We start from the raw sequence: 57,671 nt of genomic DNA, 5'->3' as shown, positions 1-57,671 counted from the left end.
ACTACGCAGTATTTCCGTCTTGTTCGATCTTTCTCGAGCTCATCCAGTCATCGAGTGAATCACTGCCCGGACACCGGATCGTATATCTCGTAGGGGGCCAGCGTGAGTGCGAATACAGCTGATGCAGAGCGAACAAAATTCCCAGTGGTGGAGAACGATCTAGACAGTCTCGAGTATTCGCTTGTCGAAAGTCCCGACGATGTATTCGACGACAGTTTCGAGCCGGCAATCTGCGACATGGCGGACCTCGACGGCGATGCGGCGGCGCAGTCCCGCTTCATCGATCGCCTCGGCGCGGCCATGGAGGACGTCGGACTCGCCATCTTGATCAACCATGGAGCGGAAACGGTTCTGCCTACGGCCGCTGACGCAGCACTGCAGATGTTGACAACGATACCTCTCGAACAGAAGATGAGGCACATCGCGACGGACTGCACGTTCGGCGAGCCGCTGCTAATGGGGTACATCCCGCTCCAGGAAAGTACCCCTTCGCTGCCGAATTCGGTAGAAGCGTGGGAACTCGACAAAGCGGCTTTCCGTATCCCGGGAGAAGACGCGGAAAAGGCTCTCACCTTCTGGCCGGATGAGCGATTCGAAGTAGCGCTGCGACCCTATTGGCAGGCGTGTGAACGGATGGTGCTCCCTCTCGTGCACGCGATGTTCCAATATCTGGGCGTCGAGCCTTCGTTGTACGACGACGAACTGTCCCCGCCGAACAGCGTGCTCAGGTTCAACCACTACCCGCCGATCGATGACACCGTGGCGGAGTCCGGGAAGACGGGCCGTGTCATCGCCCACGAGGACTACGGTTTGATCACTCTGCTGCCGGCCACCCCGGTGGAGGGGCTGCAGCTCTACCACCCGCGACACAAGACATGGAGCTGGGTCGACGCACCGGCCGGGTCTTTCGTCTTGAACAGCGGCGACTGGCTGAAAATGATCAGCAACGACCACTTCCATTCCTGTACCCATCGAGTCAGCGTGCCTCGGGACCGCGCCCAGCGGGCCGTGCCCCGCCTCACCATTCCGTATGTCGTACATCCACATGAAACGTCGATCGTGGAAGTGTTACCGGGCTTCGATGCGAAATATCAGCCGATCAGTGGCCGGGATTTCATGACGCGGCTGGCCGCGAGGTATATGGGTCGCTGAGGTCTACCTGTGCGTCGGATCGGTGCACAGATGAACCGGCGGTTCGTTCTCGTCGAAATTCTCGCAGGGGTTGTTTCGACTGTCTTGTCCACTCGATATTGCGCGCAAGAGTAGTCGTCCGTCGACGGCTTGGATTCATTCAGAGGTGAAAACGTGGGTACCAGCAACTCCAATATGGCGCTCGGCAAGTTCGGAGTGGTGGACAAGGACCCCGATTACTCGCTCGAGGAAAGCCACGACGACGTGTTCGACGACAGTTTCGCGCCGCCGGTCTGCGATATGTCCGACCTGAGGCGCGACTCGGCGGCACAGGAACGCTTCGTCGATATGCTCGGTCGCGCCATGGAGGACACCGGGCTCGCGATTTTGATCAACCACGGCATCGATATCGACTTGCTGCAGGCCACCGATACCTCCGCGCTGGAACTGTTCACTTCGGTTCCCGAGGAACAGAAGCTGAAATTCGCCGCCACCGACTACGTGTACGGCGGAGCGTTCCGCCGCGGGTACTTCGCGGTCCAGCAGTGGACACCGACACGGCCGAATGCCGTGGAAGCGTGGGAGTTCTTTCGCGATTCCTTCCGTCTGCCCGGCGAGGATCACGACAAGGCGCTGACCTTCTGGCCCGATGAGAAATTCGAAACCGCGCTGCGGCCGTATTGGCAGGCGTGCGAGGAATTGACGCTGCCGCTCGTGCGAGCCCTCCTCCGGTATCTGAACGTCGATCCGTCGATCTACGACGAGGAACTTTCACCGCCGAACGGTGTGCTGAGGATCAACCACTACCCGGCCCTCGAGGGCTCAGCAAGTGTTCCTGCGAACACGGGGCGCTTCATGACCCACGAGGACTACGGCCTGATCACCTTGCTGCCGGCCAATCCGATCGAAGGGCTGCAGGTTTTTCACCCGGAGCGCAAGACCTGGAGCAGGGTCACCGCGCCCCGTGGGTCCATGATCTTGAACAGCGGTGACTGGCTTCAGATGGTCAGCAACGATCGCTTCCGTTCGTGTTCGCATCGCGTGTGTGCGCCTCGGGACCCCGGACATCGGGCGGTATCCCGGATCTCCGCTCCTTACCTCGTTCTTCCCCGGGAAACCTCGGTTCTCGAGGTATGGCCCGGAGGCACCCCGAAGTACAGCCCGATCGGCGCCAAGGACTTCATGGCGAAGCTGGCCGGCAAATATGTGGACTACGACCACTAAGTGCATCGCGAGCGAGCTTCTTCCTGATATTCGGTTCGAACTTGTGCCTGAGCGTGATGAATGAAGGGTGCCATGATTGACCACAGAGACTCCGGGCCGGGTGGATCGATTGCGATCGTAGGCATGGACTGTCGTTTCCCAGGCGCCGATGATCCGGATGGCTATTGGAAGGTTCTTTCCGAAGGGCGACATGTCTCCTCCGGCCTCCCGACGGAACGTGGATGGGATCTCCGTCGCGTGTACAACGAGGACCCGGCCGTCGAAGGGTCGACGTACATCCAGCGGGGTGGCTTCCTACGGAACATCGGCGACTTCGATGCGAGCCTGTTCGGGATAGGGCCGCGTGAGGCCACCACGATGGATCCGCAACAACGGATGCTGCTGGAAAGCTCTTGGCTCGCGCTGGAACGTGCCCGCCTGAGCCCGCGGTCGCTGAGCAATGTCCGCACCGGCGTCTATGTCGGGGCGACCGACAGCTATTACGGCTTGGCGGGTTCCAGAATCCCGGGCCTGGAAAGGCATCTGCTGATGGGCACGATGCTGAGTGCGACCTCCGGAAGGATCGCCTATTCCCTCGGCCTCAACGGCCCTGCCATCACAGTGGATACCGCCTGCTCATCAGCTCTTGTGGCCGTGCACTTGGCGATTCGAGCACTCCGCTCCGGTGAGTGTGATGTCACGATCGTCGGCAGCGCTACCGCGATCTCCGATCCGTCGATGCTGGCCCGGTATTCGCGGCACCGGGTCCTGTCCGTGGATGGCTACTCCCGCGGATTCTCCGCGGACGGCAACGGTTTCGTTCCAGCAGAGGGCGTCGCATCGTTGATCTTGATGCCGTTGGAGCGGGCCCAACGTCTGGGGAAGCCGGTGCTGGCGGTGATCCGCGGCAGTGCGGTCAACGAGGACGGAGCCAGCGCCACCCTGCAAGCGCCGAACGGGCGTGCCCAGCAGGCCGTGATCGCCGCCGCGCTCGACGACGCCGGCTTGCTGCCCCAGCACATCGGAGCGATCGAAGCGCACGGCCCCGGAACGCCGCTCGGTGACGCGACCGAGGCCGCGACTCTGCGGACCAGTTATGCGCGACACCACTGCGCGGACGATCCCTTGTGGGTGGGTTCGGCCAAATCGAACATCGGCCACACGCTGGCCGCGGCCGGTCTCGCGGGCCTTATCAAAATGGTGCTGGCGCTGCGACACGAGCGATTGCCCGCCACGCTGCATGTGGAGAACCCCATCGCGGGTGTGGACTGGTCGGCAGGGGGGATGCGGCTGCTGCGTCGGTCTCGTCCCTGGCCGCGCACGACCGAACCGCGTCGCGCGGGCGTCCTGTCGTACGGGATCACCGGTACCAACGCCCACGTGATCCTCGAAGAAGCTCCCGAACCCTGCGCTGACCGGCACCAGACCCCGCGTCGACGCGAAACGTTCCCGTTGCGGCAGCAACTACCGATGTTGCCGCTGTACGCCGCGTCGCCGTCCGCGCTCGTCGCGCAGGCCACCGCGCTGGCCGCGCACATGCGGAACCACGGGGACCTCTCCGAGGTGGATCTCAGCTGGTCGCTGGGCACCACACGCAGCGCTCTGACGCACCGAGCCGTTGTCACTGGAGGAGGCAAAGAGGAACTGGTGGCGCGGCTGGACGCCTTCGCCGCGGGGGCGGTACCGGCCCCGCTCGGCGTCGCCGTGGGGAAGACGAGGCACGGACCGGGTCCCGTTTTCGTCTTTCCCGGTCAAGGGTCGCAATGGGACGGGATGGGAGCCCGGCTGCTCACCGACTCACCCGTTTTCGCTCGATCGATGGCACGCTGCGCCGAGGCTCTGCGACCCTACGCGAACTTCGACGTCATGGCGGTGTTGCGCGGCGACCGGCCCGCACCGGTCCAGCGGGCCGAGGTGATCCAGCCGCTGCTGTTCGCGATGTATGTGTCGCTGGCCGAATTGTGGCAGAGCCTCGGAATCACTCCCGCCGCCGTCATCGGGCACAGCCAAGGCGAGATCGCCGCGGCTCATATAGCCGGAGCCCTCACACTCGACGAGGCCGCCCGTGTGGTGGCGTTGCGCAGCGCGGCGCTACGGGCGCTCGACAGACGAGGAGCCATGGCGTCTCTGGCGATGCCCGCCGAGCGCGCACAGGAATTGCTGGTTGGGTGGAACGACCGGCTCGAGGTGGCGGTGGTCAACGGTCCGTCGGCCACGGTGGTCGCCGGTGATGCCGAAGCGATGACCGACTTTCTGCGGCAGTGCGAACAAGCCGGTGTCGAAAGTCGACTGCTGCCTGTAGATTACGCCTCCCATAGCGAGCATATGGAGACGCTGCGCGATCGTATCCACGCCGACCTCGCGGGCATCACCTCCCGCGCGGCCCCGCTGCCCATCATCTCCTCGACCACCGGTGAGATCCTCGATCCGACCGGCTTGGACGCTTCGTACTGGTTCGAGAACCTGCGCAGGACCGTTCATTTCGACGAGGCGATACGTCGTGCGCTGACCGCGGGATATCGGCAATTCGTCGAGGTATCGCCGCATCCGGTACTGACCGGCGCCATCATCGAGATCGCCGCCGCGGTCGACATCGACGCCGGGGTCACCGGCACACTGCAGCGCGAGCGAGGCGGAGGTGCGGACTTTCTCGCCGCCGTCGCCGATGCGCACGCGCAGGGCGCCGATGTGGATTGGGAGGCGCTGTATCCCGGCGCCCACGAGGTCGACCTGCCCACGTATGCGCTCCAACGTCGGTTCTACTGGCTACCCACGACCAGTGCCGCACGGAATATGCGCGAGGGATCGTTCGACATCGCCGACCACCCGTTGATCACCGCCACCACCGACCTTCCCGACGGCAGCGTGCTGTGTGTCGGCCACCTCGATGTGAAAGAACACCCGTGGCTGGCCGACCACAAGGTGTTCGACCGGGTCATCGTGCCGGCCACCGTGACGGTCGAAATTCTCGCCTGGTGCGCTTCGCGGGCGGGGGGAAGCGGAGTGCGGGATCTGGTCCTGAGCTCTCCTTTGCTGCTGTCCGATACAGCAGTCGACATCCAGGTGATGTGCGGCCCGGTGGAAAAGGACGGTGGCCGACGGGTAACCCTGCACTCCCGCGATCGCGGGGACAAAGGGCCATGGCGCTGCCATGGCGAGGCGACGACAACCATCGACACGGACACCGCGGAACCCGGCGCCGATGCCGAAGACGCTGCGCCGGAACAGGTGTGGCCTCCGCAGGGCAGTCGCCGCATATCCGTGGACGGATGCTATGGCTCGCTCCGAGACAGGGGTTACGACTACGGCGTCGCCTTCCAGAACCTCACGGCCGCCTGGCGCAAAGACGCCACGCTGTACGTCGAAGTCCATCCGATGCGGCAACAGCGCGTACCCACCGAGGATTTCGCTGTTCATCCCGCTCTGGTCGACTCGATCCTGCACGCGCTGCTGGTGAGCGGTTCCGAGCAGGGCACCGTATTGCCGTACTCCATCGGCTCCGCGCGGATACTGCCGCGGCGGGCCAACGGTCTGCGCGCCACGATCAGCCCAGCCGGACAGTACTGCTACCACCTTCGGGTCACCGATCTCGGGGGAAACTCTGTCGCGGACTTCCGCGATCTGCTCCTGCGTCCGGTGACGAAACGCGGTCTGCGCGGCATGCTCGCCACCGGAGCTTCCCACGCGCACCGGTTTCACTGGCGTCCAGTGGATTTGGGCACCGACAGCGACGGAGATACCGCACGTTGGGCGGTTGTCGGTGCACACCGTGACCTGCCAGGAGCGGATGTTCACCCTGATGCCCGCTCGTTGTCGCTCGCGCTGCAGAACGGGCGATGCGTACCGGAGGTCGTCCTGCTCGATCTCCGTTCCTCGACTCGGGTGAACGAGCTGCCAGGGGAGACCGCACTGCGTGAACACCTTTCACGGGTAGTGGTCGATGCGCAGACGCTGCTGTCCGAAGATCTGCTCCACAAGACGCTGATTGTCTGCATCACTCGCCGCGCCTACAGCGCGAGTTTCGCGGAATGCGTGTCGGACGCGATCGGAGCAGCGTGCGCGGGAATGATGCGCTCGGTCCTGAGCGAGAATCCGGGCCGTCTGCAGTTGCTCGATCTCGACACCGGCCCGATCGATCACCAGTTGCTGATCGGTGCGATCGCCACCGACCATCCGCAGCTCGCTCTGCGCGGCGGGAAGGCATTCGTCCCGCGGCTCGCTCCCGCGGTCGACGGCCTGCTCCGGCCCCATGCCATCGAGCAACCCTGGCGGCTCGTGCCGGGTCGGGACAAGACCTTGGACAGTGTCACGACCGCACCGGCGCCCGACCTCATGGTGCCGCTCGAGCCGGGCCAAGTGCGGATCCGCGTGCTGGCCACCGGCGTGAACTTCCGTGATCCTCTCGTCGCGCTCGGCATGCTCGCGGAAACCGCGCTCGGTTTCGAAGTGGCCGGTGTGGTCGTGGAGGTGGGCGAGCAGGTCGGCGACCTGGAACTCGGCACCCGCGTCGCCGCGGTCGTATTGCATGCGGGCTCGCGGCCCGGGGCCTACGGCCCCGTCGCCGTCGTCGACCGACGTGCTCTCCTCACCGTGCCGGGGCACTGGAGCGATGCCCAGGCCGCCGGGGCGCCCATCGCCTTCCTCACGGCCTACCACGCGCTCGTCGAGCTCGCCGAGGTCAAGCCGGGCATGCGAGTTCTGATCCACTCGGCGGCGGGGGGAGTCGGCATGGCCGCGGTCCAGATCGCCGCCATGCTCGGGGCGGAGATCTACGTGACCGCAAGCCATTCCAAGCAGGGGATCGTCGAGGCGATGGGCATCTCGCGAGAACGCATCGCCGACTCGCGCACCCTCGGGTTCGAGCGTCAGTTCAACGAGATCACCGGCGCCACCGGTGTCGATGTCGTCCTCGGCAGCCTGGCCGGCGAGGCGGTGGATGCTTCGCTACGGCTGCTGCGACCCGGCGGGATCTACCTGGAGATGGGGAGGACCGACCTCAGAGATCCTGCCACCGCCACCATGGGGTATCCCGAAATCACCTACGACTCCATCAATATAGCGGATCTTCCGATGGATCGTGTGGAGGTCGTCCTCGGTCATCTCCACTCGCTGTTCGCCGACGGCGTGCTGCGCCCGCTGCCCGTCCAAAGCTGGAACATCGGTCACGCGCGGGAAGTGCTGCGACACCTCAGTCAGGGGCACGGCACGGGCAAGCTCGTCCTGACTCAGCCCGCCGCGCTCGAACCCGAAGAGACCGTGCTGATCACGGGCGGTACGGGAAGTCTGGGTCGATTGCTCGCCCGCCATCTCGTCACCGCGCACGGTTGTCGCCATCTCGTCCTGCTCAGCCGCCAGGGCGACCAGGCGGCCGAGGCCAGGAAGCTGGCAGCTGAACTTCGTGACATGGGGGCGGAGATCATCCTGGTGGCCTGCGATGTTTCGGATCGCGCCGCCCTGTCGTCAGTGCTCGGAAGTATCCCGCCCCGCCATCCTCTCGGCGCGGTTGTTCATGCCGCGGGGATCTTGGACGATTGTGTGTTCACCGATCTGACTCTCGATCGGCTCCAGGGAGTTCTGTCATCCAAGGCGATCGCCGCTCTATACCTCCATGAGCTCACCGCGGACATGCACCTGCGCGCTTTCGTGATGTACTCCTCTATCGCCAATGTGGTCGGCACGGCCGGACAAGCGAACTACGCGGCGGCGAACGCCTTCCTCGATGCGCTGTCGTACCACCGGCACAGCATCGGTCTGCCTGTTACCTCCATCGCGTGGGGACTGTGGCAGCAATCCAGCGCACTCACCTCCCACCTCGACGACATCGACCGCGCACGTCTGGCCCGGCAGGGTCTCGCCCCGCTCGACACCGCCAGCGCCCTGGCCATTTTCGACATGGCCTTGGAACAGAACGAGCCGCTGCTCGTCGCGACGGCGTTGTCGCGCGTCGACCCGAGCGCGCCGTTGGCGGCGGTCCTGTCCGAACTGCCTCGGCCACGCACGCCCGCACCTGCCGGTGACGGGTCCGGCTCCGCCGCGCAAGATGTCGCACGACCGGAGATCATCGGGCTGCCGCGCGGCGAACGAGTCAAAGCGCTGACAGCTTTGATTCGTACCCACGCCGCTCTCGTGCTCGGCCACCATGATCCCGACGCCCTCGCGGCGGACCGGACCTTCCGAGACGCCGGGTTCGACTCGCTGTCCAATGTGGAGCTACGCACTCGCCTCAGCGCCGCTACCGGCGTCCGGCTCACGGTCGCGGGCATCCTGGACCACCCGACCCCGACCCGACTCGCCGTCTACCTCGACGAGGTTCTCGACCACGACGGCGGCTCGCGGCCCCTCGACCACCCGTAGGCGGAGAAACGCTTCCGAAAGAAGACAAATGTCAACCAGTGAACATATTCCGCGCGTGTCCGCTCGAACCGTTGGCGGAAACGATATCGAGGTTCGAAACCTCCGGCTGTCCGACCTGGACCAAGTGGTGGAGATGGAGCGTGCCAAGTGGGATCGTGAACAGGCCGCGACGGCGGAGGAATTGTTCGAAAGAATCGATCGCCTACCCGAACATGCCGCGGGAGCGTTCGCGCCGGACGGGGAGAGACTTCTCGCGTCCATGTTCGCTCGACCCGTCACGAGGGAGACGATTCGCGATGCGGAGAACTGGCGGGCATGTGCCTACGCCCCACTGCCCCCACTCGGGAGTACCGATTGCGTCTTCGGCGTGAGTCTGACCAGTATCAGCGCCGGCGCGGCCGAAGCGCTGTTTCGCTCCTTCTTGCCGCAGTTGGCGGTAATGGGTTATCACCACCTGTACGGCGGGTCGACCGTCCCTGGTTTACACGAATGGATCAAGGCCAATCCGGAGGGTTCACCCATCTCGTATGTGCGTACCAGGAACGACGACGGCACGCCGCTGGACCGGCAGCTGCGCTACTACTACTTGAACGGCTTCACGACGATCGTCTCGGTCAAACCCAACTACTTTCCCCACCCGCAGTCGCTGGACTACGGGGTCGTCATCCACAGGAGTCTCTGAAGAGTCTGTGGGTGACCGCACGAGTGGCCAGCCGAGGTGGGGAGGGAAGTATGCCGCAGCTCCGACCTGCAACCGCACCGTTGAGCGAATACATCGCCAAAAGAGAACCAGCCTTCTTTCCGGGGCTGGCCGCCAGCTGGCCTGCTGTGTATCGGTGGGATTTCGACTTTCTCGGAAGACTGCGGCCCGAGATGTCCATCGAATTGGTTCGGGGGGATCGGGAGAGCGGCGCGACCCATTTCGTCGAGTCGACTCTGGGAACCTACATGGAGTTCCTCGCACACGGCGATCCCGGCGAGGAAGCCCTGTATCTCAAAGAATTCAACCTCCTGCGGAGGTTTCCGCAGCTCGAGGCCGACATATCCTCTCGAAAGAAACTCTTCCCGCGGCGGGCGTTCTCCCCACCTCCAGGGGTCTGGGTGGGTCCCGCGGGGGCGCGCACCGGCGCTCACTACGACCTTCTGGGAAACATCGCCATAATGATCCGTGGAAACAAGCGGTTCCGCATAGCGCCGCCCGGTTTCGTCGAAGGGGCCGATGCGTTGTCCGCGAAATACGACCCTTGGGCGCGCCTGTCGGCCCTGCCCTTGGCGGAGATCGCCGCGTCGACGCATGCCGAGAAAAGTCTCTATGAAGTCGAACTCGCGGCCGGTGACGCGCTTTACGTGCCTGATCGCTGGTGGCACGAAGTTTACAATCGCTCGGCCAGTATCCTGCTTAGCGGCTTCTTCGGAACCTACAAGCACGTCGCGTTTCGTGCGAGCCAGGTGGCAGCGCGCCACATTCTGCACCTCGCCCACCTCGACCGTGGCACTCCGTGCACCTGCCATGAAACTACCGGCTGATCTCGTTCGCCATTCCGATCTGATTCAGGGTCGCTGCTTTTCCGACAAGGAGCACTGATGAGAGAGTTCGCCCTCGATGACTTGAGTCGACTGTACCGGGCGTGTGAAGGAGCCGACCTGGAGCTCACCGAGAAAACACTCGACGAGCCCTTCACCGAACTCGGGCTGGACTCGCTGGGCACGATCGAATTGGCGGAACGGATCCAACGGGAATGGCATGTCCCGATCCCGATGCTGTTGCCGAACGAGACCGTTGAGATTCTCCGGACTCCCCGCCTCGCGCTCGAGTACGTCAACAAGCTCTTGGCGGAAGGAGGTCGCGGGTGATGCGATCGGTCGACGACTTGATCAGGACTTTCTACCGCGGTTTGAGCGGCGAAGTCGGTTTACTGGATGACGTCATGTCCGCCGACTGGGAAGACAACTCACCCGGACCGGCGTCGGGACGTGACGGGATCGAGCGTCTCGTCGCGGCGATCACTCAAGCCTTCGCTCACTTCACGATCGTCGTGCAGACGATCGTCGACGGACGGGGGGAGGAGGGCAACGGGATGGTCGCGGTCCGCGGGGAGATGCGCGGCGTACACAAAGGAGAGTGGCTCGGTGTGCCCGCCAGCGGCAGAGCCGTCCGGGTCGGGATCCATGAATTCCACGAGGTCGTCGACGGATTTGTCGTTCGGTCCTGGGGCCTCGAGGATTGGTTCGGTTGGCTTCGCCAGGTCGGGGCCGTGGGCGCCGGGATCTCTGCAGAGGAACGAAGCGCATCATGACAGCACTCTCCCGCGAGATACCGACCGCGCCGGGCGCCCGGCCTCTGGTCGGCCACCTTTTGCCGTTCGTGAAGCAGCCCTTCGCATTTCTGGCGCAGCTGCCCGAACACGGTGATGTCGTGAAGATCCGCCTCGGTCCAAAAGGCACTGTGGTGATCTGTGATCCAAGTTTGACCCGCAAAGTTCTGGTCGATGATCGGACCTTCGACAAAGGTGGCCTGTTCCTGGAACGAGAGCGGGAGTGGCTTGGCGACAGCGTCGCCACGTGTACGCACAGCAAGCATCGGCACAAGCGCCGCCTGGCCCAGCCTGCGTTTCATCCGAAACGTCTCGCGGGCTATGGCCGCACGATGACAACCCAGATAGCCTCCGTCGTGGACGGCTGGCATTCCGGTCAAGTCCTCGACGTCTGCCCCGAGATATTCACGATCACCTCCAGAGTCTTCGGCGCGACCATGTTCTCCAGCACCCTCCCAGCCGCGGTGCTGCACGAGGTGATCAGCGATCTCACCACCACTTTCGACGGCACTTTTCGGCGCACGTTGCTGCCCGACACGATCAGCCGTTTACCGATTCCCGGCACTCGGCGGTACAACAACGCCAATCGCCGGTTGCGGAAGACGATGAACGGCATCATCGCCGATCGCCGCGCGAGCGGCGTCGACAACGGGGATCTGCTCTCGGCGCTGCTGGCGGTCCACGACCGTGAGAGTGAGGCGCGTGGCACGATCGACGGCGATGTGAGCGATGCCGTCGTGACGTTCTTCGTCGCTGGAACGGAGACCACTTCCTCCGCGCTGTCGTGGGTGCTGTATTTGCTTGCGCAGCATCCGGATATCGAGGCGCAGTTGCACGCCGAGGTCGATAGTGTGCTTTCGGGGCGGCTGCCCGATCACAGTGACCTGGAGCGATTGCAGGTGGCGAGCAGGATCGTCACCGAGACTTTGCGCCTCTATCCTCCCGCGTGGTTCTTCACACGCACAGTGACTGCCGGGGCTGGGCTCGGCCCGTACGAACTACCTGTCGGCAGCACAATCGCTCTGAGCCCCTACGTCATCCACCGGCGGGCCGACCTCTACGACGATCCCGACCGTTTCTACCCCGACCGTTGGCTGCCCGATCGCGCGGTGGCCTCCCCCGAAGCCCTCCTGCCCTTCGGTGGCGGGGCCAGGAAATGCATCGGAGAAGCCTTCGGGATGACCGAGGTCGTGCTCGCCTTGGTGATCATCGCGAGTCGCTGGCGGTTGGAGACTGTGCCCGGTCTGCGCATCCGACCCCCGCTTTCCGTCTCCTTGGTACCGGGAGGGCTGCATTTACGTCTTGCCGACCGTCGGGCCGGTCGATAAATGGCGCCAGTGAGCCATTGCCGCCCTGCCTCCGCGGGAGATGTTTTGTCCGCGGGGTCGTGTTGTCGATTTGAAAAGGGGTGTTCAATGTTCGAGTTGACAAGGGCTGAACAAGAGTTGCTGCCTTCCCATGACGACGTCGAGTTCTATCAGCAGCACGGCTGGTACGTCTCACCACGATTGTTCACCGATGAGGCTATCGACGACGCGCTGACGGCGTTGGAGTCGCATCACCGAAACGAGCGTGACTACACATTGCCGGGCGCGATCGATGAACTCTACGACTGGGCCCCCGGCGCGGTGCACCAGATCCGGTTCAACGATTACGTCGCGCTGACGAATCGCCGCCTCCGCGATTTTATGTTGCGGCCGATAGTCGCGGCCCTTGCGGCACGGTTGGCGCAGACGACACAGATCAGGTTGTGGCAGAGCAGTATTGTGTACAAACAACCACAAACCGCGGACGGCGACACCACGATCGGATGGCACACCGACCGCGCGTACTGGCGTAGCTGTACCTCGACGAAAATGCTGACCGCGTGGATCGCTCTGCAGGACTGTGACGAGGACATGGGCCCGGTGGTCATGGTCGACGGAAGCCACCGCTGGCCGGATACGGAGGAGGTTCGTGCTCTCAGATTCGGCCGAACGTTCTTCGGCTCCGATCCGGCATTGTTGCAGGACCGCCTCGAGCGTACCGGTATGCCACTTCGATATGTGCCCCTGTTGTTGCGCAAGGGGCAAGTCAGCTTTCACAACTGCCTGACGGTTCACGGCAGCGGCCCCAATCTGAGCAAGCGGGCCAGGATCGGTGCGGCGATCGATATGCAGGATCACCTGAATCGCTACCAACGGGTTTACGACGAAGCAGGTGAATTGCAGTCGTACGCCAACGATCGGATGTGCCGCAGGCTGCCGAATGGTGATATCGACTACAGCGACCCGAAGATTTGTCCCGTGCTGTGGGACGCGCGATCCGTCGCGCGATCCGCTGTAGACCGGTAGGCATGCTGAAAATTTTGTTATTTAGGAAGAGGTATTATGTTCGAGTTGTCGCCGAGCGAACAAGGGTTGTTGCCGCCCGATGACGATGTCGAGTTCTATCAGCGGCATGGCTGGTTCGTCACACCACGACTGTTCACCGACGAAGCCGTGGACGCCGCGTCGGCTGCGTTGGCGGATCATCACAGGGGCGAGCGCGACAGGGACCTACCCATCACGCTCGACGAGATGGACGACTGGGTGGAAGGCTCGGCTCATCAGATCCGCTTCAACGATCATGTCGCACTGACCAGCAGTCGTCTCGGCAGCTTCATGCTGCAGCCGATCATCGGGGCCATCGCGGCGCGGCTGGCGCAGACCAGTGGGGTAAGGCTCTGGTTGAGCAGCCTGATATACAAACCCCCGCGCACGGAAGTCACCCTCGAATGGCATGCCGACCGTGTTCATTGGCGCACCTGCACATCAACCAAGATGTTGAGCGCGTGGATCGCTCTGCAGGACTGTGACGAGGACATGGGCCCAGTGGTGATGATCGATGGGAGCCATCGATGGCCGGATACCGAGGAAATCCACGCGATTCGCTACAACGACACATTCTTTTGTGGCCCCGACCCGGCAAAGGCGGAGAGCATGCTCGAGCGCACCGGAATGCCGATTCGACGGGTGCCGCTCCTGCTGCGCAAGGGGCAGGTGAGTTTTCACAGCTGCATGACGATTCACGGCAGCGGGTCGAATCTGAGCAATCGTCCGCGAGTCGGACTGATCGTGCACATGCAGGATGACGCGAACCGATATCAACGTGTTCACGATGAGAAAGGCGAAGTGCAGTCGCATGTCAACGATCGGTTGTGCCGCAAGCTGCCGAATGGTGACGTCGACTACAGCGACCCGACGATTTGTCCCGTGCTGTGGGACGCGACCGAATCCATCCTCCGGTGAGTCTGGATATCTGCTGAGGTGCGGGGTTGGCCGTGAGATCGGATGTGCGGCGAGCCGGCGAGGTCCGCGTTCTCTTTGTTGCGACGGTCTTCGACGGCGGGGTGGAAGCGGTGCTGGAAATGCTGATCCGGGGGCTGGAGGAGCGCGGTGTGCGGTGCGGGGCGTATGCGCCGCAGGGCAGCCCCGGTCGGGTCGGGTCGTTGTGTGCGCTTGGCGTGTGGATCGGGTCGCCCGCGCCGGTGGCGGCACGGCTCGCGCGGGGGGATTTCACGGTGGTGCACGCGACATCGGCGTGCCCGACCTGGCCCGGCCTGGGGTCCCTGTTGCGGTGGGCGGCGCTGTTCGCGGCCACGGTGGTGACCGCGCACGTCAGCACCCCGACCGATGTGACCGAGGTGCGGTTCGACGGGTACACAGCGGTGTCGCCCGAGGCCGCCGCGGCGTTGATCACGCGCACAGCGACCTCGCCTCAGGTGATAGCGAATGCTCCGGATGTGGCGGTGTGCACGCCGGGGCCCGGGCGGGCGGGTCCGCGTCCGCAGCTGCTGTGGGTGGGTCGCGCGGTGGATATCGATTGGCCGTCCAAGGGCATTCACGGGTTGTTGTATCTGGTGGCGGCCGGTGCGCTGACGGGCTTCGAGGTCGTGGTCATCGACACCGAGGACAATGCGGAGACACTCGGGCTCGACGATTGGCTGGCCGGGCGGGTGGACTACCGGCCCGGCGTGTGTTCGAAAGCTGCTTTGGCGCAGATGTATCGGGATGTGGCCGCCGGTGGTGGCGCGCTGATCTCGACCTCGCGGTCCGAGGGGCATCCAATGGTGATGCTCGAGGCGATGGCCTCGGGCTGTCCGGTGATCGTGCCCGACAGTCCAGGCTTCGGCATGGTCACCGACGGGGTCAACGGGCTGAAATACTTTCGGCGCGAGGCATTCTCCGAGATTCCCCGTTGTTTGCGCGAGCTCGGCGATCCCCGGATCCGGGAAAGGATCGTCGCGGGCGCGCTGGCCTCTGTCGCCGGGGACGTGCACCCGGACCGGATGGTCGGGGCGTATCTGGGAGTGTACCGGTCGCTGCCGCCGCGATCGTTCGGGCATCGGGCCAGGGGCGTACTGGAACTGGTTCGGGGCGTGTGGAATTGACGATCGGGGTGGTGATCCCGGCCTTCGACGCAGCGGCGCGGATCGAGTGGACTCTTGCCGAACTCCGGGTGCTCGATACCAGCCGCTATCGAGCGCCCGGCGAATAGTCGACGTGGCGGACGGCCTTCGCCCACAGCGCGTCGCGAACGGTAATGGCGCGCGCGACTTCGACCGGATCACGGGTAAGGCCGTAGCCGACGAAATCCTCCTCGTCGAACAACGTCCAGGCGAGGGTGTCATCGTCGATCAGGCACCACTCGTCCGCGGTGTAATCCTCCGGCTGCAACCAGTGACGAGGGAGCCAGCGAATGTCTTCACCGTGCGCCTGGTTGCGTCCGGTCACCGCGTGGAGAAAAGAGATGTATTCGGTCAGGGGCTCGGTGACGACCCGGACACGTTGCATCGCGACTCCTCTGGAGGTGGTCGCGTCACACAGTTCCTCCCATTCCTTCCACAGCACCGGGTAATTGTCCGGATCGAGCGGCGCCAGGCCCGCCTGATATCGGCGCATCGGTTCGTGCTCGTCGCTCACGACGTGAAAGTCTTCCACCTCGAATTGAAAGGCGCGATACTCGGCTTGGTTGAACAGGGAAGCCAGGTTCGACCGGGGGAGAAACAACATGGTCACCACTCCTCTTGGAAATGTCAGGGGTGATCTGCCAGCGATTTGCATCTTTCGGACAGTCGGTGAGCTACCTGTGTCATGAAATCCAAGCCACTGGCCGGATGAAATTTCGCAGCGAGCCCCGGCAACACTTTGACGACCGCCTTTTGATATGGATGAAGCGTATAGAGGACAGTGACCCGGGGCACGGCCCACTGGGCAGGATCGCGGGGCATGCTGACACGATGGGTGCAGGCACGGAAGCGGTCGTTACTGATCACCCGCAGCCATTCTCCACTGATCACGACGAGAGAATCAGCCGGAGTGCGCACCCTGCTCCAGGCATTGCTTCGAGGGCGATACACCTGCAGCCCTTCCACCGGACTACCCAGCATCAGGCTGATGAGCCCATAGTCCTCATGGGAGAGGACGCGGGCAGGCGATGCAAGACTCCCGGCAGAGGTGTTGATGGGTGGGTAGTGATTTATCCTCAGTACATCGTTCGTCGGAGAGATTTCCTCGTCGTAGAGTGCGGGGTCGATGTTCAGATATTCGAGCAGTGCTCGGCCGAGTTGCGGGGTCAATTCCTCGCACGCTTGCCAGAAACTTCTGAATGCGGCCTCGTATTTCTCGTCCGGCCAGTAGCCTAGAGCTTTGTCCACATCCTCCCCGGGAATCCGGAAGGCGGATCTATCGAATTCCCACGCTTCTACCGCATGGGGCAGCGAAGGCATGCTCTCCTGGAGTGGAACGTACCCCAGATAGTAGGGCTCACCGTAGGCACAGTCCGTCGACACGAACCTCGATTTCTGTTCAACGGGTACTGTCGTGAAAATGCTCAGTGCGTGAGCGTCGGTGGCCTGAAGGTCTTCGGCGTCGATGCCGTGGTTGGTGAGAATCGCGATCCCGACGTCCTCCATGGCTGTGCCCAGGAGGTCGATGAAACGTTCTTGCGCCGCCGGGCCGCCCTTCAGATCCGCCATGTCGCAGACCTGCGGTTGGAAATTGTCGTCGAAGTTGTCGTCGGGGCTCTCGATGAGCGTGTACCCGGAATAGTCGAGGTTGCTTTCCGTTACTCCCAAGTTGGATACCGTAGCGTTGGTTTCTTTCTTGCTCACGCCTTCACCCCTGTCGGACGATGATATCCAACCGAAAGTATCTCGGACTGGTGCAGGTGTCCGATAATGATCGAGTAGGAACACGAGAGAAGCACAGATTGAATCGGTTGAAGCCGCTGATGCGAATCTTCGCCCGCCCCTCGGTTGATGCGGACCCGTGTTGCATTAAACATCGCATCACCACGGCTGCGCTGTCAATAGATGTCGCGGATTGTGGCAGCGTTCCCGTCGGCGACCGGGGATTCTCTCGACCTGCACATCGGCCTTCGGCGATCCAAGAAGCGTCGCGCGTGTCAATACCTATTGACCGCACGATTCGGCGGGAACGCGCGCCCCGAAACTGCTTGTTCTGCCCAGACTTTCGTAGATTCGCAAGACGCTGCCAGAGCGCGGCGATCTGTTGACGCCGACGTCGGCACCGTACGGCGCCCGCCTTCTTCCCACGCGCCGACGCTCGCCGCGAAGGTGAAACTCTGTTGTGCCACACGTGCGTTCGGCCTCCGGACACGGATTCCTGTGTGACACTGGAGATTCAAATCATGTGTTGGGGTTGCCACGACGTCGACGACGGGAAAGGCGCGTTGCGATATGAGCATGATTGCGGATCGACGGACATTCCTGAAGGGCAGCGCGCTCGTCGCCGTGACGGAAGCCCTCGGGATATCGGTGCTGTTGCCGGCATGTTCGGGCGGATACGGTGGAGCCGAAACGGGCGGCGATACCATCCGTTTCGGATTTCTGGCGGACATGCAGGTGCCCGACCCGGACATTTTCTATGAGGGAGAGGGCCTCCAGGTCACCCTGAGTGTCTACGAAGGTTTGGTCGGCTACAGACCCGATTCCTCTGAAATCGGGCCCGGCCTGGCCGAGTCGTGGACGGTCACCGACGACGGGCTGACGTACACGTTCAAGCTACGTGCCGGTGTCACCTTTCACGACGGCACGCCGTTGACGGCCACCACGATCATCGAGAGCTTTCACCGGCGTTCCGGCGTGAACCAAGCGCCTGCATATCTGGTCGCTGACGTGGAGTCGATGTCCGCGCCCGACGACTCCACGCTCGTGATCGAGCTCGCGCATCCTGTCGAGCCGTTTCTGGATTACCTCGCCTGCCCGTGGGGACTCAAGGCAGTCAGCCCGACCGCGGTGCGGACCCATAGCGTGAACGGTGATCTGGCGCAGGGCTGGTTGAGTACGCACGATGCGGGCACCGGACCTTACCAGATCACGGAGTTCGTGCCGGGCAGTAACTACACGCTGACCGCCTACGACGGCTACTGGGGGACTCGACCGGAATTCACCACACTGCGTATCGAGATCATCCCGGACATCACGACGCAACGCCTGCTGCTCGAGCAGGGGCAGCTCGACATCATTACCAAGGGGCTGCCGATCGCCGCGATCGAGGCGATGAAGACGAACTCGAAGTTGACTGTGGCGGAACACCCGACGGCGTTCAAGTCGTCGATCTTCCTGAACTGGAAGAAGGGCGTGTTCTCCGATTCGGAGTTCCGCCGGGCGATGCGCACGGCGGTGGACGTTCCCGCGCTCATCGAGCCGGCCTACGGCTCGGCCGCCGCACGGTCTACGCAGTTCTACCCGGCCGGAGTGTTGCCGGACGGCGCTGCGCCGGACGCGCCCGGCCACGACCTATCCACGCTGAAGGCGCTGATCGCTAAGCTGCCGGACAGCGACAAGCAGATCGACCTCGCCTACGACGAGGCGGGTGGAGCGACCGATGCCCGTGTCGCCGAGCTGCTCCAGACGCAGCTGGCAGTGCTGGGACTGACTGCCAGGGTGCGGGCCATGCCCACCTCCCAGGTGTTTGCACTGCATTCGGCGCCCGTCGGGCAGCAACCGCACATGCTCCTCCACGGGTACGGCGGCGACGCGCTCAATGCCGACACCACATTGCGGATCTTCTTCCGCACGGGTGTATCGCCGATCAACTGGTTCAACTATTCCCACGCCGCTCTCGACTCCGTCATGGACGCCGGGAAGCGATCCCTCAGCAAAGCGGACGCTGAAAGGCACTGGGTCGAGGGCGCTCGGATCGTGATGGATCAAGCTTGGGTCATCAACCTCTGCGACATCCAAGACGTGATCGTGACCAACTCGAGCATCGGCCAGATCGTGCATACGCTGGTCGACACCGGAATGGTGCCTATCAACCTGCTTCGGAAGGTGAAAGCGAGATGAAGCACTTCCGGAAGGGAGCAGCCCGCGCAGACGAAAGTGGCCGGTCGGCCGCCACATTCACCCCGCGTGCGTGTGTGAGCGACCTCCACGTGACGTTTCGCCGCCGGGGCGTCGCGGTGCGTGCGGTCCGGGGGGTGAGCATCGAGATCACGCCCGGAGAGATCCTCGCGCTCGTCGGGGAGTCCGGCTCCGGCAAGAGTGTATTGGGGCTGAGCCTGCTCGGCCTACCGGTGGGCGATCCACCTGCCGTCGTCACCGGACGGGCCGAGGTGTGTGGCGTCGACATGGTTGCCGCCCCGCCTGACGAGCGACGCAGGGTCCGTCGCGCCCACCTGGGTGCGGTGTTCCAGAATCCGACGACGTCGCTGAATCCGACGATGCGAATCGGCGACCAGGTGTGGGAGGTCGCCGGCTCGACCGCGGAGGCGGGCAGGCTGCTCGACCTGGTCGGCGTCCCGCAGGCCCGCCGCAGGCTGCGGTCGTACCCGCACGAGCTTTCCGCGGGAATGAGGCAACGGGTCATGATCGCGATCGCGATCGCCGCGCACCCGGACCTGATCATTGCCGACGAACCGACGTCGGCGCTGGATGTCACAGTCCAGGCGCAGATCCTGGCGTTGCTTTCCGACCTGCGGGCGGAGCTCGGTTGCTCGGTGCTGCTGATCACCCACGACATCGGTGTCGCCGCGGAGGCCGCCGACCGGGTCGCGGTCATGTATGGGGGGCGCCTCGTCGAGATCGGCGCTGTGACAGATGTTCTCGCCACTCCCTCGCACCCCTACACGGTCGGCCTCCTGGGGTCGCGACTCGATCTCGGCCTGCCGCTGGGCCACCGCATACCGGTGCTGACCGGTATGCCGCCGGATCCGCATGACCCTCCGCCGGGTTGTCCGTTCGCACCGCGCTGTTCGCTTCGCACCGACGAATGCGGGAAGTCGCTGATCCCCCTGACACCGGCTGCCACACATTCCGGTGTCGCGGCGTGCATCCTCCCGGCCGAGGTCGACCGGACCCAGGCGCGTGGACTGTCTGCCGCTTTCCCGCCGTTGGACATCCGGGTCCGTGCGCGACCTGTCGTGCGTTGCGTCGAAGTCGGCAAGGGCTACCGCATGCGCGGCGGTCTGGCCAGGCGCGAGACGCTGTCGGTGCTGCGCAACCTCAACCTGCAGGTGGAAGCGGGCGAGGCCGTCGCGGTGGTGGGCGAATCCGGGTCGGGCAAGTCGACACTGCTGCGGATGATCGCGGGACTGGAGAAGCCCGACAGCGGTGTCATCGAGCTATCCGGGGGATCGACACAGATGATCTTCCAAGACGTCAGCGCGTCGCTGACACCGTGGCTGACCGTAGAACGACAGGTCGGCGAACGGCTACCGCGGTCACTCGGCCGGGCCCGCCGCCGGGCCCAGGTGATCGCAGCCCTCGAACGTGTGGGGCTCCCGGCGGCCGTCGCTGACCTCCGTGCCGACAGCTTGTCGACCGGGCAGCGCCAGCGCGTCGCGTTCGCGCGGGCGACGATCGTCGTTCCGGCGGTATTGCTCTGTGACGAGCCGACTTCGGCGTTGGACGCGCCGCTGGCGGCGACGACGTTGAACTTGATTCAGACGCTGCGGCGCGAGTTCGGGCTGACGGTCGTCTTCGTCACCCACGATCTGGCCGCGGCGCGTTTCATCGCCGACCGCGTCGCCGTGATGTATCGCGGCGAGATCGTCGAGATCGATGCCGCCGAGAAGGTGGCCAAGGCACCGTCGCACCCGTACAGCAAGGCGTTGGCGGCTGCGGTGCCGAGTATCGGCAGCGCGCAGGAACAGCGGCGCGGCAAGCCGACAGGCGCGCCGAACCCTCCGGCGTCGGCGCCCGCCATCAGCAGCGGCGTGGGCAGCGAACCGGCGCCCGCGGCAGTGGCGGCGCGCCGACGCGCGAAACCGGGTGATGTGATCACGTTGTGTGTGCTGGCGGCGCTGATCGTGGTCATGCTCGGCGCGTCCTGGATTGCCCCCTACGACCCCGATCTCCCGGTGGGACGCCCGACATCCCCACCGAACGCAGCGCTTTGGCTCGGCACCGACGAGGTCGGGCGCGACATCCTGAGCCGTGTCCTGATCGGCATGCGCGCCAGCTGGTGGGGTGCCCTCTGCGTGATCGCGTCCGGAATTGTCCTCGGCGGCGCGGTGGGGCTCGTCGCCGGGACTCTCGGCGGGGTCGTCGACCGGATCCTGATGCGGATCACCGATATCTTCATCGCCCTGCCCGCATCCCTGCTCGCGATCGCCGTCGTAGCCGCGATCGGGCCGTCGTATGTGCATACGCTGGCGGCGTTGGCCCTCGTCTGGTGGCCGCTGTACGCCCGAGTCGTGCGGGGCGAGGTGACCAGGCTCCGATCGCTGCCGCACATCGACGCCGCGCGGATGTCCGGTGCGAGCCGATTCAGGCTCGGCTGGCTGCACCTGCTACCCGGCGCGTGGCCGCCGACCATCATCGCGGCCAGTCTCGACGTCGGCGCCTTGATCCTGATGCTGTCCGGCCTGTCGTTCGTCGGACTCGGTTCTCCCGCACCGGCTCCCGAGTTGGGTGCGATGTGCGCGAGGGGACTGCCCTACCTCCTCGATTCCTGGTGGGTGCCGATCATGCCCGCGATCGGGCTCTTCGTACTCGCCACGATCGCGAACCTCGCCGGTGACGTACTCCGCGACCGCCTCACCGATCGCTGACCGCAGGCCCGCATTGCCCTTTCCTCCACAGCAAGGGAGAAATCCGAATGCTGAAAGTCATAGCCCGGCGCGGCCTCGGGGCGATCCTCGTGCTGCTCGCGCTCGTCGCCGTGGTGTTCGTGCTACGACAAGTCTCTCCAGTCGATCCGGCCCGAGCGTTCGTCGGCGACAGGGCCTCCGCCGAGGCCGTCGAACGGGCGCGGCACGAGCTCGGCCTGGATCGGCCGCTGCCGGTGCAGTATGTCGCCTACGTCGAGAAGGCGGCCACCGGCGACTTCGGACAGTCCGCGGTGATGCGTCGGCCGGTCAGCTCCGATATCGCCGGCTTCCTGCCCGCCACAACCGAACTGGTCGTCTGCGGATTCGTGCTGGCCGTAGCGCTCGGCTTGCTGCTCGGAGCGGCGACAGCATTGCGGTGGCCCGGGTCGGGCGTTCTTCGACTCGTGCTGATCGGTGGATCGTCGATGCCGGTATTCCTCGCCGCGTTGCTCGGAATTCTCTTGTTCTACGGAGAGTTCGGGGTTCTACCCGCTCGCGGGCGCAGCTCCTACGGTGACGCGCCCGACGGGCCGTCCGGGTTCTTGCTCATCGACTCGCTGCTCGCCGGACGGCCGCGCGTGTTCATCGACGCCGTCGAGCACTTGGTTCTCCCCGTCGTGTGCTTGTCCCTGGTCCCCGCGGTCGGCATCGGCCGGGCGCTCCGTAGCAGCCTGCAGCACACCCTCCGCTCGGATTTCGTTCGCACTGCCCGTGTCAAAGGCATGACCGAGCCACGCGTCGTCGTCAAACACGCGTTGCGAAATTCGGTGAACTCGACCATGTCGATCGCGGGCATGCAGGTCGCTGCCATGTTCGGGGCCGACATCCTGCTGGAACTGATTTTCGCCTGGCCCGGCATCGGCCTCTACACCGCACAAGCCATCAAAGCCGGCGACTACACCACCATCGCTGGGATCACCCTGACACTCGGCGCGATCTACGTCCTGACCAACTTCCTTGTCGATCTCGGTCAAGCATTTGCCGATCCCAGGATCCTTGATGACTGACCAGCGCGATATCGAGTTGGGACCCAGCGGGAAGCGCGAGCCATCCTGAACCCTTTGATGGGGTCAAGGGTTCAAGTCCCCTTAGCTCCATACAAGTAACAGGTCAGGCCCGTCCAGGGCGGAGTGGCGGCGGCGCTCTGCACTGAGCGCAGGTCGAAGTAGCGGCTCGCCCGCCTCGTTCGCGCTCTTGGCTCAGCCTCGGGAACCTATGAATCCCGAGATCAGGCGCGGGATTGATTCAGTCCGCATCAGCTCGATGGGTCGTCCGCAGCTCCGGCTACATGGAGTGCGGAGTGGGTACGACTCGCCGGGGTCAGCGTCGACTATTACGTGCGCCTGGAGCAGGGCCGCGCGACCCAGCCTTCCGAGCAGGTCCTCGACGCGCTCGCTCGCGTCCTGGGTCTCGATGAGACCGAACGCGGGCACCTCTACCGGCTCGCCCGGCAGCGCCGCCGCCGCGCGAAGGCGCCGAGCGGACGGGTCCGACCGGAGCTGTTACGCGTCCTCGACCTGGTCGCCGACGCACCCGCGCTGATCATGGACCACCGCATGGATGTGCTCGCCGGAAATCGCCTCGCCGGCCTTCTCTACGGCCGGTCGATGCCGGGCCTGAACACCGCCCGGCACATCTTCCTCGAGGAGGTCGAGCGCGGCCTCTACGCCGACTGGGAGAATTGCACCCTCGACGTGGTCGGGCACCTGCGCCTGGCCGCAGGCAAATACCCCGAGGACCCCCGCCTGGCCTCGCTTATCGGTGAGCTGGCGATGGGCAGTGAGCGCTTCCGCCGCCTCTGGGCCCGCGCAGACGTGCGCGCCCGCACGCATGGACGCAAGGCGTACCGACACCCGCTGGTCGGATTGCTGGAACTGCATCAGGAGAACCTCGCACTACCGGACGAAACGGGCATGGAGCTGCTGGTGCTGTCCGCGCTCCCCGGCAGCCCCGCCGAGGACGGGCTGCGTCTGCTCGCGGGGCTGGACGCGGACAGCGGTGACACGGTAGTCGACCTCCGAACGGGGGCAGAACCCGGGCAGTGAGGATCGAGTGTCGGCGCGATGCCGACACCTGCGGAGAACGAGTCGCCCATCGCGACGTACACCGACCGCGCGTCACTGTCTGGTGCAGCATGAGCGGCCGTCGGCCGCTATCCGCCCCCAATGTCGCAGGAAGTGTTGTGCGGATAGAAAATCCAGGAGCGGGCTCGCTTCGGTGCCCGACCTCATCCCGTCCATCACACCCATGGCCTGTCGGCCTGTCGGGCCGGCTTCACTTCAAGTGCCGGGCGAAGAACCGGTTTGCCTCCTCTCCCGCGAACTGCGGGACGCCGGTGTGGCCGCCCATATTCGCGTGCAGCGTCTTCTCCTTGGAGCCGAAGGCGTCGAACAGGTCCAGGGCCATCTGCCGGTCGTTTCTCTCGTCGTCCCACTGCAGCAGGACATGCAGTGGAATAGTGATCTGCCGGGCCTCCTCGAATATGGCGCGCGGCACGAAACTCCCGGCGAACAGAACGGCGGCCACGATGCGCGGCTCGACCACCGCCAGCCGGGTGCCGATGGAGATCACCCCGCCTGAATACCCGACCGGCCCGCCGATCTCGGGCAGCGCGAGAAGGGCGTCCAGGGCGGCCCGCCATTCTGGGACCGCCTGGTCGACCAGGGGGAGGACGAGCCGGTCGACGATGTCGTCGGTGACCGGCTCGCCGGCCTGTAGCACCCGGTGCAGGTCGGCGCGGACCTGCTCGGCGGCAGCCGAACGGGGCCGGTCACCGCTGCCGGGGAGCTCGATGGTGGCCGCGGCGAAGCCCTCCGCCACGGAGTGCCGGGCCCGGGCAACCAGTCGGGGGTACATCTTGTCCAGTCCGCCTGGGTGGCCGATCAGGATCAGCGGCGCCGGTGCGGATGCTGATCCGGGCGTCCACAGGATGCCGGGGATCTCGCCGAGGGTGAATTCGCGCTCGAGGATGCCGTCGTCGAGGCGCTGTTCAGAAGTGAATTGCACGGTCGTGCCTTTCGGGAGTGCTCTTGAACGGCGCTCCCGGGCGCTCTATCGCCCGACCGTGACCCCAGAGGGGAGCACCCATGTAGATACTGCGTTCACGGGTACCACCTCCTCGTTCACTGGCACGGCTTCCGCAAGGCTAGCAGTGGTCGCCGCGGTCCACCAACAGGTTTTGCGGAGGCTCCGGGGCCGATGCCGCGGAGCTACTCGCTTACGGTGTCAGCAGTGTCCGGTGACGGGGGTGCTGCGGTCGAACGGATCTCAGTCGGCGCGATAGCGCAGCATCACTGCGGTGTTGAAGTGCCTCGTCTCGACCAATCGGAGCTGGATGCGCTTGTCCAACGCTGGGAACAGCGGTGTGCCGCCGCCGAGCACCACGGGCAAGACGAACAGTTGATACTCGTCGATGAGCCCGTGTGGTATCAGCGAAGCCGCGAGGCTTGCGCCACCGATCTCCATGACGCCATCGCCTCCCGCCTTGAGCCTGCGGATCTCCTCGACCGCGTTCTCGCTGATCAACGTGCTGTTCCAGCGGACCTCGGTGAGCGTTCGGGAGAAGACGACCTTCGGCTTCTCCGTCCAGAGCCTGCTGAACTCCCGCTCGATGCGCGGCGCGTCCGCGGGCACATGAGGCCAGTACTCGGCCATCAGCTCGTACAGGCGGCGACCGTGCAGCGAGACCTCGATCTCGCGGTACCGGTCGTTGTGAAACTGGTGTAGCTCCTCGTCGGGGTTGGTCCAGTCGATGCTGCCGTCGCGGTCGTTGATGTAGCCGTCCAGGGACACGCTGAACCCGTAGATCAGTTTCCTCATGACGGGGTAGACCTCCCACACGCTCGAAACTCATCGGCGCTCTGGGCCTGCCGCCAACGCCCGGTCGTACTTATGGATTCGTCATCGCGACAGCGAGTTGCGCAGCTCCGTGATGGTGGCGCGGCGCTCGTAGGCGATCCAGGCGAAGATCGCGGCAAGCACCAACGGGAAGATCCCCATCAAGGGCTTGTCGGCGATGAAAGCCTGCGTCGCTGCGGCGAGCACGGTGAGAACGGACAGACCTGCGGCAGCCAGGGCACTGAGCCGTGGCACCATCAGGCCGATACCGCCCGCCACCTCCGCAACTCCGATGAGGACGAGCAACCCGAGGGGGATGGTCAGATTCTCGGGGGCGTTGTCCGTCAGGGCGCTCGGCACAACGAGTTTCGGCCCGCCGGAGGCGATGATGAAGAACAGGCCGAGCAGGATCTGCAGGGCCCACAGGACGCGGTTGCGGACCTTTCCGGGACGGTCGGTGACGTCGCTGGAGAAGTTGGCGGTGGTCATTCCTGGTCCTTCTGGTTGGTGCGCCGGGTTGGTAGCGCGTTCACCGGATAGGACGGAGCACCGTCGGAGAACTCATCGCTGTCCACGAAGATTCTCCGGACCGCTGCTGTACTGGCTCAGCGCCGGATGCTGGGCTGAGCCACCCGGCCGCGGTGGGGCGATGACCGCTGGTTCTTGCTTCGATAGTGCGAGTTCGTGGGTCTCACTCCGTTGATACCGCATGCGAGTAGTCCGTTACGCGGCGGTTCGTTCTGGGCGTGGCGACGAAAGCAATTCGTCGACGTTCGTTGTCTCGCGATCGCGTAGTCGGCTACTCGCGCCGACAGTTCATGACCTGGGCATGATGGCCGGTGTGCGATAGCCGAGATCGACCGGTCGACGTACGCCTGCGAAATGAAGACCGACGCCGCGATCGAGTAGTGAAATGGTGCTCATTCATAACGCCACGCATGCGACGTGTTTCCAGCTCACGTTGATCGAAGAATTCGCCCTGCACAGCGGCGACCGCCGACTTGCCATTCCGCACGCGGCAGAGCGGGTGCTGACCTATCTGGCCCTGCTGAACCGGCCGGTCTCTCGTGGCCGCCTCGCGGGCGCGCTGTGGCCGGAGTGCGCTGATCACTGCGCGGCGCAGCGTCTGCGAACCGCCCTGTGGCGCTTGCGCCGTATCCAGGACGCGGTCGTGGAGATCAACGGCGACCGTCTTCGCCTCCATCCGGACGTGGTCGTCGATCTGGCGTATCTGACCGAATTGGCGCAGAAACTGGTTCACCAGCCGTGCTCGGAGGATCTCGCGCGCGTCCCGCTGCTGCTGGATCGCGCAGCGCTGCTGGCGGACTGGGACGAGGAGTGGGTGGTCGTCGACCGGGAACGGTACCGATTGGCCTGGGTCGCGGCGCTGGAAGCGGCGGCCGAAGCCTTGCTGGAGCGTCGGCAGGTCGGCGCCGCCCTGATGGCCGCGTCGGCGGTGGCGGCGGCAGAGCCGCTCCGGGAAAGCTCCCGCAGGATTCTGATGCGAATCCATCTCGCGCAGGGCAACAAGATCGACGCCCTTCGGGAATACCGGCGATACCGAGACCTGCTGTGGGCCGAGTTCGACACCGAGCCGTCGCCGGAATTCGACCAACTCCTCCTTCGCGTCCAGAAGTGCGATGCCCCCACGGTCTAGTCGCTCCCGAATTGCTGACACGCGTCACGCGGGCGAGGTGACGATAGACGACGAACGCTGTCGGGCACTGCCGCGCTGGGTGAAACGCTGAGGTGACGGTGGTGTGACGCGCCTGAGGAACACTCCGCCAGTAGCGGACACGACCACATCGACCTCTGTTTCCAGGCGGTTGCACCATGAATTCTCGTGAACAAGTCCAAGCGGCGTGGTTGAAGCAGATCGGAGCCGCCGCGGAACGTTACGTCGCGACCGAGACCAAGCGCGAAGACATCGAGCAACGTCGCAAAATGAAGGACAGTCCGGTTGTGGACTCTCCGGAACAGATCAGCGCTCGGGCGCAGCGGCTCGCGACCAGCGGCGAGATGCCGGTCGAGGCCATGATCGAAGTCGGCCGGATCGAGCCCTCCGACCGGATCACGACGCTCGAGCGGATCATCGGCGCCAGCAACGAACTCCAACCGGCCAACTTCCTTTCCCGCGGTGCTCGTACGGCGGCGTCGGTCGCGCGGATATCGCTGAGCCGAAACGGCCGAGAAGTACCGCTGGGCACCGGGTTCCTGGTGTCGCCCCGGCTGCTCCTGACCAACAATCACGTACTTCCCGATCAGGACACCGCCCGGCAGGTCGTGATCGAGTTCGGCGCCGAGACGACGATCGACAACGACCCTCGCCTTCCCGTGCGGTTCCGTCTCGACCCCGACTTCTTCGTCACCGATGAGCACCTGGATTTCACTTTGGTGCCGGTTCGTCCCGGCGCCGACGGCAAGCCGCCCGGCGACGCCGTCGGCTGGTGGAACCGGCTGATCATGGACCAGGGAAAGATCGTCATCGGTGAGGCGATGAACATCGTCGGGCACCCGATGGGCAGACTCAAGGAGATCGGCATCCGCCGGAACCAGCTCGACTTGCAGCTCGATGACTTCCTGCACTACTCCACCGACACCGAACCGGGGAACTCCGGCTCGCCGGTCTTCAACGACCAATGGGAGGTCGTCGCGTTACACCACTCCGGCGTTCCGCGCACGGACGAGCAAGGGCGGATTCTGCGCCGCGACGGCACAGTCTGGCACGAAGGCGACGGTGACGACGCGATTGCCTGGAGAGCGAACGAGGGAGTGCGCGTCAGTGCGATCCTCACGCACTTGGCCGGACTGCAGCGCTCGGCGCGCGACCAGGAGTTTCTCGCCGAACTCGGTCCCAACGCCGGGCCGGTCGGCGGACCATCGGCGATCCGCCCCCGCCCCGCACCTGCCGAGGACCGCACCGAACTGGTAGATCCGGCTTCGGCGCCGCAGGAAAGCACGGAACTCCGCCACGGCGTCACCGCCCGAGCAGGCGCCTTCGGCGGCACACGTCACCTGCTGTTCCTGCATGGCCGCAGCCAGCATGGTCGCGATCCCGAACTTCTGCGCCGCGAGTGGACCGCCGGCCTCAACAAGGGCCTCACCCTCGCCGGGCTCAGCACGCTCGATCCCGCGGATGCCTTCTTCCCGTTCTACGGCGACCGGTTGGCAGCCCTGCTGCAGCCCACGGAGGAAACGGCACTCGCGCCCGAGACCATGGCCGTCGATCATGCGCTGGCAATGGCGCCGACCACGCCGCCGGCTCGCCGGCTGTACGAACAGATCCTGCAGAACGCGGCCGTGGACGCGGGCATGCCCGCCGAGGACGGGCAACCGGCCGACCGGGTCGAAACGGAAGGACTCGGTTCGATCGGCAGCGCGATCGTGAGCAGGCTGCAGCGGCAGCTCAGCTGGCTGGCCGCCCGTACCGACCTGGACGAGCTCATCATCGCCCAAGTCTTCCGGGACGTCGCCTCATACCTCGCCGACGAGCAGATCCGGCAAGCGGTACTCGACTGTGTCCTCGAGACCGTTCCCGCATCGGGACGGCTCACCCTCGTCAGCCACAGCCTCGGCACTGTGGTCGCCATGGATCTGCTCACCCGGCTCCAGCCCCAGCTCGACGTCGCCGTGCTGCTCACTCTCGGCAGTCCCCTGGGGCTGGACGCGGTCCACAACAAACTCCTGGTCCGGGGACCGCACCGGCCGGAGCGTGTCGGCGACTGGCTGAATGCCTGGTCCGTGGTGGATCCGATCACCATCGGATGCCCGCTGCGCGATGTTTGGAAGGGACAACTGCGGGAGATTCCCGTCGACAATCCGAAGGAACGGGCCCACAGCATCGCTGAGTACCTTGCCCATCCAGCTGTCGCGCAAGCCATCCACAACGGTGTCGCGCCGACGACGGGACCATGACGGGGAGTCCGATTCCGTTTACCGGTCCATGTCGGCGGCGCGGTAGCTGGTCAGGTGGTCGTGGGCATCACAACGTCGTCGTCAACGCACAGAATTTCCCCGGTCGTGGTTCGATGATGGTCCGGCACTCGTCGTGACGCGTCGGGCTCGGCCGGTGAGAGCGGCGCTGCCCGGGGCCGGTCCCGGGCACTTGCGGAACCTGGCTGCCAGGTGCGGCACGGCGGCGAGCGAGTTCGCAGTCGTCGGCAACGACCGAGTTTGTGCCTGAGACTGCGCGGATACGATTTTTACCGGTTGCTCATAGTGGCGTTGCTGTCGGTGCCGCCAGAGTCGCCCCCAACGGTATGAGCTTCCCGTACCAGTTCACGCAATGTGGATTCCCGACGGATATGTGTGGGCGCTGGGTGCGGCGACGGCCTAGCGAAGAGTTCAGCGTGGCCCAGCAGGTCCGTCCACCTGGTCGGGGTCACCGTTGCGACCACTGTCGGGCCGGCCTTCGGTGCCTGCTCTCTCGCTTGCACTTTTTCCGACTCGGCGCGGTTTGACCATGCGCCGAATACCGGCGCCCGGAGCATCGTCACCAGCTCGTTTCCGCCGCAACGCGTCGAGATCGATGACACTCGCATCAGGCTCGGCACTGCCCGGATCATCCTTCGGAGCGGGGTGCCGTGCCGCGCCGGGGTCGACCGGCCACCACCCTGTCTCCCGCTGCAGTTCCGATCGCAGTACGGGCTTGGTCGGTGCAGGATCGTAGACGGAGCCACCGTCCGAGCGCCGAGTCTTTTGGAGACGTTCGCCGGCCTCTTCTGCCACGCGCCGCGGGCGACGTGGTAGTCGGGTGACTTTCGACGTGCCGTCTCCCGATCCGGGAGTCTCCACAGCCTTCATCCCTTCTTCCTGTTTCCTGCGCGACCGGTCCAGCTCGTCGAACTCCTTCCGGCTGGGCCCTGGCAAGGATTCCGGTGCGTCGCTCACGTCCGTATTCTCCCTCAATAGGTGAACCGCTGGGCACCGGAGCCAGGCCTGGGCCGCCGCGAGCACGACCGCCCTGCCACACGGTGGTGATCGCATCCGGCAGACCTTTCAGGCCGTCGCACACCCGCGACACCATAGTTGCGGATCGCGTTCAACACCTATGGTGCCTTCATCACTGTCTTGCCGCCGCGCCAACTCGTCGGCAACGGCGACGACGAGATCGCCGAACTTGTCGACCACGGGGATCGCCGCTTCGATGTTCACGCGGGCCGGCGGCAACCCTGGCTCATTCCAGGGGTGCGCCGACCGGCCTACGCCCTCTTGCGCAACCGCGCCCGGAGCGCGACGGTGTGAGTGTGAGTCCCACCCCGCCGGGCTCGTCGGACAACGCGACGGACCGACCGATCGTTGGGAGGAAAGATGGCGAACAGGTGGACCGAGCAAGACATACCAGCCCAGAAGGGACGACTAGCGGTCGTCACCGGCGCCAACAGCGGGCTGGGGTTCGAGACGGCCCGAGCGCTCGCTGCGCACGGCGCGTCGGTGGTGTTGGCGGTACGGGATGTGGACAAGGGCAAACATGCCGCTGACCGCATCGCCGCCGCGGTGCCGGGTGCGGACACCACCATCCAACAGCTGGACCTGACGTCGCTGGTATCCGTGCGCACTGCTGCCGAACAGCTGAAATCCGCTCACGCCACGATCGACCTCTTGATCAACAACGCCGGGGTGATGTACCCGCCGAGACAGACCACGAGCGACGGTTTCGAGCTGCAATTCGGGACGAATCATCTGGGACACTTCGCGCTCACCGGGCTGCTGCTCGACCGGATGCTGCCGGTGCCGGGCTCGCGGGTGGTCACGGTCAGCAGTGTCGGACATCGGATCCGGGCGCGGATCGACTTCGACGATCTGCACGGCGAGCGGTCCTACGATCGGGTCGCGGCCTACGGCCGATCCAAGCTGGCGAACCTGATGTTCACCTACGAACTGCAACGTCGCCTGTCCGGTAACGGCAAGACGATCGCGGTCGCGGCTCACCCCGGTGCGGCGAATACCGACTTGATGCGCAACATGCCTGCCGCGCTGCGCGCGCTCGTGCCTGTCGTCGCGCCCATCGTCACGCAGACCCCGGCGATGGGGGCCTTGCCGGTCCTCCGGGCGGCCACCGATCCCGGCGTGCTGGGCGGTCAGTACTACGGGCCGGGCGGATTCCTGGAGACCCGCGGCTACCCGAAGCTCGTCGAATCGAGCGCCCGATCCCATGACATGGCGATTCAGCAACGCTTGTGGACGGTCTCGGAGGAACTGACCGGAGTCACCTTCCCCGTCTGATCGCCACCGTACGGCCGGAAGGCCGTTCGACGAAGTACCTCCCCAGGCCTGTTCGCGCACGTCTAGCAGCACCTGCACTGCCGCACCGCGCCGGCGGCGCGGCCAGGGGCGGCCCCGACCCAGATGCACGTGATCGCGGGGTCGCCCCTCCGAGCCGCTGGCAGCCGATACCGTCGTGCGGCTCCCCGAGCGCAGTGAGGCGGTCGTTGCGCGCCTTGTCGAGTTGGAAAGTGTGAGAGGCGCTCTACGGCGGGTTCGTAGAGTGCCGCCTATGGGTCTCGGCTACCTGCTCGGCCGCGGCAAGCTGGTCGCGCACCACGTCAGCCAGTGGATGGTCGCTGCCGAGGGCTCGCTTCGTCTGCTCGAACATTGTCTCGAAGAGTTTCACGGCTTCCTCGAATCGGCCTCCGGCTCGAAGTGTGTCGGCAAGCGCGTTGCGAGTGCTCCGGAGCCGCGGATGGCCGGGAAGAGCACGATGTGGATGCGCATCTGGAGCCCGAAGGGGTCCGGACAGTCGGTGATGCACTGAGGAGGCATTCCGCGCGACCACATGGTGGAGGTGCGGGACGTGACTCTGCTTTTGCCCGGCTGTGGAGCTTACGACGGCGTAGGAGCCGGTTCGTCGGCCGGGAGGTAGACCTCACGGCGCAAGCGTTCGAGATCCGGCGCTGCGATAGCGGAGGTTTGCGTGTACCGATTGCTTTCACGCCCCCAGAGCCCCACGCTCGTGATGTTCACATACATCTCCGCGTAGTCCTTCCCCTGACCGGCCAAGCCGGGAAGAACGCGCAGGAGCGCGGGGACGTAGTGGATTACCGCCTCGAGCTGGGCACGCTGATCCGCCACTTGGCGCCGCACTTGGTCCACGGCTTCGTCGCGAGTGCAGCCGGTTTCGTGACGGACCGCCCGCACCAGGTTGTAAGGAACTCGGTCTGCCTCGTCCTGATCCAGTCCCACCAGGTCGTTCTCCACGAAGGTGACCCAAAAGGCGAGTTCCTCGAGACGGCGGATCACGGGGTGTTCGCGCAGCGTCGATGGCAGTTCCCGGTCGTGGTACACCTCCATGCAGGCGATGGCGGTTTCGATCCCACTGGTCGACATCCGCATCGGTAGGTAGTCGGCCGTGGAAGGGACGTAGCCACTGATGCGATGATGGGCTTCGCGTTCGGCGGCTTCGAACCACTCCTCGAGGCCGTCGAGGAACCGCTTCTGCCAGCGGATGGTCCGGCCCTCGCGCAGGCGCGGCCATATGCTCGCCCAAGCCGTCGGAATCGCGCCGGGCCGCCACGGTTTCTCCGGGTCCTGGCGCAGCGTCGCCACCATGCCACGTCGCAACGCGGTCACGGCTTCCGGGTCCCTCAGCTGCGGATCCTCGAAAAGGTCATCCCAGGCGAGGACCAGCACGGCCATGCCGTAGGCGGTCTGTTCACGGGCCGCACTCGCTGCTGGGGCCAATGTTCGCGCCGGGATCTGGATCGCCCCCGTCCACCGGTGGTAGTCCGCCTCGGTAGCGGAGACGGCGAGGCCGGTGTCCACCAGCCAGTTCCGCAACCATCGCCCGAGCTGCGGCGGAAGCCCGTCGCCGCGGGTTCGAGGTGGCTGCGTCGACTGCTGGGGGACCGCGGGACCAGGAGTTCGCCGGTCGAGTATGGACCTGGCGTAGGCGGTGATCGCGTGGCGAGCGCCCGGATCGACGGGCAGAGTGGCGAGCTGACCGGCGGCCCGGTCCATGAACTCATCAGCCACCGTTTGTGCTTCGTCCACGGCGCCGCAGGCGATGACGATTTCGCGGGCGCGCGCGGCTTGCTCGAGCGTCATTCTGCTCTGCAACAGGCGAGCAAGGCCTCTGTCGCGGGCGGCCGCGCGGATCACGGGCAGTGTGTAAATGCCCGCGGACAGATCCGCGTTGACGGGCTTGCCCAGCTCTTCGGCGGTGGAGGTCAGATCGAGGATGTCGTCATACAGCTGGTAGGCCAGCCCGAAGTACCGGCCGAACTGGGCCGACGCCTCTTGCTGATCGTCGGGCCTGCCGGCCTGCATCGCGCCCACCCGGCATGCCAGCGAGAGCACCGCCGCCGTCTTGCCGTCGATCGCGTCCAGGTAGGACTGCTCGCTGCGGGAGGCCACGTAGAGGTCGGCGGCCTCGATCACCATGCCCGCGCACATCTGCTCACCGGCAATTGCCCCCGACAGGACTTCGCGCCCGCCGAGTTCGGCCAGCATGCGCACACTTGTGAGCATCACGGAGTCCCCACCCAACACGGCCATATGCGAACCCCACACCACATTGGCACTGGGACGGCCTCGACGCTCGTATGCGTGATCGATGACGTCATCGTGGTAGAGCGAGCCCAGATGCAGCAGCTCGACGGCAGCGGCGGCGCGCACCGCCCGGTCGTCGGCCGGGGCCGCGGGATCGGTGAGCAGGTAGTAGGACAACAGGGTCAATGTGGGACGGACCAGGCGGCGCGAGGTGTCCGGCCCCTCTTCTGTGAGCGCGGCCAGTTCAGGCCTGCCCTCCAGCCGAACGGGTCCGAGAACGTCACGGACCCGGTCCAGATCCGCATCCAGATGGGGGAAGACAGCCGAATCCATTCCACGTGGCACGCGGGCACTCTCCTGACTGGTTGCATCGATCATCCAGAACACCGCCGATCAATGGCAATGAGACACCATGTCGCTGCGGAAGATGTTGGTATCGGCTGAAATTGAGGCCTGATCCGCAGATGCGGTGCAGCTCGACCGGACATCGGGAGGGTGCGCCACGCATCGAGCGATGACCGATGACTCCAGTTGCTCGAAGACTCCGGCGACGGCGAATCAGCCTGCCTCGGTGGGGGTCTGATCAGCGGGGATGCAAGGTTATCCGGGCGTTGTAGGCGGGGCTGAGGCCGGTGTGATAGCGACGGGGGGGCTCGACGGGACCGGTGGCCGCGCCGATGCGACGATGCTCGAGGATGGTGCGGAAGAGGATGCGCGCTTCCGCCAAGGCGAATTGGGCACCCAGACAGCGATGCGCGCCGGCGCCGAAGGTCAGCCAGGTGCGGCCGTTCGGCGGCTCGTCGAGGAAGCGTTCAGGGCGGAAGGCCATCGGGTCCGGGTAATGCCGTGGTGATTCGTGAATGAGGAGAATGGGGACTATGACGATGGCCCCCTTGGGGACGTGGACTCCGTTGACCACGGTGTCGCGCAGTGCGCGCCGCCCGGTGAACGGTGACACCGGGCGGATTCGCATTGTTTCGGCGACCACGGCGTCGAGATATGCGTCGAGCCGGGCGGAGTCGCCTGCGTCGACCGCTGCATCGAGTTCGGCCATGGCTGCCGGGTGGACGGCCAGCATGGCGGCGATCCAGCCGAGCGTGATCGCGGTGGTCTCGTAGGCGCCGAGCAGGATGCCACGCATATTGCGGGCCAATGCGGCATCGTCGTGCTGATCCAGTTCGGTGCCGACATACCGCGACAGCACATCTTTCCGGCCGTTTCTGTCACCGGGCGTGGACCGGCGCGCGGCGATTTCCTCGATGATGAGGGCGTCGACCTCCGACTGGCGGCGGCTGAGCGGCGGGTAGGGCAACGTGTAGCCACCGACCAGCGGGGTGAGCAAGGTGACGGCGAGAAATCCGCGACTTTCTATTTCCCCGAACCACCGGCTCACCGCCTGTTTCAGCCGGTCCTTGCGGGGCGCGGCCACGTCGCCGAAGACGACGCCGAGCAGCACGCCGATGGCCAGGTCGTAGCCGACCTTCAGAAACTCGAACGGTTCACCGACAGGCCAAGTCGGCAGTTCGCGCTGGACCACCTCCACCATGAGATCCTCGTAGGACCGGAGTGCCTTGCTCTGGAACGGCGGTGCGAACAGCTTACGTTCGCGGCGATGTTCGTCACCGTCGAGAAAGATCAACGTCTGCTTGCCGAACATCATGTCGTGGCTGGAGAAGCGGCTCAGCACCTGCCCGACCGAGAAGTCGTCGTGGTTGGCGAACAGTCCTCGCACATCGTCCATGTCGTAAGTGACCAGCATGGTCGGAAATCCTGGCGGCGAGACGACGAACCGTTCGCCGAATTCCAGCAAGGGGGAACGGTGCGTGCCGGGGCGCATCAGTCCACCGATCTGCGCGATGTGGCGGGTGCGAAGCCTAGGGAGATCACGCAGAGACAGCGTGGGATGCGACATGTAGCCATCCTTAACCCGTCGCTCGGCGACTCGCAAACATGAAATCCCCGCAGTGGCAATGGATACAGGGCCTATCACCGCTTCGCACAGGCGAAGCCGTCGACGTGCCGGAGCAGTCACTGCTGCGGATCCCACCATCCGGATTCGCCCTCGCCGTTCGGCTCACCCGATCCCGAATTCCGCTCTGAGCGCGGCGAACAGCGTGTCCACCTCGGGGCCGAAGACCAATCCCGTGGCGTACAGGGTCGTCATCGCGGCATCGAGGGCGTCGTGTCGGTTCGCGTCGATGATGGTGGGCAGCGCGAAGGACGGGCGGTGGATCGGGCCCAGATCGAAGGGGCTCGCCGTCGAACCGGCCGAACCGAGAACCATCGTCGCTTCGATGGTGCCGACCTGCTCACCTTTCGGCGGGCCGAAGTCCTCGTCGTGCAGCCAGGTCATGGCCGCGTCTACGTCGTCGAACGGGGGCGGTAGCGGTCGGCCGTCCCGCAGCGCCGCCAAGGCGGGCCGCACCCACGGCCGGTCGCTGAGGCCTGCTTTCGCGCAGGCTTGGGCCGCCGACCAACGCGCCAGGCGCCGCAACTCGGGATCACCCATCGTGGCGATGGCCTCGGCGATCGCGCGGTCATGGCGTGCCAGGTCTTCCGCGCCCGGGTGATCTTCCAGGCGGGGTATCGGCTCCCCGCCCCAACGCTGCCGCTGGAAAGCGGCCGCTTGCGCAGGCAGATCGTCGATGTGCAGGCGGCGCGAGCCTTTGTCGTCGACTACGACGACCCATTCCTCCACGTCGACCGACGCGGTTACCTCGGGCAGCGGGACATTCTCGGGCACACCGTATCCGGGCATATTCCACTGCATGGCCGGTAGCGGTTCGCTGCCGTCGTCCGGCCAGAGCCGGATACGCCACACATCGCCGGGTTCGGTCGACCCGGGCCAGCCGTAGTTGACGAATCCACGGCCGCTGATATCGATCAGGTACTGGCCCTCCGGAACCGGGCAGTCGACCGCGCCGTCGGTGGGCGACGACAGGAACAGTGTGCCTTCCGGTCCGACTCGTAACCTCGTCTCACACACCTGCTGCCATTCGCCGCGATCGCCGGGCGGCCGCTCGTCCCATACCTGAATCGTTACTGGCATATGGAAGTTGTTCTGGTGCGGGCTCAACACCACCACCGCCAGCCCATCTGAGGCGAACGGATGCGCCGCCTGCGCGCGGTCGAGCAGTTCGAGTTCCTCGACCGGGCTCTCGACGCCGCCGTCGATGCGGAACTGCCCGTAATCCATGAACAGATTGACGGTTTCCTCGCTGACCGGCCGCATGAACACGGTGCTCATCGCGTCATCTTTGCACGCGAGGCACGTCTCGGTCCGAGAGCGACGTTCCCGGTCAGGGGGAGTCTGCATGCCGGACCAGCGCGGCGGCATGCGGCGCGACGGGCGCTGTGCGTATCTCCGAGTGCAGTCGGCAACCGTATGGTCCGTGGCCGTGCTGCGGATCGGCGACATGCCGAAAGCCAGCGGACCCGTAGCCTCAGACCGTCGCTTGACGCCTACGTGGAGGTCGTGACGTAGAGCCATTACGGCGTCGGCCTCATCGGCGGGCCGGGCTTCGGAGCCTGGCGCGAGCTCGCCGTGCACACCATGACGACGAACTGGGTGCTCGCCGCCGAACACGAGGGCTTCCCGCTGATGTACCACTGGCGGGTGCTGCCGGACACGACGCCGCTGCCGGAGGAGCTCGCCGACATCGACCGTGCCGTCGCCTACTGGGACGGCCGACCGCAGGTACGCCACCGGATCGAGGCCCTCCAGATCTCTTCGGCGAGCATCGCGCTGTTCCTGGAATACATCCCGCAGAACCTGCACGAGTGGCTGAACACCCAGATCGAGGCGGGCGAGGAGCCCGCCGACCGGGCCTGCGCCATGGTCGAGCGGGAACTGGCCGCCGGCACCGCGTTCATGAACAGTCGCGGTCTGCTGCACCTCGACGCGCACTTCGAGAACATCCTGACCGACGGTCGACGCCTCTACTTCGGCGACTACGGCCTCGCGCTGTCCTGCGGGTTCGACCTCTCACCGGAGGATGCCGCGTTCTTCGACCAGAACCAGAGTTACGACCGCGGCTATACCGCCACCTACTTGGTGAACTGGCTGGTCACCGCGCTGTACGGGCTCCGGCGGGAGGACCGGGGGGCGCGCGCCGCGATGGTGCGCGCCTTCGCCGAGGGCAAGTCGCCGGAGGGCATCCCCGAGGGGGTCGCCGCGGTCCTCACCCGGCACGCGCCGATCGCCGCGGCGATGTCCGCATTCATTAGCGCGTTCCAGCAGGAGAGCCGGAGCACCCCGTACCCGGACCAGGAGATCCGCTGCCTGCTGGGCGGCCCGGCCTTTCGGGGCCCAGACGCTAGGTGACCCACCGTGTCCTCGGAGCGAACACGTAGTTGGGGAAAACCGATCGACATGACGGACATGCCGGTGTTCCGGCCCCGTTCATCGACAAGGCGTGGACTTCTTCCCAACTAAGCGGACCTTTCGGAGTTGTTCTGGCTGTTTGCCGAAGCGTCGACGCCACCGACGCGTGCGCTGACCAGACCCACGATCGGGTCCGCGGTGAAGTCGAACTCGCGGTCGCGGTCGAAGCGGGCGACGTGGACAGCTGCAAGGCAGACCTAAGGCGGTCCGGATGACTCGAGGGGGCTCTGCCGACCAGGCGACCACGACCCGCTGCAAGGCGGTCACGGCGGTCCAGGTGACCGTGGGCTTGGTCGTCGGTCATCGGCAGCTGAGCACGTGACGGCGTGGAACCGCTGTGCAGGCGTCGAGGCAGGTCGAGAAAGTGGTGAGTTCTGTCTATCGAAAGCCTGCACCGGCGCTCGCTTCGGAGTTATCGTTGAAGTCCCTGCTGGAGGCCATGGTCGGGGTGCGCAATAGGCCTCCTGGCTGTGGCCTTGGGATACGACATGCACGCACCGACCGCGTCGCTCGCCGACAACCTCTGCATGCCGCCGCTCGCGAAGCCTGTCGCGGCGGTCGATGCGACCGCGCTGGTCCGGCTAGCAGGGGCCGATGCCAACTCTCTCGTGTTGAGCTTCATCGTGGGTAACGAGTCGATCGTCAGTGGTCTGCCGGTGCACCGTGATGCGGGGCTGTTCACATTTGCCGCCGATCCGGCGGTACCCGGCAAGTCGCGGCGTCTATGGCTTTCCGAGACGAGCGGTCGGCGTTTGCGGTCTTTCATCGCGGACTGCGGCCGATGCCTCGACGGAACCTCTGTCGGCGCGGACGCCGTCCTGAGCCTGGCTCAGATCGGGTGCCGCTGTGCGATAAACGCGCGGTCGCGTTCAGTTTACGGAGGGGTGCCGATTCAGCCCTGGCGTGCGCCGTGTCAACTGAGATTCAAGGACTACTACATCCGTAGTACTTGATCGTGACGAATGGCCCGAGCGGCTACACCGGTGGGTCAGAATAAGGGTCTTGTCATGCAACAGTCTTCCGCTCGACCGATCGCTACCGGCAATAGGCTGCCCGACGGAGCCTTCCCGCTTTCGGCGGCGCAACGCGGAATTTGGTTCGCCCAGCACGTCGCAGGCGATGTCCCGATCTCGATTGCCCAGTACGTCGACCTGGCGGGATCGATCGACCTCGACCTGCTCGCCCCGGCGGCGCGCCAAGCCGGGCGCGAGTTCGGCACCGGGTATCTGCGCCTGATAGAAAGCGACGGTTATCCGTTCCAGTGCGTCGACACCACGCTCGACGATAGCGCACGCGTTGTCGACTTCCGAGGTGAGCGCGATCCCGCGGGCGCCGCTCATGCCTGGATGCGCCGCGAATACTCGGCGCCCCTCGATCTGATGAACGATCGGCTGGCCTGTGTCGTCATGCTGCGGATCGCCGACGACCGCTGGTTCTGCTACTGGCGGATGCATCACATCGCGCTGGACGGCATGGGGGTCTCGGCCATGGCGCGACGCACCGGCGAGCTCTACACCGCGGCGATCGAGGGGAGGCCGCCCCCTGCCGCACAGGCCGAGGACCTGAGGAAGATCGTCGATGCCGATCGGGAGTACCGCAGCTCCGACCGTTTCGCGGCCGACCGCGAGTATTGGCTTCGGCACCTGGACGGGATCGCCGACCCGGTGAGTCTGGCGGGCCGTATCGCCGAAGTGGACGCGCATCCCAGACGTGTGGAGGCGGCGCTGACGCAGGAAACGGCTGCGTTGCTGGCGATGGTCGCGAAGGCGGCGTCGTCCGGTGTGGCGCCTACGGTGGTCGCAACCTTCGGCGCCTATCTGGCTGCGATCACCGGCGCTCCAGAGGTGGTCTTGAGCCTGCCGGTCTCTGCGCGCACGACGGCGACGATGCGGCGCTCCGGCGGCATGATCGCCAACGTCGTCCCGGTGCGACTGAGCTTGCGGCCGACCACGACCGTCGGTGAACTGATCCGGGCAGCACAGGCCGAGCTGACCGGCGCGCTGCGGCGGCAGCGCTACCGCCAAGAGGACATCTTCCGCGACCTCGGTTGGCCGATGGACGAGGTAGCGACCTTCGGTCCGTCGGTGAATTTGATGATGCTGGACACCAGGGTTCAACTCGGTGCGGTCACCGGACGAGCGCATGTGCTGACGGCCGGGCTGATCGACGACCTCTACGTCAATCTGTATCCGGGCGTTGGGGGCGAGAGCACCCACATCGACTTCCAGGGCAACGCGAACCTGTACAGCGATACCGAATTGATCACTCACCACAGCCGATTTCTGCGGTTCCTGCGCAGGTTCCTCACCGCTGGACCGGACGCGGCACTGTCCACGATTCCCGTCGTACCCGATAACGAGCTCGCCGAACTCGCACCGGCACGCGGACCGACGGGCGTCGCGCCGCGCACGCTCCCCGAAATTCTCGCCGCGGGTGCGGGAATCGACCCCGAAGCGATCGCTGTCCACAGCGGGTCGGCTCGGCTGACCTACCGCCAAGTGGACGAATACACCAACCGGCTGGCACGCATCCTGATCGCCGCCGGTGCCGGGCCGGAACGCGGTGTGGCGATCTCGATTCCGCGCTCGATCGATTCCGTGCTCGCGATGCTCGCCGTGGCCAAGACAGGCGCCGCATTCGTGCCGATCGACCCGAACTACCCTTCCGGCCGGATCGAGCACATGGTCGACGACAGCGGCGTCGGCATCGGCCTTACCGTAACGACCGCGCGAAGTCTGCTTCCGAATCGGGTGAACTGGCTGATCCTCGACGAGGACGAGACCGGCCGGGACATCGCGGAGCGAAGTGCGGCCGCGGTCGACGATAGGGTGCGGCACGCTGCGGTGCTCTTGGATCAGGCCGCCTACATGATCTACACGTCGGGGTCGACCGGATTGCCCAAAGGCGTGATGGTCACACACCGGGGCTTGGCGAATCTGGTCGCAAACTCCGCGCAGGGTTTCGGTGTCGCCGCGGATTCCGTGATGGCCCACGTTGTTTCGCCGAGCTTCGATATTTCGGTCGAAGAGATCCTGGTCAGCTTCGCCGCCGGTGCGACGCTCGTCGTTGTTCCGCCATCGGCGTACGGCGGTGAAGAGATGGCGGCGGTTCTGCGCGCGGAAGGTGTGTCCCACCTGGACGCCACACCGGCGGTCGTGGGAACCCTCGACCCGGCGACACTACCCAGCCTGCGCACTGTCGTTGTCGGTGGTGAGAGCTGCCCGGGCGAGTTGGTGGCCAGGTGGTCCGGTCGTGCTGTGCTCAACGGGTACGGGCCCACCGAGACCACGGTCACGGCGACGTTGAGCGACGCGTTGAGACCCGCTGGGCCGGTTACGATCGGAAGTCCGGCTCGCGGTTTCTCAGCGGTCGTGCTCGATTCCTGGTTGCGGCCGGTGGCTCCCGGGACGATCGGGGAGCTCTACCTCGCCGGGGCGGGTGTGGCGCGCGGCTACCATCAGCGTAAAGGCCTCACTGCCTGCCGATTCGTAGCGAACCCTTACGCGTGCGGCGAGCGGATGTACCGCACCGGAGACTTGGCTCGCTGGACCAAGAGTTCCGGGAGATTGGAGCTGGAGCATCAGGGCCGCAGCGACTTTCAGGTGAAGGTGCGCGGCTTCCGTATCGAGCTCGACGAAATCGATGCTGTTCTGCGACAGCACCCCGGCGTCGACTTCGTGGTTACCCTCGGCAAGGAGACCGACTCGGGTTCCACCGCGCTGGTGTCGTACGTGCTGCCCGAACCGGGCGTCAAGGTCTCTGTGGACGCGTTGAAAGCGGCTGCGGACAAGGCGCTTCCGGCCTACATGGTGCCCGCCGCGGTGGTAATACTGGACCGTCTTCCGCTGACACCGCTGGGCAAGGTGGATCGCACGGCACTGCCAGAACCAGAGTTCGGCTCGGACGCGCCTGTGGGCAGACCACCTTCGACGCCACGGGAGCAGGCGCTGGCCGCGCTGTTCGCCGAGGTTCTCGGGCTGGATTCGGTGGCCGTCGACGCGAGCTTCTTCGCACTCGGTGGCGACAGCATCTCGGCCATTCAACTGGTCTCGAAGGCGAAGTCCGCCGGGATCGGCTTCAGCGCACGATATGTATTCGAGCGCAAGACCGTTGCCGCTCTCGCCTCGGTGGCCACCGAGGCGCACACTCCGGTGGCGCGCGAGCTGCCCGGCGGTGGCGTCGGCGCCGTCGGACTCACACCGATCGTGCACGCGATGCTGGACCAAGGACAGACCTGGCGCAGGCTCGGCCAGGCGGTCTTGGTCGGTCTACCGGCCGACGTGGACCACACACGATTGGTCGAGGCCGTGCAAGTGCTCCTCGACCATCACGATCTACTGCGCTCCTCGATGCGAAACACCGACCACGGCTGGGAATGGGTTGTCGCGCCAGCCGGTGCGGTCGAGGCAGGCACGTTGGTGGACATCGTGAGCGCCGATCGCAACGGCGATCCGCCGTTCGATGACGAATTGCAGGCTGCCGCGGATCTGCTCGATCCGGAGGCCGGAGTCGTCGCACGCTTCGTGCTGATCGAACGAGCGGATGCTCCTTCCTTGTGCTGGATCGTGCTGCATCACCTGGTGATCGACGCGGTGTCGTGGCGCACTCTGCTGCCGGATCTGGCGACCGCGGCCATGGGCCTCGCCCTGGCTCCGGTCGGTACCTCGTTTCGGCGTTGGGCGCACGGACAACTCGAGCATGCGGCAGGTCGGAGCGCCGAACTGTCGGTCTGGCAGAACGTTTTGGCGACGCCCGATCCGCCGATCGGCACGGGTGCTCGGGACCCGGCGCTCGACGTCGCCGCCACCGCGGGGACTTTTCGGACCATCGTCGTTCCGGATGTCGCGAACTCGGTACTCACCACGGTGCCGGACCTTTTCCACTGCGGTGCCGACGATGTGCTGCTGACCGCGCTCGCGATGGCGGTATGCCGCTGGCGCTATCGAAGGTCATTGCTTCTCAGCGTGGAGGGCCACGGACGCACGGAGGCCGTCCTGCCCGGCGCCGATGTCGCCCGCACCGTGGGCTGGTTCACCTCGGTCCATCCGATCGCCATCGATCTGACGGGCATCGACCTCGCAGACGCTTTCACCGGTGGCCCCGCGGCGGGCGCCGCGATCAAGACCACGAAGCAACAGTTACGCGCGGTGCCCGACAAGGGTGTCGGCTTCGGCATGCTCCGGTATCTGAACGCCGACACCAAGAATGCGCTCATGGACGCGCCGACCCCGCAGATCAGCTTCAACTATTTGGGCCGGGTGCCGACCGACAGCGAGGCCGGGGCCTGGTTGCCGCGACGCTTCGCGGCAACGCTGGACGAGCGAGCGCCGCTGGCCGCAGTCGTCGATATCAATGCCGCCCTGACCGACGCCGGGCTGGAAGTGACGTGGGCGTACGCAGCTCGGCTGCTCGCGGCCGTAGACGTCGAAGAGCTCGCCGATCTCTGGGCAGCCGCGCTGCGGGCACTGGTCGATCACAGCGGCAGCCCAGGAGCCGGAGGACACACTCCTTGCGACTTGGACCTCGTCGCGGTGACGCAGGCACAGATCGACGCCTGGGATCGCACCTATCCGACTCTCACCGATGTCTGGCCGCTGTCACCATTGCAACATGGCCTGCTCTTCCATGCGCTGTACGATCCCGAAGGCGCCGACGTCTATACGGTGCAGTCGCTACTCACGCTGACGGGCACCGTCGACACCGCGCGACTACGCTCCGCCGCGCAGACGCTGGTGGCACGGCACGACATCCTGCGGGTCGCGTTCGTGGAGACCGATGAAGGGCCCCGCCAACTCGTCGTCACCGACGCCGACATCTGCTGGCGGGAGATCGACCTGACCGGAATCGCCGAAGCCGAGCAACGACAGCGAGAACTCGACCGGGTGATCGCCCTGGACGCGGGCAGCCGGTTCGAATTGACCCGCCCGCCGCTCGTGCGCTGCACGCTCGTGCGTACCGCTCCCGCGCAGTACCGGTTCGTGCTGACCAACCATCACCTTGTACTGGACGGCTGGTCGACGGCGCTGCTGGTGCGGGAATTACTCACGCTCTATGCCACTGCGGGCGACACCTCCGCGCTGCCGCCCGCGCACTCCTACCGCGAATTCCTCTCCTGGCTGCGCCAGCAGGATCATGCTGCGTCGACCGCCGCGTGGGCACAGTACTTGGCAGGTATCGACATCCCGACACGGGCGGTCTCGACATCGACCCGGACGGAGGCGACAGGGACCGGGACGGTGTCCGCCGACCTGTCCCAGGACATCGTCGCACGTCTGCAAATGGCCGCGCGCGATTCGGGCACCACGACGAACACGATAGTGCAGGCGGGTTGGGCGATGCTGCTGGCCGTGCTGACCGGCCGATCCGACGTGGTATTCGGCGCGACGGTGTCGGGCAGGCCACCCGAGCTGCCCGGTGTCGAAGAATCGGTCGGTCTTTTCATCAATACGCTGCCGGTGCGCGTACGGTTCGATCCCGCGGAGCGGGTCGCCGACCTACTGGCTCGCATGCAGAGTGAACAGGCACGGCTGATGGATCATCAGCAAGTCGGGCTCGCTGCGATTCACAAGACGGTGGGCTTGGCCGAATTGTTCGATACGCTCACCGTTTTCGAGTCGTATCCGCTCGACCGAGGCGCGTTGTCGGTGCTGCCGGACGTCGCGGGCATGCGGGTAGTCGACATCGAGGGCACCGATGCCACGCCGTATCCGCTGAATCTCATGGTGGTTCCGCTGCCCGGCAGCGACGGGCAGGCCATGCTGCGCATCAGCGTGAAGTACCACGCCGACCAGTTCGCGCCGGAGACAGCGCGCCTACTGTTGGATCGCTTGGTCCGGCTCCTGACTCAACTCGTAGGCGACCTACAGGCAGTAGTGTCCGAGCTCCAGTGCTGCGACGACGCGGAGCGCGCCGCGCTGCTGTCGGTGCGTGGACCGGCGTCGATGCCGCCGCGAACGCTGCCCGAAATTCTCTGTGCCGGAGCACGGATCGACCACAGCGCCATCGCTGTTCGCGCGGGCGAGATAACGATGTCCTATGGCGAGCTCGACGCCTGGTCCAATCGTCTTGCCCGCGTCCTACTGCGCCGAGGCGTGCGGCCGGAAATGTCCGTCGTGCTTGCTCTCGGTCGATCGCTGGAATCGGTGGTGGCGGTGTGGGCAGTCGCCAAGACCGGCGCGGCGTTCGTATCGCTCGATCCTTGCTATCCGATCGAGCGGATCGAGCACATCCTGGCCGACTCGAAGGCGGCGCTCGGCGTGACGGTGACCCACGAGACGCTGCCGGGAACCGTCGACTGGCTGCTGCTCGATGACCTCGATACGCGCCGCCGGGTCGAGAAGGTCTCCGCAGCACCGATCACCGACGCGGAGCGTGGGAGTCCCATTCGCATCGACCACGCGGCGTACCTGATCTACACCTCGGGTTCCACCGGCGAACCCAAGGCTGTGCTGGTCAGCCATCGCGGGCTCGCGAATCTGGTGGCCGCCTTGATCGACTCACTGGAGTTGGATCCGTCGGCCGGCGTGCTGCATGTGGCGTCACCGAGCTTCGACGCGTCGATCTTCGAACTGCTGACAGCACATGGCGCGGGCGGCGAACTCGTGATCGCGCCGCCTGACGTATGTGCGGGCGGAGAGCTGGATCGACTGCTGCGCGCCGAACGGGTCACCCACGCGTCGATCACGCCGTCGGTACTGGCCACGATGGATCCTGACGGACTCGATGACCTGCGGGTGCTTGCTGTGGGGGGCGAGCCCGCGAGGGCTGAACTGATCGAGCGGTGGTCGACCGAGCGTCGGATGGTGAACCTGTACGGTCCGACAGAGTTCAGCACTTGGGCGACCTGTCACCGCGATCTCGCCGCGGCAGCACCGATCACCATCGGCGGGCCGATCCGCGGCGCCGCGACCATGGTGCTCGACACCTGGTTGCGTCCAGTGCCGGTCGGCGTCGCCGGTGAACTGTACCTGGCCGGTCCCGCGCTCGCCCGCGGCTATTTCGGCCGTTTCGAGTCGACCGCGACACACTTCGTCGCCGATCCCTACGGCCAGCCGGGGGAGCGGATGTACCGCACCGGAGACATGGTGCGATGGGTCATCGGGACCGACCATACATACGAGCTGGAGTTCTTGGGCCGCAACGACTTCCAGGTGAAGATTCACGGCCTACGGATCGAACTCGGCGAGATCGATTCCGTGCTGTGCCGCGATGAACAGGTCGAGTACGCAGTGACGATGGGCCGCGCCGGGCCGACGGGGGCGACCGTATTGGTGTCGTATGTGCTGCCTGCCGATGGTATCGCGGTCGACGTCGCGCACCTGCGTATGGTCGCGACCGCTGCCCTGCCCGCGTACATGGTCCCTTCCGTATTCGTCGTGCTCGATACGATTCCGCTCAACGCGGTCGGCAAGCTCGATCGGAATGCCTTGCCGACACCTGAATTCACGGACGGGCAGACCGAGTACCGACCACCCTCGACACCGACCGAAGCAATTCTCGCCGACATCTGCGCGGAGCTGCTCGGTGTCGACAAAGTCGGCGCCGACGATTCTTTCTTCGTTCTCGGCGGCGACAGTATCCTCGCTCTCCAGCTGGTATCCAGGGCCGAGCGGCGGGGCGTCCACTGCACGCCGTTTCAGGTGTTCCAGCACCGCACCATCGCCGCATTGGCCGCGGCCGCCGGGCGCATGGCCGATGAGCTGCCTCCAGTCGACGCCGGAGCTATGCTCGACGTCGTGTGGCCGATCCGGCTCGACGGCAGCGAACCCGCGCTGTTCTGCGTGTCCCCGTCCTCCGGAGTCGCCTGGCCCTACTCGGGATTCGCGGATGTGCTGTCGCAGGGCAGGCCGATCTATGGGCTACAGGCACCGGGCCTGGGCGGCGGCGAAGCGCTGGCGCGATCGATCGAAGAGTTGGTCGACCGGTACATCCACGAGATCCGGATCCTGCAGCCGACGGGTCCCTACCACCTGCTCGGGTGGTCGTTCGGCGGGCTCGTCGCGCACGCGATCGCCGCGAAGTTGCGGAACGCCGGTGAGCATGTAGGACTTCTTGCGCTACTCGACACGGACTCCGCGGACATCGATGGTGACAGCATCGAGCAGCTTTCTGCTGGCGGCTTCGTCGGTACTTTCGGCCCGATGTTGGGTATTCGTGGTGTGCCCGCCGATGCGTCCGCGGAAGATGCCGCCGATCTGATTCGTACCCAGCTGGGCGGTGTTTCGCCGATCGACGCGGGCACAATCGAGCGTCTGACGCGGTGGTACAACATAGTGGCACACATCAGAACCGGATATCGTCGTCCCGTATTCGACGGGGACGCGGTGTATTTCAGTGCGACCGTCGACGCTTCCGACAACTTGGGCCCCGGTGGATGGCAACCCTACGTGACCGGCGAGATCGTCGATCACGATATCGGAGTCACCCACGACGAACTGACCGCACGACACGTGTTGCCGATCATCGCGCGCGTACTCGACGAGCATTTGGCCGGTCGAAGATGAACCTCCAAGGCAGGCCGGTATGTCGCGGCAGCTCGCGGAGATGGGTTGGGTGACGTCGAAGCGTGCCGAGATGTCGCAGGCTGATGCGCGGCGTCGCGGGCCACCGCGTCGAAAATAAAGCGCTTGCCAGCAGATCGACACTGCCCGAGCCGATTTGAGCGAGCGCGGGTTTCGCGTGCTCGTGGAGGTCCGGGTCCGCGGAACAGTCATGACTGACTGTCGATCAGTGTGACGCAGGCGGGATGCTCTGCTCGTACTGGAAAACGTTGTGGGGGTCGTACTTCGCTTTGATCCTGCGCAGCTGCTCGAAGTGCTGTCTGCCCCAGTAGGCGGTTCCCCACTCTTGCATTCCGACGTTCGGCACGTTGACGTAGGCGCCGTCCGCGTAGGGCCGCAGCGCCTGGCTGAACTCAGCGGTCCAGGCCTGGGCCTGCGAGGTCAGCGGGTCGCTGACGCCTGGTTGTGTTGAACGAGTCCCCCAACCCGCGCCGATCTCACCGTAGAAGAGCGCGTCGCGATGGGCGAACGCCGTGCCGCCGGGGGGTTCCGTCTTGATCGCCCCACCGAAGGCATCGACGAAGTAGTTGCTCTCCTCTGTCGGAGCGTTTCGCATGAAGTCGCCGATGATGTCGACCGCCTTCTTCGGGAACGGCTCTTTGACGAACTGCGAGAAGAACTTCCAGTTCGCGGGCTCTTGCGGGAGCGGGACCTGGGCTCCCGCGAAAATATCGCCCCAGTTACCGACCTGCACCGTGACATCGGGCGTGCCGACCGACAGGATCGCAGCCAGCATCTCTGTGGCCTGTGCCGCCGCCCCCTCCACAAGCCACGCGGACAGCAGGATCTGGGACTTGTGGACCTCGAGCTCGGATCCCAGACGGCTGTCGGCGGACGGTACCGTACGCTGCCACGCCTCGAAGACCCCGTACAGGTCCCCGAGTCCATCCCATGTCGCCTGCACATTGGCCAGACGCTCGAGCGGATACACCTTGTAGGTGAGTTGGGTGACGATCCCGAAGTTGCCGTTGCCCGCGCCGCGAAGCGCCCAGAGCAGATCCGAGTGGTGCTGCGAGTCCGCGTTGATCACCTCGGCGCAGTCGTCACCCGACGCGACGACGACCTCGGCCGCCATCAGGCTGTCGCAGGCCATGCCGAGCCAGCGGTTGAGCGGCCCGAGGCCCCCGCCGAGCGTCGCACCGCACGCGCTTACGCTGCCCTCGCTTCCGGTTGTGATCGCAAAATTCTGCTTCGCGAGCGTCGTCACCGCTTCCAGCTGGGTCAGCCCGGCCCCGACCGTCGCTATTCGAGCGCCAGGGTCGATCCGGACGGACTTCAGCCGGCTGACGTCGATCACGATGCCGTTGTCGACGTTCGACCAGCCCTCGAGGGCGTGGCGGCCGCTGCGTACCCGCAACGCGACGTTGTGCTGCCGCGCCCACGTCAGGGCGTTCACCACGTCCTGGGTGTCCTGCGCGAAGACGATGACCAGCGGATAGTGAGAAAAGAGCTGGTCCCAGCCGAGTCGGGCCTCCGTATACGACACGTCACCGGGTCGGACGATGTGGCCGGTCAACGTCGCGGGCGGGCATCCCGGGCGTTTTCGCGGGGCGCTTGCGTTTGCAATATCCGCGTCTGCGGCTGTGAGGCCCGAAACAACGACTGCTCCTACGCCGGCGGCCGTCGACGTCCTGAGCAGGTCACGGCGAGAAAGATCACTCAAGTCCAGGTCCTCTCGATCGGGCTATGCCAATACCGGGCTCCCAATTGAACTCTTACGCGCCAACCGCCGGGCAGTCCTTCGTGGTCGATTCCCGAACGGTAACCGGGTGACGTGGCGGTGTGTCCCGACACGCCAATCGAGACGATCACAACCGCCCCAAGGCGTGACTCACTGCCGAACCCTACCAGCCTATTACCGGTTCAGGCTGCTGAGGAATTCGCGGTACAGCTTTTGGCGGCTCTCCCTTGCCGCCTCGGATGCGGCCAGCTGGCTACTTCGGTTCGACTCGGCTCGTGGCCACAAGGCGCCTCAAGATTCGGACTACGGCCGTGGCGGTTACGCGCGTCCCCTTGGCGTGTTACTCAGCGTCCAGAGACGGAGCTGCCCGACAGGCGTGGCTCATTAGGCTGGCTGGGTGGAGTTCACAACGGATTTCGAGCGTGGTGGGTGGCTGCTCGCGCGCGTCGGCGAACACGGGGTCGGCGGCGTCGCTGGTACCGGCTTCGAGGCTTATGCGCGGATCCTGCACCCGGTCGAGGCGACCCGCCGCGATGTCACGGTCACCGACGAGTGGGGCAATCCCGAGATCGTGGAGGAGGCGATGTGGCCGTGGGCCCAGGTCGCCGTGCGCAACGGCAGAGTGATGCATCCGCTGGTGCAGTGGCGCAACCTCACCGACGGTGAGGACGAAGCGGCGATGTCGTTCGATGACGGCTGGAGAGTCGGCCAGACCGTCGAGGGGTGGTTCGACCCGAGCCTGCTGGCCGCGCTCACAGTCCACCTTCGCGCAGCCACCGAGGCCCCGGAAGAGGTGACGGCTGGAGTGTGGAATGGATTCGGCGAGCTGAACGCATCCTCGGGTACGGTGTTCGTCGCGTCCACCGACGGCGATCCGCAGAACCTCGAGCGCGAGCGAGCTCGAATCGACGCCGAGCTGGCAGCCTCTGTCGCGCCACAGGTCAGACGAGCGGTCCGGACAGGACCTTTCCTACAGTGGCCGGGACGCGACTTCCTGCTGTTCGACACAAGTCTCCCCGAACTCGCCGACCCCAGCTGGGTGCATGCGGCGGGCCTGGGATGGACGACCGACTTCCCCGGAGTGACGCCACAGCTGCTCTGGCCCGCCGACCACGCCTGGGTCGTGGCCAGCGAGATCGACTTCGACTCCACGATCGTCGCCGGCTCACGGGCTCTGATCGACGCGGTTGTGGCCGACGACCGTTTCGAGGCCTTCGAGGTCGCCGAGCAGTCGGATCTGAGCTGGTACGGCGACACGATCAACCCCGCGCCGAAGGACTGAGATGTCGCGTGAGTTCGACCAGGGCGTGCAACCGAGGTGCACGACGATCTCACGAACAGGGCGGCATTACTCAAGGAGTCGGCGGCCGCACGCCTCACGACGGCTCAGTAGTACACGCGAGGAGCAGTGACCGGACGGCGATCGAAGATTGCACCCACGCCGACACCCACGGTCCACTTGCCGAGCATCCGACCTCCGCGCGCCCAGCCGGAGGCAAGAAGGTGTCGTGAGCCGGAATATGTTGTTGCGCAGGCAAGCCTGACGCTGGGTCGCCCAGGAGGGAGGTGGCGAACCCCAGCGTGCGCAGCTGTCCTCTGCGCTGTCACGAGCCTCGCAGCAGGTCTGGAGACGGCAGGCATGATAGATCCGACCTACTCGTATGTTCCTGAAACGGCCGTTCACACGTTTCGTGGTGTGCCGCGGGGTTGGGCCTGGCGGGTGGTGTCGGCCAGCCATCCGCCAGACCCAACACCTCCAGTCTGGAGAACATCCGTTCTCAGACGCCGAGAGTTTGCAGGAGTTTGCGGGTTCAAAAAGTTCACAGCTTTCGACGCCGATTTCTCGGGCTCAGTCCCAGGGAGTCGGCCCGGTCCGCGACCTCAGGCTGCGAGTGCTCTCGCTGGGACGGGCACGATTCCGACCCTGGCCGCATATGCGTGTGGTTTCTGGGTAAAGGCATGTTTGGTGGTCACCACGGCCGCCACGTCGGCGCCGTGCCTGGTGTGCGCGGTTCCGCCGAACCGCTGTACGTCTAGCGCGATCGTTGCGGTATGGCCTGATTTGCAACACAATTCGGTGGTGGCCACCCCGACGCAATCCCGATGTGGTGAACGCCAACCGCGCTCCTGCCGCAGCCTGGGATCGGACTTTGTTGTACCGCAGACACATTCGAACTGTGATTCCCTAATGCCGCGACCAGGTCGCCAATCGCAAACGGATTCGTCTTGGCACTCATCGGCGAATGGCTCGAATCTTTGGGAGACCCAAGCTGGTCGTGGCGGCCGACTGCCGAGGCCGACGCTGGACCTCGTCAACTGACCTGCAGTCGCCGAGACTGCCTGCCGGAATCGACCGCCACGCCCTGCCCCGTTGGAGCGCGCTGTACCGGATCGAAGCTCGCGTGCCACCGAGTGCGAGGCACGGGCATCAGTTCATGCGGGGGTGGGGTTGAACTCGGCGGTGACGCGGTCCACGAAGTTCTTGGCTTCGGGGCTGTCGTGGTCGGTGGGCAGCTCCACGGGCTGCCCGTTGAGCGGCACGGTCGCCGGCCGATGGTTCGCCAGTACCTTTCCGGCACCGTCGCCGAGCGGTAGACCGGCCAAGGCCGAGACGCGGTTTATCACGGCGTCGGTGCCGACCGGCGGGAGGGCTACGACGCCCTGCGGCCACTGCACGCCTCCGATTTCGAAGAACTCATGGTAGCCGCCTATGTGCTGGTACCCGACCTGCGCAAAGTACAAATCATCCGGCGTCGAGCCTTGCGTTTGATTGATCTCATTGTTGAACGTGCCGTGGAACACGCCGCTGGTGGGGTCGAAGTGTGCGTATTGGCCTGATACGGATGCCTGTATCTTGAGCACTTCGAACAGAACCTGCATACCACCGGGGGCAGGCTGGTTGTTCTTGGAGTAGAGAGCCTTGGCGCCATCGATATCGGGCGGGTTCCACATGTGCGGGACGATGTCGAGGTCGTTGGCGTAGCGCCGTACTCGTTGCAGGCGTTGGGTGGTGTAGTTGACGAATTCCTGATTGCAGAAACTCGGTCCGGCGGTCGAGAGCACACTGATCTTGGCTTTTTCGGAATTGTCCCAAAGCCACTGGGTGTCGCGCAGGAACAGCGCGAACGTGAGTGACAGGGCACCGCCGAGGCTGTGGCCGGTGACGGTCAGGTCGATCGCCTTGTCGCCGAGCGAGCTCAGGAACTCGGGCAACGTGTGACCGGCGCCGGGACGCTGGCCTGAGGGTTTGATACCGAGGAGGGTTTTCACCCCGATGGCGGTGCCGATCGTGTGCCAGGCGGCATTATTCGCGAACCACGGCGTCTGGAGAATGAAGGAGTCCTCGACGAGCCAGTCGAACACCAGTGCGTCGGTGCTGCCGGCCATCGCGATCACGTACCGGGAGCGATCCTCGGTGCTTCGCACCATGTACAGGGCGTTGACCGCGTACAAGTCGGTGTCGAACAGCGCGACTCCCGGACCCCAGACGATCTCCCACCCTCCGATGACGTCCCGGTTGGTGTCGAGATACTGCTGGATCTTTTGAGAGAGGGTGTCCTCCAGGTCGCCGTCTTCTTTGCTGATGCTGTTGACCAGATTCGCGTACTCGCACAGCTGGTATGTGATCTTGTCTTGCAGAGACGGCTCATTGATCGTCGTGGATTGTGCAGTCATGTACCGCTCCTTACCGTATGGGTTTCATCCGAAACAGAGAGGAGAAAGCGGTGACGCGAATTCACACGCCGCGTCCGCATCGGGGACAGAACATCCCGGACCGGTAGCTGTGTATAGGAGTCTAGACGACCCACCACACATGCGGGCGAATAACCTGCCTGCCCAGGATTTGACGCTCGCCCGCCGAAGGGAGGCCGGTCCGCGCGGTCACGAGGGACGCTGGTAGCCGTCCCTTGGAGCTCTAGCACGAATACGCGGATCTCCATCTGCCACCGTTCCGGCGCGCGCAAGGTGGAAGTTGCGATTCGATAGAGGGACGAGTTGGGGGGCGAAGATGATCGTCTCCGGGCGCGACAAGGCCCGGCTCGACGCGGCGGCCGGCGAACTCGGGCATCGGGTGTGCGGCCGTGATGCCGCCGCCTGAGCTGCGGCGGCGTCACCGGGCAGCAGGTCGGCTCGCCGGTGTCGAGGTGGGGGTTGTCGGGTGCCGTCGATCGCCGACCTCGACGCGGTCGGGCTGCCCGCGACCCGGTCGAGGAGGAGCGGGACCGTAAGGGGCCTCAGTGGATCCAGCAGGCCGAAGCCTACCGACGTTCGGTGACCGTACCGGGTCACCCTGCAGTTCATTGCCATTGCCGGACTGTGCGCCGCGCGGCATCACTTTGAGGGTTTTCGGTCACATTCCCTGGTTATGTGACCACAACATTCAATCGAACGTTCAAAGTTACGATCGGAGAGTGTGAACCTACGGTCAGAGCCTCCCCTCCGGCGCAACCAACGCACCGCAGACTTCGTGTTGACCATGGACGAGATCAGAGCGGTGACGGCTTTTGCCATGACCTCGGCAGAGCAGGTACTCCCGCTGTTCGAGGCATGTCACCCCGATGACAGCAGACCCCGCGACGCACTCGCCGCCGCAGCCGCGTTCGTCCACGGAGACCACCGCTCTCGCGCCCAGCGTGTGACGGCACCTGCTGCCCACCGTGCTGGGCGAGAAGCGGCGGCGCCCGTGGCGTTTCACGCCGCGATGGCCGCGGGCGATGCGGCCGCGTCGGCGTACTTGCATCCGTTGGCGGATGCCGTTCAGGTCAACCACATTCTGCGCGCGTCTGCGCACACCATCCGAGTGTTCGAGCTGTGCCCCAGCGAGGAGTACGGCGACTCGGTCGAGCGCATCGCCGACCTCGCCACGCCACTGTTGATCGACGTCCTCCGCCGTTATCCGCGGATCGGCGCCGGCGCGAACCGGGTCAGCCGGCTCGTGCACCAGCTCGACAACCGCCTGCGAGATGGGCACACCCCGTCACCGCGGCACAAGCGAGGGTCGGAGCGGCGATGATCCTGCCCAAGGTCCGAGACCCCCGGATGGTGACGATCCGTCGGGGTGGCTGCTTGACCGATGCCGACCATCAGCTGCTCGCGCTGTGGGCGGCGGCATGCGCCGAGCACGTTCTCGGCCATTTCGAGCACGAACGGCCTGACGATCCACGCCCACGAGACGCCATCGCCGCCGCCAGAGCGTGGGCGCGAGGCGATATGCCGATGATGCAGGCCCGGGCAGCAGGCGGACACGCGATGGGCGCCGCCCGCCCGCTGACCGGCGCGGCTCGATTCGCCGCCTACGCCGCCGGACAAGCCGCATGCGTTGGACACGTCGCCGAACACGACCTCGGTGCCGCCGCCTACGCGATCAAAGCCGCTCGAAGCGCGGACCCCGGCAATCCCCGGGCAGGCCGGATCGAGCGTGACTGGCAGCGAGACCAGCTCACCGACCCCATCCGCGCCCTTGTCCTCGAAGACCAGGCCCGGCGCAACAGCATCTGCTGGTCAGTCTTCTCCGACTGAGCCACACAGCATCTCCGCTTTATCGACCGCTTGTTCTGGCAACCATCCCCGCAGTCCCGGCCTAGCGGACCTGCTTCATCCAGTCATCCAGGTCGCTGCCGCGGCGTTCGGCCAGGATCGACGCGAACTCACCGACGAGTCGGACCAGGTCCGTCATCTCGGGGCAGGCGGAGACAAGTTTGTCCAGGTGAGCCCGGCACCCGGCGGGTAGATCGGTGGGCCGACTCATGATCCAGGAGGTGAGCCGCCTCGGAGAAGGGCTGATACGTGCCACCGCGACCAGTTGACCTCGGCAGGGGCGCCACCCGGGTACCGGAACTGAAACGGCACCGCTCGACATCCACGGACGACACCACGGCCCACACGATAGTTCTCGCGCGAACAGTCCGGTCGCAACGGGCGCGAGCGCCAGGTCCGGGACGGGGTGCTGATGATGATGCGGTGGATGGTGGAGCGGCCGACGCTGGACTCTGCGGCGAGGCCGGCCAGGCTCGCGTCGGGGTCGTGGTAGCGGCGATGGATCGTTTTGCATACTGCGAGTGGCAGTTTCGGTTGTTTGCCTCGAGGCGGCCCTTGGCGCGGGCCTTCGCGGGTGCGCAGGTGGCCCAGGTTGGCTTCGAATTCGGCGACCAGTGGTACAAAGTATTGAATGGCGGCCGAGACCTCGATACTCTGGGCCCATGCTGGCCGAGTTCTTCGAAGGCGTGGTGCCAGGAAGCGGGGGTCATGGTCACGTCGGGTGATCTTCCGGGACTGGATCTACCGCATATCGACGCGCACGCCGAATTGGGTGGCCTCGGCGCCGTCGAGCTGCACCATCCCACCCAGGACATCGACCAAGACGGTCTGCTCGACAGCGTGACCATCACCGGCGACGATGCCATGCAGGTGTGGACCGACGTCGATCACGACGGCTTCGCCGATCACGTCAAGGTGGTGGAGAAGGACGGCGACTACACCGCCTGGGAGTTCCATCGACACCCGGACGGAACCTCGGAGTGGATTCGGACGGATCAGGGGCGGCTGGGCACTTGAGCGGTGCCGCCTTCCCGTTGAGGGAGGGTGCGGCAGCGCCGGGTCGGGCTATGTCGGAACTGCGCCGATACTCGTTGCACGACACCACGCGGATGGGTTGTCGATTCGGCGAAATAGCAACCCCCGTCAGCACTTTGCAGCGTCTGAAACAGCTACCAGCTGGCAGTCGGTCACCGAGATCCCATCGGCCTCCGGGCGGTGCGGCGGCATCGATCTCGTCGCGGGCGCGGAACCACCCGATCCTGTATCCCCTTAACGGCGAAACAGTTCGAACTGGTTACCATTTTGACGGCAGAACCAGGTCTTACCCAGCCCTTCTTGACCGAATTTAGCCACCCCATTCGCGACACAAGCTCCGTGAGTGGAGTAGTAGTCAACGGTTTCATCAGCCGCCGCCGTGCCAGCCGCGCCGGAGGAGAAGGCCGCGATCATCACCCCACTGATCAGATACTTCAGCATGACGGGAAGTCTATAGCGTGACACTACTGCGCCGCGCCTGAAATACATTGTCTAGGAGCAGGTTTCGTCGGTGTCGAGGACAGAGCCGTCGATGAGGACTGTGTAGACCGTGACAGCACGGTTGTTTTCGGAGTTGACACCGAACTCGGCGGCGATCTGCGAGACGGTGTAGCGGCGCTTTCCGGTCTCGTCGAGCTCGTCGTACATCGCCCGCGCCAACTGCACCTGCGGCGGGCCGAGCTTCGGCTTCTGACCGCCGGTACGGCCGCGGGCGCGGGCGGCGGCCAAACCGTCGCGGGTGCGTTCGGACATCAAGGCGTGCTCGAACTCGGCAATCGCGCTGAAGCAGCGCGAACGCTTGCTGCTCGCCGATCCCGTAGACCAGCATCAGCATCCCTTTGGCCTGCTCGATCACCGCGCGGCCGCCCTCGAAGGCGTACCGATCGGCATCAGCGTGCGGTCGGGGCTGTTCGATGTCCACACCCACCGCTACCCGCGGTGCGGCGTGCGGGAAATCCCTACCCGGGAAGCGGGAAAATCTGTATTGCGGGGTGTAGACATTCTGGAGGACGGGGTGTAGTTTCTGTGTCGTTGGAGATGAGATGTCTGGTTGGCCGGGCAGGTGA

At 65.3% G+C, this 57,671-nt stretch carries 41 protein-coding genes and 1 pseudogene; 26 read left to right on the top strand and 16 right to left on the bottom strand.

The annotated features are described in order from the left end of the window. The first annotated feature begins 147 nt into the window (after positions 1-147). The 11 genes from ACWEH3_RS26680 to ACWEH3_RS26630 all read left to right on the top strand — a co-directional run bounded on the left by ACWEH3_RS26680 (position 148) and on the right by ACWEH3_RS26630 (position 15,414). The gene (locus ACWEH3_RS26680) at positions 148-1,152 is read left to right on the top strand and encodes a 2OG-Fe(II) oxygenase family protein (protein WP_450020886.1); all 1,005 of its coding nucleotides are present in this window, start codon (positions 148-150) and stop codon (positions 1,150-1,152) included. A 153-nt stretch (positions 1,153-1,305) separates the two neighbouring features. Then, complete coding sequence (locus ACWEH3_RS26675) at positions 1,306-2,355, top strand: 2OG-Fe(II) oxygenase family protein (RefSeq protein ID WP_450020888.1); 1,050 nt, start codon at positions 1,306-1,308, stop codon at positions 2,353-2,355. 60 nt (positions 2,356-2,415) lie between these two features. After that, positions 2,416-8,688: a type I polyketide synthase gene (locus ACWEH3_RS26670; RefSeq protein ID WP_452358399.1), complete on the top strand. Its 6,273-nt coding sequence runs from the start codon at positions 2,416-2,418 to the stop codon at positions 8,686-8,688. A 367-nt stretch (positions 8,689-9,055) separates the two neighbouring features. Further along, entirely contained in the window at positions 9,056-9,370 is a 315-nt protein-coding gene (locus ACWEH3_RS26665; protein WP_452358398.1) for a hypothetical protein, read from the top strand. A 50-nt stretch (positions 9,371-9,420) separates the two neighbouring features. Next, a complete protein-coding gene (locus tag ACWEH3_RS26660) occupies positions 9,421-10,215 on the top strand; it encodes a cupin-like domain-containing protein (protein ID WP_450020894.1) in 795 nt (264 codons plus the stop codon). A gap of 57 nt (positions 10,216-10,272) precedes the next feature. Continuing rightward, the gene (locus tag ACWEH3_RS26655; RefSeq protein ID WP_450020896.1) at positions 10,273-10,542 is read left to right on the top strand and encodes an acyl carrier protein; all 270 of its coding nucleotides are present in this window, start codon (positions 10,273-10,275) and stop codon (positions 10,540-10,542) included. Further along, positions 10,542-10,985, top strand: a complete 444-nt coding sequence (locus ACWEH3_RS26650; protein ID WP_450020961.1) for an ester cyclase — start codon at positions 10,542-10,544, stop codon at positions 10,983-10,985. Before ACWEH3_RS26655 ends, ACWEH3_RS26650 begins: the two co-directional genes overlap by 1 nt. Further along, positions 10,982-12,331, top strand: a complete 1,350-nt coding sequence (locus tag ACWEH3_RS26645) for a cytochrome P450 (RefSeq protein WP_450020963.1) — start codon at positions 10,982-10,984, stop codon at positions 12,329-12,331. Before ACWEH3_RS26650 ends, ACWEH3_RS26645 begins: the two co-directional genes overlap by 4 nt. An 87-nt stretch (positions 12,332-12,418) precedes the next feature. Beyond that, complete coding sequence (locus tag ACWEH3_RS26640; protein WP_450020898.1) at positions 12,419-13,336, top strand: phytanoyl-CoA dioxygenase family protein; 918 nt, start codon at positions 12,419-12,421, stop codon at positions 13,334-13,336. A 36-nt stretch (positions 13,337-13,372) separates the two neighbouring features. Continuing rightward, a complete protein-coding gene (locus ACWEH3_RS26635) occupies positions 13,373-14,272 on the top strand; it encodes a phytanoyl-CoA dioxygenase family protein (RefSeq protein WP_450020900.1) in 900 nt (299 codons plus the stop codon). Between the two features lie 32 nt (positions 14,273-14,304). After that, positions 14,305-15,414: a glycosyltransferase family 4 protein gene (locus ACWEH3_RS26630; protein ID WP_450020902.1), complete on the top strand. Its 1,110-nt coding sequence runs from the start codon at positions 14,305-14,307 to the stop codon at positions 15,412-15,414. An 85-nt stretch (positions 15,415-15,499) separates the two neighbouring features. Here ACWEH3_RS26630 and ACWEH3_RS26625 read toward each other — a convergent pair whose 3' ends face one another. Together ACWEH3_RS26625 and ACWEH3_RS26620 are read right to left on the bottom strand one after the other, a co-directional pair. Further along, positions 15,500-16,036 (bottom strand): DUF6879 family protein, encoded by a 537-nt coding sequence (locus tag ACWEH3_RS26625; protein ID WP_450020904.1) that lies wholly within the window; start codon positions 16,034-16,036, stop codon positions 15,500-15,502. 23 nt (positions 16,037-16,059) lie between these two features. Next, positions 16,060-17,136, bottom strand: a complete 1,077-nt coding sequence (locus ACWEH3_RS26620; RefSeq protein WP_450020906.1) for a 2OG-Fe(II) oxygenase family protein — start codon at positions 17,134-17,136, stop codon at positions 16,060-16,062. 588 nt (positions 17,137-17,724) lie between these two features. On the opposite strand from ACWEH3_RS26620, the gene ACWEH3_RS26615 reads away from it, so the two are divergent. The 4 genes from ACWEH3_RS26615 (at position 17,725) to ACWEH3_RS26600 (ending at position 24,127) form a co-directional block, all read left to right on the top strand. Next, on the top strand, positions 17,725-19,335 hold the full coding sequence (locus ACWEH3_RS26615; protein ID WP_450020908.1) for an ABC transporter substrate-binding protein: 1,611 nt from the start codon (positions 17,725-17,727) through the stop codon (positions 19,333-19,335). 134 nt (positions 19,336-19,469) lie between these two features. Beyond that, positions 19,470-22,043, top strand: a complete 2,574-nt coding sequence (locus tag ACWEH3_RS26610; RefSeq protein ID WP_450020910.1) for an oligopeptide/dipeptide ABC transporter ATP-binding protein — start codon at positions 19,470-19,472, stop codon at positions 22,041-22,043. A gap of 47 nt (positions 22,044-22,090) precedes the next feature. Continuing rightward, a complete protein-coding gene (locus ACWEH3_RS26605) occupies positions 22,091-23,089 on the top strand; it encodes an ABC transporter permease (protein WP_450020912.1) in 999 nt (332 codons plus the stop codon). A gap of 330 nt (positions 23,090-23,419) precedes the next feature. Next, the gene (locus tag ACWEH3_RS26600; RefSeq protein ID WP_450020914.1) at positions 23,420-24,127 is read left to right on the top strand and encodes a helix-turn-helix transcriptional regulator; all 708 of its coding nucleotides are present in this window, start codon (positions 23,420-23,422) and stop codon (positions 24,125-24,127) included. A gap of 229 nt (positions 24,128-24,356) precedes the next feature. Here the strand turns inward: ACWEH3_RS26600 and ACWEH3_RS26595 are convergent, their stop codons facing one another. The 3 genes from ACWEH3_RS26595 to ACWEH3_RS26585 all read right to left on the bottom strand — a co-directional run bounded on the left by ACWEH3_RS26595 (position 24,357) and on the right by ACWEH3_RS26585 (position 26,408). After that, complete coding sequence (locus tag ACWEH3_RS26595; protein ID WP_452358397.1) at positions 24,357-25,088, bottom strand: alpha/beta hydrolase; 732 nt, start codon at positions 25,086-25,088, stop codon at positions 24,357-24,359. A gap of 261 nt (positions 25,089-25,349) precedes the next feature. After that, positions 25,350-25,901 (bottom strand): dihydrofolate reductase family protein, encoded by a 552-nt coding sequence (locus ACWEH3_RS26590; protein WP_450020916.1) that lies wholly within the window; start codon positions 25,899-25,901, stop codon positions 25,350-25,352. Between the two features lie 81 nt (positions 25,902-25,982). Next, positions 25,983-26,408 (bottom strand): DoxX family protein, encoded by a 426-nt coding sequence (locus tag ACWEH3_RS26585; protein ID WP_450020918.1) that lies wholly within the window; start codon positions 26,406-26,408, stop codon positions 25,983-25,985. Between the two features lie 424 nt (positions 26,409-26,832). Here ACWEH3_RS26585 and ACWEH3_RS26580 point away from each other — a divergent pair, with 424 nt between their 5' ends. Both ACWEH3_RS26580 and ACWEH3_RS26575 read left to right on the top strand, forming a co-directional pair. Then, positions 26,833-27,576 carry an AfsR/SARP family transcriptional regulator gene (locus ACWEH3_RS26580; protein ID WP_450020920.1) on the top strand — a complete coding sequence of 248 codons (744 nt, stop codon included), beginning with the start codon at positions 26,833-26,835 and terminating at the stop codon, positions 27,574-27,576. A 176-nt stretch (positions 27,577-27,752) separates the two neighbouring features. Beyond that, positions 27,753-29,834, top strand: a complete 2,082-nt coding sequence (locus tag ACWEH3_RS26575; protein ID WP_450020922.1) for a trypsin-like peptidase domain-containing protein — start codon at positions 27,753-27,755, stop codon at positions 29,832-29,834. Between the two features lie 1,083 nt (positions 29,835-30,917). On the opposite strand, the gene ACWEH3_RS26570 is transcribed toward ACWEH3_RS26575, so the two are convergent. Next, positions 30,918-31,073 (bottom strand): hypothetical protein, encoded by a 156-nt coding sequence (locus tag ACWEH3_RS26570; protein WP_450020924.1) that lies wholly within the window; start codon positions 31,071-31,073, stop codon positions 30,918-30,920. 156 nt (positions 31,074-31,229) lie between these two features. On the opposite strand from ACWEH3_RS26570, the gene ACWEH3_RS26565 reads away from it, so the two are divergent. Continuing rightward, positions 31,230-32,144 (top strand): SDR family NAD(P)-dependent oxidoreductase, encoded by a 915-nt coding sequence (locus ACWEH3_RS26565; RefSeq protein WP_450020926.1) that lies wholly within the window; start codon positions 31,230-31,232, stop codon positions 32,142-32,144. A 244-nt stretch (positions 32,145-32,388) separates the two neighbouring features. On the opposite strand, the gene ACWEH3_RS26560 is transcribed toward ACWEH3_RS26565, so the two are convergent. From ACWEH3_RS26560 to ACWEH3_RS26545, 4 genes are all read right to left on the bottom strand, one after another. Further along, positions 32,389-32,670 (bottom strand): tetratricopeptide repeat protein, encoded by a 282-nt coding sequence (locus tag ACWEH3_RS26560; RefSeq protein WP_452358396.1) that lies wholly within the window; start codon positions 32,668-32,670, stop codon positions 32,389-32,391. A gap of 71 nt (positions 32,671-32,741) precedes the next feature. Continuing rightward, positions 32,742-34,751 carry a polyprenyl synthetase family protein gene (locus ACWEH3_RS26555; RefSeq protein ID WP_450020930.1) on the bottom strand — a complete coding sequence of 670 codons (2,010 nt, stop codon included), beginning with the start codon at positions 34,749-34,751 and terminating at the stop codon, positions 32,742-32,744. A gap of 238 nt (positions 34,752-34,989) precedes the next feature. Next, positions 34,990-36,318, bottom strand: a complete 1,329-nt coding sequence (locus ACWEH3_RS26550) for a cytochrome P450 (protein WP_450020932.1) — start codon at positions 36,316-36,318, stop codon at positions 34,990-34,992. Positions 36,319-36,480: 162 nt separating this feature from the next. Continuing rightward, entirely contained in the window at positions 36,481-37,653 is a 1,173-nt protein-coding gene (locus tag ACWEH3_RS26545; RefSeq protein WP_450020934.1) for a hypothetical protein, read from the bottom strand. 306 nt (positions 37,654-37,959) lie between these two features. Here ACWEH3_RS26545 and ACWEH3_RS26540 point away from each other — a divergent pair, with 306 nt between their 5' ends. The 3 genes from ACWEH3_RS26540 to ACWEH3_RS26530 all read left to right on the top strand — a co-directional run bounded on the left by ACWEH3_RS26540 (position 37,960) and on the right by ACWEH3_RS26530 (position 48,293). Further along, positions 37,960-38,730: a serine/threonine protein phosphatase gene (locus ACWEH3_RS26540; RefSeq protein ID WP_450020936.1), complete on the top strand. Its 771-nt coding sequence runs from the start codon at positions 37,960-37,962 to the stop codon at positions 38,728-38,730. Between the two features lie 548 nt (positions 38,731-39,278). Beyond that, positions 39,279-39,743 (top strand): hypothetical protein, encoded by a 465-nt coding sequence (locus tag ACWEH3_RS26535; RefSeq protein WP_450020938.1) that lies wholly within the window; start codon positions 39,279-39,281, stop codon positions 39,741-39,743. 54 nt (positions 39,744-39,797) lie between these two features. Then, entirely contained in the window at positions 39,798-48,293 is an 8,496-nt protein-coding gene (locus tag ACWEH3_RS26530) for an amino acid adenylation domain-containing protein (protein WP_450020940.1), read from the top strand. Between the two features lie 223 nt (positions 48,294-48,516). Here the strand turns inward: ACWEH3_RS26530 and ACWEH3_RS26525 are convergent, their stop codons facing one another. Continuing rightward, entirely contained in the window at positions 48,517-49,866 is a 1,350-nt protein-coding gene (locus ACWEH3_RS26525; RefSeq protein ID WP_450020942.1) for an FAD-binding oxidoreductase, read from the bottom strand. A 562-nt stretch (positions 49,867-50,428) separates the two neighbouring features. On the opposite strand from ACWEH3_RS26525, the gene ACWEH3_RS26520 reads away from it, so the two are divergent. Next, positions 50,429-51,313, top strand: a complete 885-nt coding sequence (locus ACWEH3_RS26520; protein ID WP_450020944.1) for a hypothetical protein — start codon at positions 50,429-50,431, stop codon at positions 51,311-51,313. Positions 51,314-52,464: 1,151 nt separating this feature from the next. Here ACWEH3_RS26520 and ACWEH3_RS26515 read toward each other — a convergent pair. Beyond that, positions 52,465-53,706 carry a lipase family protein gene (locus tag ACWEH3_RS26515; protein WP_450020946.1) on the bottom strand — a complete coding sequence of 414 codons (1,242 nt, stop codon included), beginning with the start codon at positions 53,704-53,706 and terminating at the stop codon, positions 52,465-52,467. 298 nt (positions 53,707-54,004) lie between these two features. On the opposite strand from ACWEH3_RS26515, the gene ACWEH3_RS26510 reads away from it, so the two are divergent. The 3 genes from ACWEH3_RS26510 (at position 54,005) to ACWEH3_RS26500 (ending at position 55,551) form a co-directional block, all read left to right on the top strand. Continuing rightward, the gene (locus ACWEH3_RS26510) at positions 54,005-54,130 is read left to right on the top strand and encodes a hypothetical protein (protein ID WP_450020948.1); all 126 of its coding nucleotides are present in this window, start codon (positions 54,005-54,007) and stop codon (positions 54,128-54,130) included. A gap of 378 nt (positions 54,131-54,508) precedes the next feature. Continuing rightward, positions 54,509-55,045 (top strand): putative immunity protein, encoded by a 537-nt coding sequence (locus tag ACWEH3_RS26505; protein ID WP_450020950.1) that lies wholly within the window; start codon positions 54,509-54,511, stop codon positions 55,043-55,045. Further along, positions 55,042-55,551, top strand: coding sequence for a putative immunity protein (locus ACWEH3_RS26500; RefSeq protein ID WP_450020952.1), 510 nt, complete (start codon positions 55,042-55,044; stop codon positions 55,549-55,551). The genes ACWEH3_RS26505 and ACWEH3_RS26500 overlap by 4 nt, the downstream gene beginning before the upstream one ends. Before the next feature lie 61 nt (positions 55,552-55,612). Here the strand turns inward: ACWEH3_RS26500 and ACWEH3_RS26495 are convergent, their stop codons facing one another. Continuing rightward, positions 55,613-55,780 (bottom strand): hypothetical protein, encoded by a 168-nt coding sequence (locus tag ACWEH3_RS26495; RefSeq protein ID WP_450020954.1) that lies wholly within the window; start codon positions 55,778-55,780, stop codon positions 55,613-55,615. A 497-nt stretch (positions 55,781-56,277) separates the two neighbouring features. Here ACWEH3_RS26495 and ACWEH3_RS26490 point away from each other — a divergent pair, with 497 nt between their 5' ends. Next, on the top strand, positions 56,278-56,586 hold the full coding sequence (locus ACWEH3_RS26490; protein ID WP_450020956.1) for a DUF6802 family protein: 309 nt from the start codon (positions 56,278-56,280) through the stop codon (positions 56,584-56,586). 252 nt (positions 56,587-56,838) lie between these two features. Here the strand turns inward: ACWEH3_RS26490 and ACWEH3_RS26485 are convergent, their stop codons facing one another. The 3 genes and pseudogenes from ACWEH3_RS26485 to ACWEH3_RS26475 form a co-directional block, all read right to left on the bottom strand. Next, positions 56,839-57,045, bottom strand: coding sequence for a hypothetical protein (locus ACWEH3_RS26485; protein ID WP_450020958.1), 207 nt, complete (start codon positions 57,043-57,045; stop codon positions 56,839-56,841). A gap of 51 nt (positions 57,046-57,096) precedes the next feature. Continuing rightward, entirely contained in the window at positions 57,097-57,357 is a 261-nt protein-coding gene (locus ACWEH3_RS26480; RefSeq protein WP_450020960.1) for a hypothetical protein, read from the bottom strand. Between the two features lie 28 nt (positions 57,358-57,385). After that, a pseudogene (locus ACWEH3_RS26475) lies at positions 57,386-57,469 on the bottom strand (ANTAR domain-containing protein); the annotation flags it as partial. Positions 57,470-57,671: the final 202 nt, after the last annotated feature.

The sequence above is a fragment of the Nocardia sp. NPDC004718 genome (assembly GCF_053601535.1).
This window is presented reverse-complemented; position numbering and strand designations above follow the sequence as displayed.

Bases quoted from the DNA above. Each gene is read 5' to 3' on its own strand.
- ACWEH3_RS26615 (WP_450020908.1), top strand. From the start codon at position 17,725: ATGAGCATGATTGCGGATCGACGGACATTCCTGAAGGGCAGCGCGCTC.
- ACWEH3_RS26495 (WP_450020954.1), bottom strand. From the start codon at position 55,780: ATGAGTCGGCCCACCGATCTACCCGCCGGGTGCCGGGCTCACCTGGAC.
- ACWEH3_RS26545 (WP_450020934.1), bottom strand. From the start codon at position 37,653: ATGAGCACCGTGTTCATGCGGCCGGTCAGCGAGGAAACCGTCAATCTG.
- ACWEH3_RS26670 (WP_452358399.1), top strand. From the start codon at position 2,416: ATGAAGGGTGCCATGATTGACCACAGAGACTCCGGGCCGGGTGGATCG.
- ACWEH3_RS26540 (WP_450020936.1), top strand. From the start codon at position 37,960: ATGACGACGAACTGGGTGCTCGCCGCCGAACACGAGGGCTTCCCGCTG.
- ACWEH3_RS26565 (WP_450020926.1), top strand. From the start codon at position 31,230: ATGGCGAACAGGTGGACCGAGCAAGACATACCAGCCCAGAAGGGACGA.
- ACWEH3_RS26535 (WP_450020938.1), top strand. From the start codon at position 39,279: ATGCACGCACCGACCGCGTCGCTCGCCGACAACCTCTGCATGCCGCCG.
- ACWEH3_RS26655 (WP_450020896.1), top strand. From the start codon at position 10,273: ATGAGAGAGTTCGCCCTCGATGACTTGAGTCGACTGTACCGGGCGTGT.
- ACWEH3_RS26485 (WP_450020958.1), bottom strand. From the start codon at position 57,045: ATGCTGAAGTATCTGATCAGTGGGGTGATGATCGCGGCCTTCTCCTCC.
- ACWEH3_RS26650 (WP_450020961.1), top strand. From the start codon at position 10,542: ATGCGATCGGTCGACGACTTGATCAGGACTTTCTACCGCGGTTTGAGC.
- ACWEH3_RS26505 (WP_450020950.1), top strand. From the start codon at position 54,509: ATGGACGAGATCAGAGCGGTGACGGCTTTTGCCATGACCTCGGCAGAG.
- ACWEH3_RS26480 (WP_450020960.1), bottom strand. From the start codon at position 57,357: ATGTCCGAACGCACCCGCGACGGTTTGGCCGCCGCCCGCGCCCGCGGC.
- ACWEH3_RS26585 (WP_450020918.1), bottom strand. From the start codon at position 26,408: ATGACCACCGCCAACTTCTCCAGCGACGTCACCGACCGTCCCGGAAAG.
- ACWEH3_RS26625 (WP_450020904.1), bottom strand. From the start codon at position 16,036: ATGTTGTTTCTCCCCCGGTCGAACCTGGCTTCCCTGTTCAACCAAGCC.
- ACWEH3_RS26645 (WP_450020963.1), top strand. From the start codon at position 10,982: ATGACAGCACTCTCCCGCGAGATACCGACCGCGCCGGGCGCCCGGCCT.
- ACWEH3_RS26515 (WP_450020946.1), bottom strand. From the start codon at position 53,706: ATGACTGCACAATCCACGACGATCAATGAGCCGTCTCTGCAAGACAAG.
- ACWEH3_RS26635 (WP_450020900.1), top strand. From the start codon at position 13,373: ATGTTCGAGTTGTCGCCGAGCGAACAAGGGTTGTTGCCGCCCGATGAC.
- ACWEH3_RS26490 (WP_450020956.1), top strand. From the start codon at position 56,278: ATGGTCACGTCGGGTGATCTTCCGGGACTGGATCTACCGCATATCGAC.
- ACWEH3_RS26660 (WP_450020894.1), top strand. From the start codon at position 9,421: ATGCCGCAGCTCCGACCTGCAACCGCACCGTTGAGCGAATACATCGCC.
- ACWEH3_RS26500 (WP_450020952.1), top strand. From the start codon at position 55,042: ATGATCCTGCCCAAGGTCCGAGACCCCCGGATGGTGACGATCCGTCGG.
- ACWEH3_RS26605 (WP_450020912.1), top strand. From the start codon at position 22,091: ATGCTGAAAGTCATAGCCCGGCGCGGCCTCGGGGCGATCCTCGTGCTG.
- ACWEH3_RS26580 (WP_450020920.1), top strand. From the start codon at position 26,833: ATGGTGCTCATTCATAACGCCACGCATGCGACGTGTTTCCAGCTCACG.
- ACWEH3_RS26530 (WP_450020940.1), top strand. From the start codon at position 39,798: ATGCAACAGTCTTCCGCTCGACCGATCGCTACCGGCAATAGGCTGCCC.
- ACWEH3_RS26640 (WP_450020898.1), top strand. From the start codon at position 12,419: ATGTTCGAGTTGACAAGGGCTGAACAAGAGTTGCTGCCTTCCCATGAC.
- ACWEH3_RS26575 (WP_450020922.1), top strand. From the start codon at position 27,753: ATGAATTCTCGTGAACAAGTCCAAGCGGCGTGGTTGAAGCAGATCGGA.
- ACWEH3_RS26550 (WP_450020932.1), bottom strand. From the start codon at position 36,318: ATGTCGCATCCCACGCTGTCTCTGCGTGATCTCCCTAGGCTTCGCACC.
- ACWEH3_RS26590 (WP_450020916.1), bottom strand. From the start codon at position 25,901: ATGAGGAAACTGATCTACGGGTTCAGCGTGTCCCTGGACGGCTACATC.